45 protein-coding genes and 1 pseudogene (1 of these 46 running past the window's edge) are annotated in these 57,671 nt (G+C 34.4%); 20 read left to right on the forward strand and 26 right to left on the reverse strand.

Annotated elements, in window-relative coordinates:
• Positions 1 to 299 precede the first annotated feature (299 nt).
• The 11 genes from EM932_RS12150 to EM932_RS12200 form a co-directional block, all read right to left on the reverse strand.
• Positions 300 to 2,297 (reverse strand): endo-beta-N-acetylglucosaminidase, encoded by a 1,998-nt coding sequence (locus EM932_RS12150; protein ID WP_135877466.1) that lies wholly within the window; start codon positions 2,295 to 2,297, stop codon positions 300 to 302.
• Positions 2,298 to 2,554: 257 nt separating this feature from the next.
• Positions 2,555 to 3,307, reverse strand: a complete 753-nt coding sequence (locus EM932_RS12155) for a T9SS type A sorting domain-containing protein (protein ID WP_135877467.1) — start codon at positions 3,305 to 3,307, stop codon at positions 2,555 to 2,557.
• A 26-nt stretch (positions 3,308 to 3,333) separates the two neighbouring features.
• On the reverse strand, positions 3,334 to 4,353 hold the full coding sequence (locus tag EM932_RS12160) for a trypsin-like serine protease (protein WP_135877468.1): 1,020 nt from the start codon (positions 4,351 to 4,353) through the stop codon (positions 3,334 to 3,336).
• 4 nt (positions 4,354 to 4,357) lie between these two features.
• Positions 4,358 to 5,548: a TlpA disulfide reductase family protein gene (locus EM932_RS12165; protein WP_135877469.1), complete on the reverse strand. Its 1,191-nt coding sequence runs from the start codon at positions 5,546 to 5,548 to the stop codon at positions 4,358 to 4,360.
• A gap of 6 nt (positions 5,549 to 5,554) precedes the next feature.
• The gene (locus tag EM932_RS12170) at positions 5,555 to 6,718 is read right to left on the reverse strand and encodes a TlpA disulfide reductase family protein (protein WP_135877470.1); all 1,164 of its coding nucleotides are present in this window, start codon (positions 6,716 to 6,718) and stop codon (positions 5,555 to 5,557) included.
• 16 nt (positions 6,719 to 6,734) lie between these two features.
• Positions 6,735 to 7,871, reverse strand: coding sequence for a TlpA disulfide reductase family protein (locus EM932_RS12175; protein ID WP_135877471.1), 1,137 nt, complete (start codon positions 7,869 to 7,871; stop codon positions 6,735 to 6,737).
• Between the two features lie 41 nt (positions 7,872 to 7,912).
• Positions 7,913 to 8,683: a hypothetical protein gene (locus EM932_RS12180; RefSeq protein WP_135877472.1), complete on the reverse strand. Its 771-nt coding sequence runs from the start codon at positions 8,681 to 8,683 to the stop codon at positions 7,913 to 7,915.
• A gap of 35 nt (positions 8,684 to 8,718) precedes the next feature.
• Entirely contained in the window at positions 8,719 to 9,864 is a 1,146-nt protein-coding gene (locus EM932_RS12185; RefSeq protein ID WP_170179791.1) for a cadherin repeat domain-containing protein, read from the reverse strand.
• 12 nt (positions 9,865 to 9,876) lie between these two features.
• Positions 9,877 to 11,322 carry a RagB/SusD family nutrient uptake outer membrane protein gene (locus EM932_RS12190; RefSeq protein ID WP_135877474.1) on the reverse strand — a complete coding sequence of 482 codons (1,446 nt, stop codon included), beginning with the start codon at positions 11,320 to 11,322 and terminating at the stop codon, positions 9,877 to 9,879.
• Positions 11,323 to 11,331: 9 nt separating this feature from the next.
• Positions 11,332 to 14,865: a SusC/RagA family TonB-linked outer membrane protein gene (locus tag EM932_RS12195; RefSeq protein ID WP_135877475.1), complete on the reverse strand. Its 3,534-nt coding sequence runs from the start codon at positions 14,863 to 14,865 to the stop codon at positions 11,332 to 11,334.
• Between the two features lies 1 nt (position 14,866).
• On the reverse strand, positions 14,867 to 16,009 hold the full coding sequence (locus tag EM932_RS12200; protein ID WP_135877476.1) for a FecR family protein: 1,143 nt from the start codon (positions 16,007 to 16,009) through the stop codon (positions 14,867 to 14,869).
• A 118-nt stretch (positions 16,010 to 16,127) separates the two neighbouring features.
• Here EM932_RS12200 and EM932_RS12205 point away from each other — a divergent pair, with 118 nt between their 5' ends.
• Complete coding sequence (locus tag EM932_RS12205) at positions 16,128 to 16,709, forward strand: RNA polymerase sigma factor (protein ID WP_135877477.1); 582 nt, start codon at positions 16,128 to 16,130, stop codon at positions 16,707 to 16,709.
• 349 nt (positions 16,710 to 17,058) lie between these two features.
• Here the strand turns inward: EM932_RS12205 and EM932_RS12210 are convergent, their stop codons facing one another.
• Positions 17,059 to 17,844 carry a tyrosine-type recombinase/integrase gene (locus tag EM932_RS12210; RefSeq protein ID WP_170179792.1) on the reverse strand — a complete coding sequence of 262 codons (786 nt, stop codon included), beginning with the start codon at positions 17,842 to 17,844 and terminating at the stop codon, positions 17,059 to 17,061.
• A 350-nt stretch (positions 17,845 to 18,194) separates the two neighbouring features.
• Positions 18,195 to 18,473 carry a hypothetical protein gene (locus EM932_RS12215; protein WP_135877479.1) on the reverse strand — a complete coding sequence of 93 codons (279 nt, stop codon included), beginning with the start codon at positions 18,471 to 18,473 and terminating at the stop codon, positions 18,195 to 18,197.
• Between the two features lie 411 nt (positions 18,474 to 18,884).
• Between EM932_RS12215 and EM932_RS12220 the strand changes: the two genes are divergently transcribed.
• Both EM932_RS12220 and EM932_RS12225 read left to right on the forward strand, forming a co-directional pair.
• The gene (locus EM932_RS12220) at positions 18,885 to 19,649 is read left to right on the forward strand and encodes a type IV toxin-antitoxin system AbiEi family antitoxin (RefSeq protein WP_246041041.1); all 765 of its coding nucleotides are present in this window, start codon (positions 18,885 to 18,887) and stop codon (positions 19,647 to 19,649) included.
• The gene (locus tag EM932_RS12225) at positions 19,642 to 20,538 is read left to right on the forward strand and encodes a nucleotidyl transferase AbiEii/AbiGii toxin family protein (RefSeq protein ID WP_135877481.1); all 897 of its coding nucleotides are present in this window, start codon (positions 19,642 to 19,644) and stop codon (positions 20,536 to 20,538) included. The genes EM932_RS12220 and EM932_RS12225 overlap by 8 nt, the downstream gene beginning before the upstream one ends.
• A gap of 673 nt (positions 20,539 to 21,211) precedes the next feature.
• Here the strand turns inward: EM932_RS12225 and EM932_RS12240 are convergent.
• The 5 genes and pseudogenes from EM932_RS12240 to EM932_RS21430 form a co-directional block, all read right to left on the reverse strand.
• The gene (locus EM932_RS12240; protein ID WP_135877482.1) at positions 21,212 to 21,463 is read right to left on the reverse strand and encodes an SMI1/KNR4 family protein; all 252 of its coding nucleotides are present in this window, start codon (positions 21,461 to 21,463) and stop codon (positions 21,212 to 21,214) included.
• Positions 21,464 to 21,509: 46 nt separating this feature from the next.
• The gene (locus tag EM932_RS12245) at positions 21,510 to 22,211 is read right to left on the reverse strand and encodes a hypothetical protein (protein ID WP_135877483.1); all 702 of its coding nucleotides are present in this window, start codon (positions 22,209 to 22,211) and stop codon (positions 21,510 to 21,512) included.
• 18 nt (positions 22,212 to 22,229) lie between these two features.
• Positions 22,230 to 23,063: a hypothetical protein gene (locus EM932_RS12250; RefSeq protein WP_135877484.1), complete on the reverse strand. Its 834-nt coding sequence runs from the start codon at positions 23,061 to 23,063 to the stop codon at positions 22,230 to 22,232.
• Between the two features lie 9 nt (positions 23,064 to 23,072).
• A complete protein-coding gene (locus tag EM932_RS21235) occupies positions 23,073 to 26,723 on the reverse strand; it encodes an RHS repeat-associated core domain-containing protein (protein WP_246041043.1) in 3,651 nt (1,216 codons plus the stop codon).
• 2,241 nt (positions 26,724 to 28,964) lie between these two features.
• Positions 28,965 to 29,345: pseudogene (locus EM932_RS21430) on the reverse strand (SpvB/TcaC N-terminal domain-containing protein); the annotation flags it as partial.
• Here EM932_RS21430 and EM932_RS21240 point away from each other — a divergent pair.
• The gene (locus EM932_RS21240; RefSeq protein WP_246041045.1) at positions 29,308 to 29,484 is read left to right on the forward strand and encodes a hypothetical protein; all 177 of its coding nucleotides are present in this window, start codon (positions 29,308 to 29,310) and stop codon (positions 29,482 to 29,484) included. The pseudogene EM932_RS21430 and the gene EM932_RS21240 overlap by 38 nt on opposite strands.
• 75 nt (positions 29,485 to 29,559) lie before the next feature.
• Here the strand turns inward: EM932_RS21240 and EM932_RS12260 are convergent, their stop codons facing one another.
• The 3 genes from EM932_RS12260 to EM932_RS12270 are packed head-to-tail and all read right to left on the reverse strand — an operon-like array spanning position 29,560 to position 31,260.
• Positions 29,560 to 30,033, reverse strand: coding sequence for a T9SS type A sorting domain-containing protein (locus EM932_RS12260; RefSeq protein ID WP_135877486.1), 474 nt, complete (start codon positions 30,031 to 30,033; stop codon positions 29,560 to 29,562).
• Between the two features lie 4 nt (positions 30,034 to 30,037).
• Positions 30,038 to 30,685: a hypothetical protein gene (locus EM932_RS12265; RefSeq protein WP_135877487.1), complete on the reverse strand. Its 648-nt coding sequence runs from the start codon at positions 30,683 to 30,685 to the stop codon at positions 30,038 to 30,040.
• Between the two features lie 14 nt (positions 30,686 to 30,699).
• The gene (locus EM932_RS12270) at positions 30,700 to 31,260 is read right to left on the reverse strand and encodes a hypothetical protein (RefSeq protein ID WP_135877488.1); all 561 of its coding nucleotides are present in this window, start codon (positions 31,258 to 31,260) and stop codon (positions 30,700 to 30,702) included.
• A gap of 1,128 nt (positions 31,261 to 32,388) precedes the next feature.
• On the opposite strand from EM932_RS12270, the gene EM932_RS12275 reads away from it, so the two are divergent.
• On the forward strand, positions 32,389 to 34,536 hold the full coding sequence (locus EM932_RS12275) for an alpha/beta hydrolase-fold protein (RefSeq protein WP_135877489.1): 2,148 nt from the start codon (positions 32,389 to 32,391) through the stop codon (positions 34,534 to 34,536).
• Between the two features lie 257 nt (positions 34,537 to 34,793).
• On the opposite strand, the gene EM932_RS20900 is transcribed toward EM932_RS12275, so the two are convergent.
• Together EM932_RS20900 and EM932_RS12280 are read right to left on the reverse strand one after the other, a co-directional pair.
• Positions 34,794 to 34,955 (reverse strand): hypothetical protein, encoded by a 162-nt coding sequence (locus EM932_RS20900; RefSeq protein WP_170179793.1) that lies wholly within the window; start codon positions 34,953 to 34,955, stop codon positions 34,794 to 34,796.
• Positions 34,956 to 35,005: 50 nt separating this feature from the next.
• Positions 35,006 to 35,545, reverse strand: coding sequence for a recombinase family protein (locus EM932_RS12280; RefSeq protein ID WP_170179794.1), 540 nt, complete (start codon positions 35,543 to 35,545; stop codon positions 35,006 to 35,008).
• Between the two features lie 38 nt (positions 35,546 to 35,583).
• On the opposite strand from EM932_RS12280, the gene EM932_RS12285 reads away from it, so the two are divergent.
• From EM932_RS12285 to EM932_RS12335, 11 genes are all read left to right on the forward strand, one after another.
• The gene (locus EM932_RS12285) at positions 35,584 to 35,931 is read left to right on the forward strand and encodes a hypothetical protein (RefSeq protein WP_135877491.1); all 348 of its coding nucleotides are present in this window, start codon (positions 35,584 to 35,586) and stop codon (positions 35,929 to 35,931) included.
• 58 nt (positions 35,932 to 35,989) lie between these two features.
• Positions 35,990 to 40,942, forward strand: coding sequence for a 2-oxoacid:acceptor oxidoreductase family protein (locus tag EM932_RS12290; protein ID WP_211344283.1), 4,953 nt, complete (start codon positions 35,990 to 35,992; stop codon positions 40,940 to 40,942).
• A 15-nt stretch (positions 40,943 to 40,957) separates the two neighbouring features.
• Complete coding sequence (gene rsxC / locus EM932_RS12295) at positions 40,958 to 42,316, forward strand: electron transport complex subunit RsxC (RefSeq protein WP_135877492.1); 1,359 nt, start codon at positions 40,958 to 40,960, stop codon at positions 42,314 to 42,316.
• Positions 42,309 to 43,328 (forward strand): RnfABCDGE type electron transport complex subunit D, encoded by a 1,020-nt coding sequence (locus tag EM932_RS12300; RefSeq protein ID WP_135877493.1) that lies wholly within the window; start codon positions 42,309 to 42,311, stop codon positions 43,326 to 43,328. Before rsxC ends, EM932_RS12300 begins: the two co-directional genes overlap by 8 nt.
• Positions 43,325 to 44,026, forward strand: a complete 702-nt coding sequence (locus EM932_RS12305; RefSeq protein ID WP_135877494.1) for an RnfABCDGE type electron transport complex subunit G — start codon at positions 43,325 to 43,327, stop codon at positions 44,024 to 44,026. Before EM932_RS12300 ends, EM932_RS12305 begins: the two co-directional genes overlap by 4 nt.
• Positions 44,016 to 44,648 (forward strand): electron transport complex subunit RsxE, encoded by a 633-nt coding sequence (gene rsxE / locus EM932_RS12310; RefSeq protein ID WP_135877495.1) that lies wholly within the window; start codon positions 44,016 to 44,018, stop codon positions 44,646 to 44,648. The genes EM932_RS12305 and rsxE overlap by 11 nt, the downstream gene beginning before the upstream one ends.
• A complete protein-coding gene (locus tag EM932_RS12315) occupies positions 44,645 to 45,226 on the forward strand; it encodes an electron transport complex protein RnfA (RefSeq protein WP_135877496.1) in 582 nt (193 codons plus the stop codon). The genes rsxE and EM932_RS12315 overlap by 4 nt, the downstream gene beginning before the upstream one ends.
• A 12-nt stretch (positions 45,227 to 45,238) precedes the next feature.
• Complete coding sequence (locus EM932_RS12320; RefSeq protein WP_135877497.1) at positions 45,239 to 45,418, forward strand: hypothetical protein; 180 nt, start codon at positions 45,239 to 45,241, stop codon at positions 45,416 to 45,418.
• A gap of 59 nt (positions 45,419 to 45,477) precedes the next feature.
• Positions 45,478 to 46,335, forward strand: coding sequence for a ferredoxin reductase domain-containing protein (locus EM932_RS12325; RefSeq protein WP_135877498.1), 858 nt, complete (start codon positions 45,478 to 45,480; stop codon positions 46,333 to 46,335).
• Positions 46,336 to 46,386: 51 nt separating this feature from the next.
• The gene (locus EM932_RS12330) at positions 46,387 to 47,253 is read left to right on the forward strand and encodes an RnfABCDGE type electron transport complex subunit B (protein WP_135877499.1); all 867 of its coding nucleotides are present in this window, start codon (positions 46,387 to 46,389) and stop codon (positions 47,251 to 47,253) included.
• Positions 47,254 to 47,337: 84 nt separating this feature from the next.
• Complete coding sequence (locus EM932_RS12335; protein ID WP_135877500.1) at positions 47,338 to 48,042, forward strand: urease accessory protein UreH domain-containing protein; 705 nt, start codon at positions 47,338 to 47,340, stop codon at positions 48,040 to 48,042.
• A gap of 394 nt (positions 48,043 to 48,436) precedes the next feature.
• Here EM932_RS12335 and hypE read toward each other — a convergent pair whose 3' ends face one another.
• From hypE to hypF, 3 genes are read right to left on the reverse strand one after another with little or no spacing between them, the layout of a single operon-like run.
• Complete coding sequence (hypE, locus tag EM932_RS12340) at positions 48,437 to 49,462, reverse strand: hydrogenase expression/formation protein HypE (protein WP_135877501.1); 1,026 nt, start codon at positions 49,460 to 49,462, stop codon at positions 48,437 to 48,439.
• Between the two features lie 10 nt (positions 49,463 to 49,472).
• Positions 49,473 to 50,561 (reverse strand): hydrogenase formation protein HypD, encoded by a 1,089-nt coding sequence (hypD, locus tag EM932_RS12345; RefSeq protein ID WP_135877502.1) that lies wholly within the window; start codon positions 50,559 to 50,561, stop codon positions 49,473 to 49,475.
• A gap of 11 nt (positions 50,562 to 50,572) precedes the next feature.
• Complete coding sequence (gene hypF / locus EM932_RS12350; RefSeq protein ID WP_170179795.1) at positions 50,573 to 52,843, reverse strand: carbamoyltransferase HypF; 2,271 nt, start codon at positions 52,841 to 52,843, stop codon at positions 50,573 to 50,575.
• A gap of 142 nt (positions 52,844 to 52,985) precedes the next feature.
• Between hypF and hypA the strand changes: the two genes are divergently transcribed.
• The 4 genes from hypA to EM932_RS12370 form a co-directional block, all read left to right on the forward strand.
• Positions 52,986 to 53,327, forward strand: a complete 342-nt coding sequence (hypA, locus tag EM932_RS12355; RefSeq protein WP_135877504.1) for a hydrogenase maturation nickel metallochaperone HypA — start codon at positions 52,986 to 52,988, stop codon at positions 53,325 to 53,327.
• A gap of 123 nt (positions 53,328 to 53,450) precedes the next feature.
• Positions 53,451 to 55,274, forward strand: a complete 1,824-nt coding sequence (locus EM932_RS12360) for an NAD(P)H-dependent oxidoreductase subunit E (protein ID WP_135877505.1) — start codon at positions 53,451 to 53,453, stop codon at positions 55,272 to 55,274.
• Positions 55,267 to 56,535 (forward strand): NADH-quinone oxidoreductase subunit B family protein, encoded by a 1,269-nt coding sequence (locus EM932_RS12365; protein ID WP_135877506.1) that lies wholly within the window; start codon positions 55,267 to 55,269, stop codon positions 56,533 to 56,535. Before EM932_RS12360 ends, EM932_RS12365 begins: the two co-directional genes overlap by 8 nt.
• A gap of 2 nt (positions 56,536 to 56,537) precedes the next feature.
• Positions 56,538 to 57,671: the 5' portion of a Ni/Fe hydrogenase subunit alpha gene (locus EM932_RS12370; RefSeq protein ID WP_135877507.1), read on the forward strand. Its footprint extends 315 nt past the window's final position; 1,134 of the gene's 1,449 nt are visible here — the first part of the coding sequence; it begins with the start codon at positions 56,538 to 56,540; the stop codon falls past the right edge of the window.

Raw genomic sequence — 57,671 nt, forward strand, 5'->3', positions numbered from 1 at the left:
ATCAAAATGGGTAATCAATAGCTCTGGCAAGAGAACTTTCAGTAGGTCAATATATGGATCCAATCTTCTTTTTTTTACAAAAATATCATTCTACTTTGAATTCACACACAACTTTTGGGATTGATCCATGGTTGAACTAAGAGGTTTTTAGATGCTTTAGTATCTAAAGCCAACATTATAAGTGTGAAATTTTAAAAAAAATAAATCAACATCTATACTTAAAAAATATTTCGAAATTTATTTTTTAAAAAACTAAAAGATACTATCGGCACATAACAATGTACTTTAATATTAAATTATTAGCGTATAATTATTTTCTTTGATGCTTCATGGCCGAAGCTATTTTTAAAGTTTAATATGTAAATACCTTTTGATAATGTGGAAGTATGTATGTCAAATACATTTTCAGATTGTATTTTAAAATTATTAATCAATTGGCTCTGTAAATTAAATAGTTTTGCATCAAGGTTTTTATTAGTGTCTAAAAAATAAATGTGTATCACATTTTCAACATCTTTTGGATAGCTAATAACTATTGTATCATCTAGTGATGAATGTTCAGTGACAGAAAGTGGGGCACCTTCATGTACTTTAATTGTTCCGATATTTAATTTATAGTTTACTATAGTATTGTTTGAAGTAAAACGTAGACCAATTTTTGCCAATGTGCGACCGTTAAATGCGCTTAAAAGTTTAGTGTTTAGTATCCAGCCTCTATTTCCATTTGGCGAAACATCTAAAATAATAGGTTGATTTATGGCGTCGTTAAAAGTTAGTAAGACTTCGACTTGCGAATTTTCAACTAAGTCGTAATTATAAATAATATCAATTTTACTATTTTCTGTTAGTAATAGTCTGGTTTTATAGAGTTCTAAATCTATTGGAGTACTGGCTAATAAGTCACCTTCAACAAGAAGAGAATTTCCTCCTTGATAAGCCAGATTAAAATCCCAAGAGCCTTTAAGCAGCGTATTTTCTGAAAACGCAAATTGCCACGTAGGTAGTATATCTTGTTCGTTCATATTATGCCAAGGTGCCGAACTGATTTCATTACCATCGCTAAACTTTTTTAATCCATGACCTGTATTGAAATTTGATTCAAAAGGTATTTGCGTAATACTAGAGGTTGCTGGGATCCAATGGGAAAATCCTTTAAACCCATCAGAATCTTCTACGGCTGGATTTCTGTTGGCTCCAGAAAATAGGTGTCGCTCTTGGTCATAGAAATTCAAGTAATCACTAGAATCTGTATTAAAATTGCTGTACTGGCTGTTATTGTATATACAGTTGGGGGCAAAAAGCCCTAAAGACGTGCGTGGTGTTGCAATGTCTTCAAATAGCCAACCCATCCAAGAATTCCCAACTGTTTCAAAATTTCCTTGGTTTCTAAAGGGCCAAAGGTCAACTCCTGTAAACACCTCAAATTTAGATCTATTAATTTCTATTGCTCTATTTTTAGATGCTATGGGAAATGTTGTTCCGAACCAAGAAAAATTAATGAACATATTACTGCTAACGCGTTGCTCAAAACCATTGCCAGCCTCTCCATCTTCATTATTTTGTATAAATGGGCTATTATTTGCGTTTAGTCTATCTTGCCAGTCAACTGTACCGGTAAGTAGCATTGCATCATACCACATAACTTCTTTTCCGAGTGCCTCTGTTTGTTCAGTTAAATCTCGCAAAAATGCATACATTAATGCTGCAGTATTACTATCCGTGTTGGTTTCTTCATTTATAAACCAGCCATCAAATTTGTAATATTCCATAATGTCTATCATAATGGGGATGACAACAAAATCACCATTAACATCTTGTTCTAAGAAATTAAGTAGAGTTTCTGTAGTACCTCCAAAGATATTAGGCGCAAAAAAAACGTTACCAAAAACTTTGACTCCGTTTTTATGAGCAGTATTTACCCAAGGTGATGACGGAAGCTGGATAGTTTGGTTTGAGGTTCCTCCAAACCAAATTAGTTTATCAATATATGCCCATTGCGTGAAATTATACAAATTGAATTGTGATTGCTCACCATTATAATTTGCAAAATTATTCATTCCATCAGGAAGATATGCAATTTCCATAGCATTGCTCAATAATGGATTAAATTGAGTACTTTCATTAATAAACCGCGTTGCTAAAGGTTCAGTAGCTATTAAAGACGGATCTGCCGTAGGGTCATTTTGAGACCATACTTTTAGCTCATCAACGGTTAAGATATAAGGTGATGTATTAACTATTTGTGCATGAACTGTTAAATTTAAGAATAAAATAAAAAGGAATATTTTTTTTAGCATTACAGTGTCATTTGGTCTTTTATGATAAGGAATAAAAAAACTATTTGTTTATTACGTTATCTTAAAACTACTGAAATTAGTGGCTTCAGAGGGTTAGTAAATTAAATATTACATACTAGTATTAATATATTTGTGGAGTAATTTGTAAATATAGAAGTGCTTTATTTGCAAAACTTAATGGCGCGCTATAAGAGCGGGCTAAATTTTAATTAAAATAGCCCGCTTTTGATCAAACAAATAATTTATAGAGACAGAGCCTAATTTTTCACTATTTTTTTTGTTATTACACCATTCTCGTTATTTAAATATAAAAAATATAGTCCCTTTTTTAAACGGCTAAAGTCAATTTCTGATTGATTTGTTTCTTTTATTAATTGGCCTAAGCTATTATAAATAGTTACTGAATTAATGTTATCAACATTTTTTAAATACAAAATGTCGTTTACTGGGTTGGGATATGCTTCAACTTGTTTAAGTGAGTTCTCTGCAACATCCAGTACACCATTAATAATTAAGTCATCATAAATACTGAAACCCATATTAGTGTCAGGGACACCAGCCGTGGGGTTTGACGCTAAAAGTGTTATTGTAAAAGAAGTTACATCAGTCCAACTTAGTGTAGTGTTAGCGATGCCTAGAAAATTAGTCGTAGAGGTAACAGGGCTATTGCTTCCACCTGTAGGCGTTAAAGTATACTCAACAATCTCATTAAAATCGAAATCACCAACTATAAGAGAATTAACCGTTACGGGTTCACTAAATGTAAATGTCGTTGTTGTAGCAGCATCATTGGTTATTAATTGGTTACCAGACATACCACCAAAGCCATTATAAGCGACCGTTGTGGACACACCTCCATCTACTGCATCTACGGTTACGGTTATTCCAGATACGGTTTGGGCTAAACCAGAAGGAGAACCTACGGAAATACTTTCAAAATCGAAAGTGATTTGTGCACTGATAGCATTAACGGCTAAAAATGCAAATAAAAGAGTCATTTTTTTAATCATAATCGTATGGTTTTTAGAGTTAATATTTATTTTATTTTATTATTGTTAAGCGTTTCTGTAATCCATTTTTTGTGGCTAGATGTTCTGGTGAACATTGTTATGGCTCCATACTCAAAGTTTTTATTTCTATCATCGCTATAAGGGTCGGATTTCATTGTTAATGAAAGTAGACCACAGACTTTCCAAACACCATCCATTTTTATAAAAAGTGGGCCACCACTATCTCCAGGAACAGATGTGCCTTCAAATTTTGTTGCTTTTTTCTTGCTATTACCTTCTCCTAAGAGGTCAACAAAAAATTGGTGTGAATTTCCCTTTTTCAAAATATTAGACGTACATGTTGGATCATCAAAATCACAGGCTAACAAACCAGAGGGATGTAATTTTTTGGTATTTACCGCTAATTCCATTTTTCTGTCTAACTTATTCTCTATAGCATGTCGTTTTGATAAATTTTGGGAAATATTAAATTTGTAATTGCCATAACCACCCAACCAAATGGTTTTACCTAATGGCTCGTTTTTACTTGTATTGAGTATAGCTGGTGCAATATCTGTTATGGGGTCTTTTAATTTTAATAAACATAAATCGTTGCCCGCATAAAACCTTTCCGCTATATCTTTACCAAGCCAATCTGGGTGTATTATAATTTTTTCAACGCTGTGTTCTGTTTTTGGTTTGTTTGGATTTTCACCTGTACAAATATTGAGAATGGTTGGTTGATCTACCTTTTTAGTTTCTTCATTGTAAAAATTATGTGCTACTGTAAGTATCCAATAAGGATCTATAATAACTCCAGTGCCAATACCTGTATCAAATTTATTTTCTCTATTAAATCTAATTGCCACAACTGATGAAAAATCGGGGTATTTATTAGTATTAAAAGGAGGTTTGTTTTCCCCAATAATTTCATATTCTGCAATTTCAATGTCATGACGTATTCCAAATGTAGTCACTTCTTGCGCACTTAATTTGGCAAAAAATAGGCTAATAACTATACATATTAAAATGCGTATTGGTTTAGATATGTTATTTGTTTGGGTCATATAATTAGTTCTTAAATATGTCTTTAAGTATATTATCTAGAGATTTTCCTCGTAATACATCTCCTTTTTTAATAATCTTTCCTTCAGGGTTTAAAAGAAAAAACCCAGGAAAACTAGAAACATTATATGTTTGACGAACTCCGTTACGATTGCTCAGAGGATCATGTACTTGAATTCCGGCAGGATTATACTTTAACAATGATTTTTGCCACTTCTCTATATCAGGATCAGAATGAATACCCAAAATTTTAAATGGCTTGTCTTTATATCGCTCTTTAACTTCTTTTAAATGTGGAAATTCTTTGATGCACGGCACGCACCACCACGTCCAAAAATCTAGTAGCACATAATTACCTTGTAATGATGATAAGGATATATCATTTTCTTTACTGTCTTTTAATGTAAAATCTGGTGCCATTTTTCCTGGAATGGCTCTGTTGATTTTATCAACTTTTTGTTCTATTTTATGGTAGTAAGGGTGATGCTTATATGCACTTTCATCAAGAGCTGTAAACATTTCTAGAAGATCATTTTCATTTTTTGGTGCAGGGACCAAAGTGTTATAATCTATTTCACTTTCCATGAGTGCTAATGATGCAACCGCAGTTGGGTGTTCTAAAACAAATGATTTTCTTAATCTATTTATCTTTGTATCATAGGTTATGGCTAGATTACGGATATCATTAGGTATAACATTTTTACCATTATTTCTATATTCATGATTGTGATCTGACCAGACTTCTTTTAAGGGATTGAAATCGGGCAATAATCTTATACTATCTCTCTTTTTTCTATATGCAGTGAGTAATTTGTTATTAGGTGAGCCAGTAGCTGTCGTTTTTACAACTTTAAATGATTGGTTTTCAAATAATACCTTTTCAGTATCAATAACAATATTTATGTTTCCATTTTCAAGAAGAAAAGTTTCTGTGAACACCTTATCATTAATCGTTAATGAAATTGATGAAGGTGGTACCGCTAAAGTGCCTGAGAGTTTAAATCTACCATTCTTTATAGTGCTTTCAATAGCGCTTTGGGTTATTGAAAATTCACCATCAACAAATTCACCCAACCCACCAAATTTAATTGTGCCACTTTCTAGTCCATTAACCCTACCAGTAATAGTAAAACTATTTAGGTCTTGTTTACAGCTTGTAAAAATAAGGATAGATATGACTATGAGTTGTTTTATCATTATGGCTTATTTCATTAAAAAGTTATTTAATTTTAGTTCTAAGTCTTTAGCATCCATATTTTTGGCTATTATTTTTCCTTCAGGGTCAATGAGATATGTTGTTGGAAAGGCAAGTACTTTATACAGATTATAACTAGAATTTTTATCAGTTATATTAGTGTCTATTACCTGTGGCCAAGGGAGTTCATGTTTAGCTAGAGCACCTAACCATTTCTTTTTATTAGGATCAGCATGTACACCTACAATCTCAAAATTTTGTGTTTTGTACTTTTCCCTTAATACTTTAAGATGTTGAAATTGTTTGATGCATGGGGCACACCAAAAAGCCCAAAAATCCAATAAAACATATTTTCCTTTAAAGGATGAAAGCGAAACAATATCCCCATCTGAATTTTCTAAAGTAAAATCTGGTGCAGTTGCACCTGCTGCTAAACGCTTAATACCATTGATAATAGTTTCTGTTTTTTTGTAATACAGGTGACTTGCTAATTTTTTATCAAGAGCTTGAAACAATGTTATCTTATCCTGAAGTGTAAGCGGGGATAAATCGGAAAGGTGATTACTAAGAAGAGTTAAGGCGAATTCTGAGCCTGGGTTTTCAAAAATAGATGACATTATAATAGCCTTTTTTCTATTTTCCATTATTGGCAAAAACTCTTCTTTATACTTTTTTAGAGCTTTGTTTAATACTTCTTTGGATGGGTTGCTCCTTATTGTACGATAGTAATCTTCTAGACCTGCAGGTTTTTCTATAGAATTTAGTTTTTTATAATATTCTATAAAAAGATCAGTATTTTTTGTGCCACTAACTGAAGGAGCAAGACCTATGGTCATCCAATTCTTATTTGACTCAGCCACTTCAGACACATCCATTACAAAATCTGTTTTACCTTCGTCTAGGAAAAAATCAGTATAAGTTTTTCTTCCTAACTTAAATTTAATACGGTAGTACATTGGTGGCGTTTGCAATGTCCCTTTTAACTTAAATTTTCCGTTTCTTACTTTAGCTTGGTTAATAAGTTCCTCGTCATCATTAGTATTTTCTTCTATCATATAAAGACTGGCCTTACCATTCTTCATCCCTTTTATCTTACCTTTTATGATATACTTATTTTGCCCTATAGATGTTATAGCGAATAATAGAATCAGTATGTATATGAATTTTTTCATTGAATATCTACGTACTTTATTTTTCAAAAATTTGCTTTAGTTTTTCATCCAATTCATCATCTTTAAAGTGCTTACCGACAATTTTTCCTTCTGGGTTTAATAGGTAAACTGTTGGCAGTGCTATTACATTATACAGTCCACTTACAGAATTTTTAGCCTTTGGATCAACCTCAAAACCTTGTACTCCTGTTGGTGCGTGTATTTTAATCGCATCTAACCATTTTTGTTTATTTGGATCTGCATGAATCCCAAAAACTTCAAAACTTTCTGCTTTATATTTTTTACGTAATTCTTCTAAATGCGGAAATTCTTTAATACAGGGTTTACACCAATAAGCCCAAAAGTCTAGCAAAACATAATTGCCCCTATAGGAAGATAGTGTGATGTCCTTATCATTTATGTCTTTTACTTTGAAATTTGGAGCAATAGCACCAATCATTAGGGGTTTGATTATAGAAATATATTCCCGTACTGTTTTATAGTAGGGGTGTGTTTCTAAACTTTTATTTAGACTTAAAAAGAAGGTCTCTATTTCCTGATCGGTAAAAGATGACATAAATGTACATTCTTCATTTATAAGTAATAAAGTGTAAGCACAGTTTAAGTTGTCTTTGATGAAATCTTTTTTTATGTCGTAAACTTCTTGTTTAAATTTTGGAAAAACATTGTTGTAAAGATGCTCTAATTCTTCATTTGTTGATTTTGTTTGACCATTTAAATTTTTGTAATAATCAATAAAGGTTTCACTTGTAGATAAAGCATGTATTCTGTCCTCATACAATGTTTTAACATCGTTATTAGGTGTGCCATTTATCTTCGCTTTTAATAAGCGTTCCCTAGTGTTAGCTCTGATGGTTACATTGCCGTCTGCGATAATATTTATTGTCCCTTCTTCTATAAATAATTCAATAAGCATATCCTCATTTAACTGAAGAGATGCTAGTAAGGGATGTTCTGGCGATTCACCTTTTAATTCTAAGATCCCTTTTTTAATGGCTCCTTCATTTACAAGATCTCTATTATTCCCATAGATATCATGTGTGTAGAGCTTAGCAGGACCATCGCTGATATGGGTTAGGTTACCAATTATGGTATATTTGCTTTGAGCAAAACCGACCAAAGTAAAAAGGTATATAAATATCGCTTTCTTCATAGTTGCATTAAAAATTTATTGTTTTAAGTCATACCTAAAAATTAAGGGTTTGCTGTTATTCTAATATTATTTATACCTATTGGTAGCAATTCACCCGCATTCTGTTCTAATAGAATCAAGCTTAAATTCATAATATTTGTATCTGGATTATACAGACCATTACCTTCAATAAAACTAGGGATGAAATTTAAACAGGTATAACTTTGTGTCAACACCGTTACTGTGTTGTTAGAGTTTAGGGTAATAGTGGTAACAGGCGCTTGATCACAAATACCCGTACCAAGGTCAAAAATATCCCCTATTAATACAATATCACACCCATTAGCTTGTCCTATTATATTGAATGTTCGCTCAAAATTAGTATCAATATTAGATACGACATTAAGTACACCATTCCATGGTGAGGAGTCTATTAATGGATCGCATACACCTGCCGTTTCTTTAGTAATAGTTACTGTTGCAGATTCTGTTGCATTATTTACGCTGGCCAATACTTGTACTACTACCGACACTTTATCATCTGTTTGAAAATAGGTATCATCCGTAACTGTAAGTTCTCCATTTATCCTGCCTACACTAATAATATCGTTAGGTGTTTGGCTAAGAATGGTATAATTGATATCCTCGCTTGCATTAGATGTAGCACTGACTAATCCTACAACATCATTAGCTCTTAAATTATAATAAAATGTCTTCTCTACATCAGGGAAGTCAATAATGGTTTCCATAGTATCATCATCAGAGCACGATTGAAAAAATATAGTAGCAATACTCAAAATAATGTAGATGCTTTTTTTAATATTTTCATTCATAGTTTTTCTATTATAAACCGACATACCAATCATTATTAATTTAGAGGAGTTATTAAAATTTCACTTGTAAAAGTGAAACCACTACTCATAATTTGTAGCTTAACGCGTATAGTTTTAGATTCTTCGGTATATGTTCCATCAACCAACGAGTTAATTATGTCAGGTGGTGTAGTACAGTCGTAGTTCTGACTTTCTACGATAACTCTTCCCTCTTTAACATTAGGTACAAATTGTTCTAATTTAATTGTTGTGGTTGGCGGATTTTCACAATCACCAAAAGACAGGATATCTCCAATTAAAACAAGTTCTCCACATTCGGCATTACCAGTAATAGGTCCTAGCACATCGAAAAGTTCATTACCGATAAGAGTCTGTACTTTTAAAGAACCTTCCCAAATCGAAGTATTTATATAATACAATGGGCAGTCTGAGTTCGTATAAGGGTCTGTACCATCCATTAGTTCTGTACTATTTATTACACCGTCTTGATCGCAGTCGGCATCCAACCATAGTGGATTAATTGGGTCATAATTTGCATATCCTGGAAATTGCTCAGGAAAGCATGGATTTAGTCGTTCAGGATCAATATTATCATTTATACCATCACCATCCGAATCTGCATTGTAAGGGTTTGTACCTTCCGAAATCTCATCACCATTTGATATTTGGTCAGCATCACAATCCGAGATTTTCCATATTCTGTTGTTTGGGTTATAATCAGTAAAATCTTGATTTTGATCTGGCGAACATGGGTTATATATATCAGAATCTATGGTGTCTAAAACACCATCACCATCGATGTCCTCAACACCTTCTACTTGTATAGTTATTGTGGCTGTTTCAACCAAACCGTTGGCACTGGCTCTTACTTCCAAAACAACACTTGTATCTGTATTAGAATTTAAAAGCGTAAAATCTTCAACAATAAGATCACCATTATTGGGGTTGATCCGAACAGCACCACTAGGTTGTTGGGAGATTATTGCATAGTTAATATTAGCGTTGTTACTAGTTGAAGCCCTTACACTGCCTAAAATATCTCCAGAAATTACCATAGAGAATTTTTTTGTTACAAAATCAGGAAACGTTAATGTAATAACGTTATCATCATCCTTATTACATGATAGGATAATGATGGTAGTCATTAATAACAAAAAATTAAAAATTTTAAAACGTTTCATATTACTATCTAATTAATCTCTCGGGTTTTGAATGATTTCTGGGTTTTGTAGTATATATAAATCTCCTATTGGCATTGCCCAGTTATTGCTATTGGCAGCTAAAGTTTCAGTTTGTCCACTTACAGTGTGGGTTATAGAAATATTACTGTTATCAAATAAGTTGTACCTTTTAATATCAAAAGTTCTATCTGTACTTAATATAAGTTCACGCCTTCTTTCATCTTTAACAAACTGCAATAAATCTTCCTGATTTGTAATATCAACAGGTGTAAATGTGCCACCTCTATAACGTTTAAGCCTTAAACTATTTAAATCTTCATTGGCTTGCGAAATGTTTTCTAGACGTGCACTACACTCTGCTCTAATAAGTAGTACTTCTGGGGTATTGATGCCATCTGAAAAGTTTCCATTTTCACTGCCAAACTGATAAACTGGAGCGTTGCCACCAAAATTGAAAGCTGATTCACTGGTTACAAACCATTGCCTTCTTAAATCATCAGATTGATAGCTTGTAATTAATGCTTCTGTAGGGAGTACTTGTAGACGACTATTTTGTTTAAACCAAATAATCTCCAAATCTTCATCAATAAAAGGTTTTAAAATAATATTTTCATTAGCATCGATACTTTCTCTATTTCCTATAGTTACACTATTAAGGTTATTAATGATGCCATAAAGATTTAAAGCATTATTTGATGCATTAAAAGCTTCTTGATAGCGACCTTGGTACAAATAAACTTTAGAGAGTAGACCGTAAGCAGCTGCTTTTGATGGTCTAAATAAGAACTGTAGAGGTTGCGTGTCTTTTAAATTTAATATGCTCGATGTAATATCTTCAAGCACAAAATCATATACCTCTTGGACAGATGCTCTGGTTAAATCTACACCTTCAATTAAAATCCCTTCTCGAATAGGCACCCCTAAATCTGTACTTGCAGATGCTGGGTTGTAGTGTAACGCATACAAATTCACTAAATTAAAATACGAGTAAGCCCTATGTAGTTTTGCCTCGGCCTTTAGTTCCCCAATTTCTGTTGATGTTCCATCTGTTACAGTTTCTAAACCATCTAAAATAATATTACAGGTATATATAATGCTATAATAAGCTTCCCAATCTGGGTCAGGTTCTAAATTTGGATAGATTGTACTTTGAAATAAATACGCATTTATAACTGATGGCTCTATATTATTTCCGAATTGCTGCACAAATTCCTCAGTTAAAACCTGATTATCGGACATGTAAGAAATAATGTTTCCATGCTTTACATCAAACCCTGTGTTAAGTGTATTTCTATCTGGTATCTCATTGACAGATATAAAATCTAACATTAGCCTATAATCTTCTATAGTAGAAGGCACAAGAAATTGCTTTGGTTGAAAATCTAAAAAATTATCTCGTGTACATGAACTAGAAAAGGTTATGATAATTATAAGTAGTATGTATTTAATCTTAGTCATAATCTACATTTATAGTGCTATGTTTATATTTAGAGTATAGGTAGTGGGTAATGGAAAAAATCCATTTTCTGGATCAACATTCCATTTATTAAAACTCCAAACAGCTAGGTTATCAGCTTGCAATGCTATTCTAAATGAAGTTAGTCCAATTTTATCTGCAGTGCTTTGTGGCATACTAAAGCCTAAATTTATTTGTCTCAGCCTAATATGTGCAGCTGTGTCTACAAACCTGTTTGAGTCTGCTAAGTTTTGATAGCCGGATAATCCTCTAAAGTCATTTGAGGGGACAAACGCAGGAACATCAGTACTATTTTCATCACCAGGTTGTTGCCAACGATTTCCAAAATCTTCTTGAACATTAAATTGTTGAAATCCCGGTATGTAAGATGGGAGATAGGTGCCAAATCTATATCTAAAGACATGACCAGCTTTAAATGTGGATAATATTCTTAAGGATAAATTTTTATAAGAAAATTGATTTATCACAGAACCATAATATCTTGGAATCGTTGTGTCTTCTTTTTGAAGGTAGTTAACATCTGTGATGGCTTGGGTAACATCTAAAATATTACCATCATTATCGGTAAATTGTGGAGCTCCTTGACTATCTAACCCAGCATATCTGGTACTATATATGGTTTGTAATGCCTCGCCCTTTATAATAGCCGAGCCAAATATTCTTGTGGAGGTAATGGTAGATGAGTTATTGTTTACTCTTGTAATTTCGTTTGTGTTAATGCTAAAATTGGAGGTTGAGCTCCACATAAAATCTTCTGTTTTAATAGGATTAAATCTGAGACTAGTATCTATACCCTGATTTCTCAACTCACCAACGTTTAGTATAGCTTCATCAACACCCAAAGTGGCATTAAGTAGTTGTCTTACTAATAAATTTTCACTTTGCTTTGAATAATATTCAATACTTCCTCGAAGCTTGTAATCGAATAAACTATAATCTACACCTAGATTGAAAGTTTTTGTTTTCTCTAACCGAAGTGACGGATTTGGAAAGGATAGTATGGTCAATCTATCTAAACCTCTGAAAGGACCATTATCCCTGCTAGAAGCATCAGCTTGTAAAAGTGGGCTAAGCGATGAAGGCCCAGTGTTACCATTGGTACCATAAGTAACCCGTAACTTTAAAAAATTAACAGTATTGTTCTTTTCAAAGAAATCTCTTGTAATATCCCAACTAAGACCTAAAGAGTATAGCGGGATATTTCTAAATTCATCTGTTGTTCCAAATAGATTGGTGTCATCCAATCTTGTACTACCCGATAGAACATACCTATTTTTATAGGTGTACGAGGCATTAGCATAGTAAGATAAAAAGCGATTTTCAATCTCACCAACACTTGATGGCCTAGGAATACTTCTAGCACCTAATGCATTTGGATCTGTAGAGTTTTGAAATGGACTAAAAAACTGGTCTTCAAAGTTTACAGGGGTATAATCTAGAGTTTGGGCATCAAATCCATATAGCGTATTATTATTGAATTTTGACAATTCTGTTCTGGCTTCCCAACCTGTAATAGCTGCTATACGATGCAAGCCATCATTGAAATTCTTGTTGTAATTAAGTTGTGCTCTAAATAAATTAGCTTTAGATATGCCTGAACCTGACCTATAAATGGAGCCTTCTGGTATGGGGAAACTATTGGCAAATCCATTTTCATCGAGTTGTGTATATGAGTTTATAGCATTTCTTACCGCAAAGGTGTTTTCATTTAGGATACTCTCTTGATTGGTTCTTGATTGTTGATATTGATAAGACAGTGTGGCATTAAAACCTTCTAAAAGTTTATAATCAACAGCAGTACTTAACCTTAATTCTATGCGCTCATTTTCTGTTGCAGTGTTATCAATCTCTTGCTTAATATTAAAAGTCCATGGATATAAAAAGCCTTGGTTCTGAGCAAAATTTGAAAACTGTACATTTCTACCACCTACTTGAGGCACATAATTACCATCATCATCTAATATTCGACTTACTATTGGGTAGCTATTGAAAAAATCGGATGGTTCTATAATTTGCGCATTATCAAAAGCAGATACCTGATACATGTTAAAAGAAGATCTAACCGTTAACTTTGAAGAAATATCATAAGTATTAGAAAGATTTATTTGAAAAGTTCTATCCCCTGCATTAACAGTAGTCTCATTGTTGTTATTATAGGCAATAGAAGCTCTAAAATCATGGTTTTCACCACCACCAGAAACACCTAAGTTAAAAGTTGAAATGGTTTTAGGCCTCAACAATCTATCCTTAAATTCCTGTCTTAGATCAGTTCTTGCAAAACGTCTTAATCTTGCTAAAGCTACATCTTCAGTAATATTAAAATTTTGTCTTTGCAGAAGCGTTTCTACAACTGGGGATAATTGTAGAGACCCACCAGAATTAAGTGGACTTGTAGCAATTTGGTTTGGATTAAACAAATCGTTTGTGCTAAATAACCCAGCATTAAATTGTGCTTGGTTGAAATCTATTTGGGTTTGAGGAGAACCTAGTCGCATTGCAGATAAATCTTGCTTTGGGCTAAAACCAGTATTCGCAAGCATACTAATATTCAGTTTTTTATTACGCTCACCTTTCTTAGTTGTTATAATGATTACTCCATTTGAAGCCCTTATTCCCCATATAGATGCTGCTGCAGCATCTTTGAGTACCGTAATACTTTTAACATCATTAGGGTTTAAAAATTCTATGCCTCCAAACAAGGGAAAACCATCTACCACATACAAAGGTGCTCTAACCCCATTGATGGTGCTCAAACCTCTTATGATAAAGCGTCCATCTGCATCAAGAACAAGTCCTGATACTTCACCTTCCAATTGTTCAAAAACATTTTGTGTTACTTTAGCTTTCAAAGTTGATTCGCTAATATTCTCAAAAGAGCCTGTAGAACGTTCTCTGGGTATTTCTTGATATCCCGTGGAGTAAATTTCTACTTCATCTAGCTGAAGACTCGATGGTTCCATTTTAATATCATAACGCGTTCTATCGTCAATTAATACTTCTACAGGTTTAAAGCCTAAATAAGTAAAAACGATTGTGTCTCCAACATTAGCAGCTATGGAATAAGAGCCGTCGAAATCTGTTGTTGCTCCTCTGTTAGTATCTTTAATTAAAATTAAAACACCAGGAAAAGGGGCTGCGGTATCATCTTTTACAGAGCCAGATATTTTTACTTTTTGATTTTTTGTGCTTGAGTCAGAGGGTATAGATGTGTTTTTTTTAATTTCTTTTTCTCTGATAATAATCTGATTTTTAACAATTTCGTATTCAATATTGTCAGTACTTTTAAAGATATTATTAAGAATGTCTTCAATCTTTGCCTGATTTACCTTAACAGATATTTTTTTATTGAAATCGAAATACTCAGAGCTATAAAGAAATTTGTAATTACTAATATTTTCAATATGATCAAAAACATTTATTATGGTCTTATTTTTAAAATCTAAGCTAAATTTTTGATTTTGCGAATAACCCCTAACGTTTGCAAAACATAGAAATACAAATAACAATAAATTAGTCTTCGTCATTTTATTTTATTAATATTTGTTTATCGTTAATTTCAAATTCAAACCCAGAACTTTTACTAAAATATGTAATGATTTCCTCAAGGGTTTCCTCATCAAAACTAGCAGTAAATAGCTGGTTGCTAAGCTTTTCATTATTTGTTGTAATGACCACATTATAATGGCGCTCTAATCTTTTTGTAATATTTTTGAACGGAATATTTCTAAATTGTTTTTTACCCATAATCCATCCCGTATACAAATCGCTATAAACGTTCTTTTTACTTAAACTTTGATTGCCTTTGCTATATGTGGATTGTTCGTTTGGTACAAGCATTAAATCATTTGACTTATTGTCTTTATCAAATACTTTTACAGAACCTTCTTGAAGTGTCGTTTGTATCTCTGCATCTTCGTTATAGGCAGACACATTAAATTTTGTACCGTAAACAGCGACACCAATATCCTTAGTGTTTACTACAAATTGGTGTTCTGTATCCTTAACAACATCAAAATAGGCTTCACCATCTTCTAAAAAGACTTCTCTCGGTTTTCCGTTAATAAAACTAACTGGATATCGCAAACGTGTTCCCGCATTAAGATATACTGATGTGCCATCTGACAATACCAACTGAAATTGTCTACCATAAGGCACATTAACAGTATTGTATTGTATTATTTCTGAATTTTCTTTAGAATAGGACAGTTTACCATTGTTTAAAATAGCAAGAACATTATTGTTATTTATTATACTGTCCGATTTTTTTTGAAACAGTGTTTTTCTAGTACCATCCTCAAAAATGATTTCTACATCGGTATTTACTATTTTATCAGATTTTAATGTAGTTTCATTGTTATCAGTAAGCATTTTGAACATAAAAACAAGTCCTATAGCAATTACAAATATTGCAGCATATTTGTATACTTGAGAAAACTTGAAAACTTTTTTCGCCGAAGTGCTATTATTAAGTTGTATTTTATCTAATGAAGCTTGAGCATCAAATTTGCTATCCTTATTCTTTAGAATATAGTTTTCCAAAGACATCTGTTTAAATGTTTTAGCATTAGCTTCATCCTTTAATAAGTCTTCTAAAGTTTTAGATTCTTCTTTAGAGATACTATTATTAAGATAGTTTTCAATTAACAATAATAAATTCCTTTCTGCCATTTTATATCGTTTTATAGCAGTATGGAGTTAAAATTGTAAAAAACCCTCATCGAATTATCATTTTTTTTATTTATTTGCTAATCAACACTTAAAATTTAACTATTCTAAAAACGCTCTCATGCGATTAATAGAAAATGAAGATGAGGTTTTATCAGCATTAAAATCGGGTGACCAAAATGCTTTTAAGACCATTTACTTAGCTTATTATGATAAGTTATGTAGGTATGCAAATTCACTTTCTAACAACACAACTAATGTAGAAGATATAGTCCAAGAAGCATTGATGTATTTATGGCAAAAAAGAGAAGATATAACTATTAATAGTTCTCTAAATGCTTATTTGTATAGAGCTGTTTACAATAGATTTATTGGAGAAATAAAAAAAAACAAGCGAGAATTAACATTAATGTACGAACTCCAATTATCCGCTATCTTAGAGTTTGAAAGTTTTGAGGATAGTAAAAAAGAGCATTATTTACAGTTACTGGAAGATATTATAAGTAAACTTCCTGAAAAACGAAAAGAAGTTTTTGTTCTTAGTAAAATTAAAAACTATAAATACAAAGAAATTGCTAGTATGTTGAAAATATCTGAAAGAACTGTTGAAAATCAGATACGTAGAGCATTTATAACTATAAGAAAAGAAGTTTCAGGATTAAAATATATTATGATTTTAGCTATACTTGAATTTTATTTTTAGTTCATTATAACCTATTAAAACTCATGGTGCAAATTAGTTGGCAACTTAAAAAACATGTAAAAATCTGAAAAATCAATATTTAAATAATAAAACCAGATTGTGAAACAAACTGATTGTTTATTTGAAGACATACACATTTCAATTTATGATAATTGATTGAAACATTTCTAAACTATTAATAATTTGGTTCGACATTTTTTCTGTACGCTCTACTAAGCAACCTCTTGTAAACCAAGGGGTTTTGTTGTTTTTGGAGTGTTTTTAAAATTTAAAAAAACAGGACTTAAGCACGATCTACAAGCACGACATGAGTGCTTTTTGTTTTTGTAAACATTTGATTTTTAATTTCTTAATTTTCAATTTGTTTTTGTGCTCCTCGGGTAAGGAATTTTAAGTTCCAAGGATTTTTAATTTTTTTTGCGGTTTTAGAAATTAAGCTTTCATCGATATAGTATCTTCTTAAAACTTCGTTTGATGAATGTCCTGACAATAGCTTCGTTCTTTCTTTTATAGTTGCATTTAGATATGTTAAGTATGTTTTTCTAAGATGTTTGAATGTAATTGCTCTTCCTGTATCTAATTGCTTATAAAAATGAGTGAAGCCTTTAGACAAGTTGTTTTTTATAGTAGATGATGTTGCGGTTCTTTCAGGATAGAGTATATAATCATCCGATCCTTTTTTCTCATTTAATCCCATTCTATTTAAAAGCTTTAACAATCCTTTTGTTATAGGTATAAATATAGGCCGAACCATAGCATTAAAACCGCTTCCTTTTTGATGCTCAACTTTTGAATTGTTTACCTCAATGAAATATGGTTTCTTTTTTTTGAAGTGAACCATGTTCCATTTCATGTTTACGACTTCATCTCCTCGGCATCCCGTATGAAGAGCCAGTCTGATACCATTTTTTAAATATGGTTTGTATAATTGTCTAAAATATGATGTTTTTCCATTATTATGTTTCTTTTTACCTAATTTTGGTTTAATGATACCTAACAAGGCTTTATACTCTTCTTTATAGATAATATCTTTTCGAACTCTAGTACTACGCTTTTTAACGGATCCAAATGGATTATTCGACGGAATATTAAACTTTTGCATGGACCAATCAATAAAACCTTTTAGATAGCTCATTTTATTGTTGTAGGTCCTGGGAGAATAGTGCATTTCTTCTAATAAATAGGCGTGAAATATTCCTATATGTTCATCTTTGAGATCTATGATAGGTGTAGACGAAATATTTATTTTATTGACTACAAGTGATTTGTTAAATAGTTCAATACTATATAACACTTCCTTTATATGTTTTTCAGAACGTTCAACCCTTTGATGCTTAGGGGTATTAATATTTGCTAGGTAGTGCAGGTATTCTAGTTGAGCATCAATGACAAGGATATTGAAGCCTATTGTTGTGCTAGTATTCGATTTTATATCAACTTTATGAAATTCATATTTTACCTTTTTCTCAAAATCAATAGCCTCTATTATGACAAGGCCATAATAGAGGCTATTGATTTGAGGTTTTTAGATTTAGTCTTTCCTTTTTTATTTGGAATATATACCCGCACTTTGTATCGATGACTTTCAAAGAACTCACAGGAAGAAAATGTTGTTTTAGTTTCATAACACATGGGTTCTTCAATCTTGTTAGCTCGATTACCAGATCTAATAATTCGATATGTCCAGGAGAAGTTTCTTTGACAACGATTACAGTAAATAAACAATCCTTTATGCTTTTCTAGGGGTAGCTCTTTTCGTTTCATTGTTTGATGTTTTAAGATGAAAAATAGTTTTTATTTTAAGGGTTAAAGCAGGTCAGTGACCAGAAGTTATGGTTTGATCTATAAGCGAGGATTAAATTATAAACCTTTTAGTTTTAATAATCCATAATCGCTTATATTTTGAAGAATTGCTATTTTGAAAAGTTTTAATCAAACACTAATTTTACTAAAGATTGGGTTTTGTTTGGAATAGCAAGAGGATAACATGCTATGTGATGTTACGGGTGTTAAAATGTTAATAGTCAGAAATTTATATTTTGTAGAGATAGCGTTTCTGTGATTTTTGTTTAAAAATAACATCATATACAAACTAATAGTTTGTATATTTGGAATATTTTAAACCTAAATTGTATCGTAACAGTTTAATATAACTCGAAAATAGAAACCATTAGTTTGGAAAAAGAACAAAAAATAAACCGCCTGTTAAATTCTCAACCCTTTGGAGTTGTATATTTAAGTTCGTGGTTAACAGAAAATGGGTTTTCCACACAATTGCTAAACCGCTATAAGAAGAGTAATTGGCTTTATTCCATAGGGACAGGTGCTTGGATGCGTGTAGGAGAGAAGCCTACTTATGAAGGTGCTGTATATGCGTTACAGCAGCAAACTCAATCGAGTATTCATTTAGGTGGTAAAACAGCATTGTCTTTATTGGGAAAGGCACATTATCTGGAATTATCAATACAACGGATCGTATTGTTCGGAGGCAGTAAAGAAAAACTCCCAGCGTGGTTCAATAAGTACGATTGGGGGTTAAAAGTAAATTATTGTAGCTCCTCCTTCCTACCTTCTAAAGCGGGATTACAGTCTTTCGATCAGGGCAATTTTAGTTTGCAAATATCTAATCCTATAAGAGCCTTACTGGAATGTTTATATCTGTCACCAAAAAGACAAGAACTCGTTGAGTGCTATGAAATAATGGAGGGGCTTAATAACCTTAGACCAAAGCAAGTCCAGGAACTTTTGGAGCAATGCACTTCTGTAAAGGTGAAACGGCTTTTTTTATATATGGCAGAAAAATCGAAGCACGATTGGTTTAAGTTTATAAACATAGACAAAATAGATATGGGAAAAGGGAAACGTTCCCTAGTAAAAGATGGTGTTTATATAGCCAAATATAGTATCACCATTCCTAAAGTATTAGCAGAATATGAGTAATTATAAAAATCAAGTTACCTTATTATTACAAGTATTGCCAGAAGTGGCAAAAGAAAAATGTTTTGCACTGCACGGAGGTACTGCCATTAACTTGTTTATTCGAGATATGCCAAGATTGTCTGTCGATATTGATTTAACCTACATTCCAATAGAGGACAGGACTGTTTCTTTTCAAAAAATAGTTGCGGCACTAGATAACATAAAAATGAATCTTGATAGAATTTTTCCCAAGGCAGTAATCACTTTGAAGGAAAAGCTCTTAAAACTACAGGTTACTACAGCAAAGGCACAAATAAAGTTGGAAGTAAGTCAAATAAACAGAGGTATACTAGATGAACCTGTCGATTTGCCATTATGCATTAAAGCTCAAGAAGAGTTTGATGCGTTTTGTACAATTTCAGTAGTTTCGATAGGGCAACTATATGGCGGTAAAATTTGTGCTGCCCTAGACCGTCAACACCCAAGAGACTTGTTTGATATAAAATCTTTATTAAAAAACGAAGGGTTTACAAATGATATTAAAAAAGGATTTATGCTTTTTCTGTTGAGTAGCAAGAGACCATTGAATGAAATGTTACAACCTAATTTAACTGACCAGCAAGAAGCAATGGCCAATCAGTTTGATAGTATGAGTTCTGAACCTTTTACCTATGAAGATTTTGAGAAAACCAGAGAAGCATTGATTCATACAATACGACAAAATTTAATTGCTGAAGATAAGGAGTTTTTATTAAGCTTTAGCAACTTGACACCCAATTGGAGTATTTACGATTTTGAGAAATTTCCAGCCGTGCAATGGAAATTGCAGAATCTCACTAAACTTAAGACAAACAATTTAGAAAAGTACAATACATTCCATGCTGCATTAAAAAAGTTATTAGAAGAATAATACGCTTGCTAAAAATTAATGACTTTATCTAAAGATAAATCAGCATCCTTATTAATAAAGTTGGCTAGGCACCTTAAGTTGTAGTAACGGAAGAATACCGATATAATTTTTGTAGTACCTGAATAGGTGCTTTATCGCCTGAAATATTCTGCATCGGTCATACTATTATCTTTTAGCAGTCGGGAAGGTAAGGAACTGATACAATCAGAATCGACCTTTTATTGTACATCCAATAAAAACGTTAACCATCATTTACCTAAAAGTAATTTGATAAAATTCTTTATGTTTTTGCCTCTGATTATCTTAGATACTAATACTAAAAAGGCCAGAGACTACTAAAAGTAACACTGTGATACCCTTTTACCAAAGACTATGTTTTTTTCATTAGATAAATTACTAGCGAAATTATTTCAAACTAATGTTTATAGATTACTATTGCTATTTTTTGAGTCAGAAAGTAGCAGTTAAAAACTATACTTTTTTGATTTCACAAATGGCGAAATTATCTCAACATAACACTTACAGATTTTATTAGAGCTACTAGACGAAAGTAAAAGAAAAACACTCTTTGACCTTATTGATACTTATATTAGAGATGCTAAAACTAGAATGGCTTACTCTTAAAACAAAAAAAACACCCTTACATTTGCTGTAAAAGTGCTTTTCTATAAATTTACTCTTGCTCGGTACTAGTTATAAAAACTAGCACTAGCGATGAGGCAAAAGAGCTCATATCATAGGCTAAATTCAAATCAAACAAATCAGTTAATGGCCATAAAAGGACATAATCTTCTTCGTTAGCAATTTCTGCTCCATTAGACACTTTTAAAAATTCTAAATAACCAATAGGAAGCGTGAAATCCAATTTGTTTAAAAAAACTTTAATATCGTCTTTTGATGGAGCTAGTTTTTTGTTTATTGACATAAAAATTATTCTTAATATGAATGACAACTTTTACAGCTCGTAATTTTTAATGTGCAAGTTCTTCTTTTTTTATTGGTATTGTTAAAGGTAAATATTCTACATCTTTTCTACCTTTAATAATTATATCATGATCTTTTAACTCAATGTCTTTATACATTTCCAGAAAGAATTCTATCCCATTTTTAGTTTTATCGATTTCCTGCTCAAAGATAATTTCATTTTCCTTCTCAAGAGTAAATTTGGAATACATACCTTCTTTTTTAAAGTTCACCCAAACAGACGCTTTTAAAGCTTGATCAAATAACACAATGTCGTTTTCAACCATTCTGTAATCAGGGTTTAAGTTTATCTCAATCCCCTTTTTATAGGCATACTCACACGCTTTTAAAAGTTCTTTGTTTTTAATGGCTATAGAGGCTTCTTTTAATATTTCAAAAGCTCTTTTCCAGATAAACTGATCTTGCTCAATCTCTGTCATTTTGTTGAATGAATTCAAATCAAACACATCATCATAATTTAAATGCCCGCCATAAAAATGAGTATTATGTTTTGGTACTTGAGGATGTATTTTATATGTTTCCTCTGTATTAAAATATATATTGATAAACTTTATCCTTTTACCCTCATATCTTTCTCCCATTAATCTATTTAACAATGTTCCAAGAGAAAAGTACCTATTATCCATAGCTGATTTTTGTTCATCACCATCCATGAACCAAAATAAAGTTCTTTCAATTATTCTTTTCATATTCTAAGAGGGCATTCTTTACTTAAACTTCATCATTTCATGAAATCGTTTTGCCTCTTCAGTTTCCATAAAATAGTCTGTAGATTCTTTATCCGCAATGAGGTATTTAGATTTTTTAAAACGATCTTTTACATGGTTTAGTTCATGGTCATTTAAAAGCCATAGACTCAGATTGTTATTAACTTGTTTAAGACTTCCTATTTTATCAGCAAGACATTGACTAATAATTGGCTGTATGCTATGAGATTTGTTTAAGATATTTATTGAGTAGACTTTTTTTAAATAACCATGATTAATTCCTACAGAATGAAATTGCCAAATCTTATCTATCTTTTCAACTGAAACCTCGTGACCAAAAAGCTTTTTCTTTATTTTCCTTTCAGTTGTAAAACTAAAATCTTCAGTTAATTCAACAACATAACCATACTCGTATTGAAAAAAAGCATACAAATCTTTAAAAAAAGATGTCATTTTATCAATATCAATAGATGAACTAGGCAATGCAATTTCAACACTTACCATGGATTTATCAGGTATCGAAGATTCATCAACATTCAAAATATCATTGCCAATGCTTAAATACGATAATGACTCAGAAAAAGTCGCTGCAAAGTCCGAAATATCAAATTCTTTTATTTTCGAAATCCCGTTGTCAAAACTCTTTTTAGTCTTCCACTCCTTTTGCCCATAATTAATCTCATAATCATTTGGATAACTTAGTTGTGTTGAATAAAATAACTCTAAACAACATCCTATAATGTCATGAATTCTGATATTTTTACCTTGCTCAATATTAACTATCTTATGGAGCTTTATTACTTTATATGATTGTTTTTTCTTAAATATGTTCATTTTTATTAATTATTTTGGCCATATCCAATTAAGATAACGTGCCCCGCTATAAACCCGAACAGTCCCTGTAACATCAACATCCTTACGATTCATAAATCTCTCATTACGGAATCTCAACTTCCGCAAGTTATCAGTTTTAGAACCAATTTCAAAAATCTTTACTCTACCAGACTTGAAGAGCACACCAACATCTGGTCTAGGCCCCCATTTAAATGCTCCTTCTCCAAGAAGCCTTTTATAACCAAGGTCAAGTGTAACTCTAGATACTCTAGGATCTAACGCATATCTGGCAGCTACAATTCTACTAAGAAACGCATGTCCTCTAGTGCCAGTAGCTTGTGCTGTACCAAGTACTTTACTTGAGAAAGTAGAGATACGCCCTAAGCCAGAGAACACTCTACCACTTATACCTCCAAGAGCTAATCCAGCTCCTTCCACAGTTTTATCAGCTAAAGCTTCTCCATTTAAACGCCCAAATGTAGATGCAAAATCATCTGAATGAAATGCCATAGTAGCATTTCTAATCATTTGATGCGTCGGATTATATTGAGCAAAGGTTTCATCTAGAGAATTAAAAAAACTTATAGGATTGCTAACTGTTTCCCAATGACTATCCCACGCTTTTCCAATAGTTCCAAATGGGTCGGAGAAAAAACTTGAAATACCATTTGCTGTTGAATTGAGCCTTCCTTTAAAACCATTCCATAATGAACTATAATACCTACTCACTATATTCGGAGTCTCAAAGTTCCAATCAGGATTTGGTGTTCTCGGTGTTGTCAAGCCATTGCCTGTATTGGTAGGTATTGGAGCAGTACTCTGATAGCTTCCATAACTACCATACGAATTATACCCTCCAAACAATGACCTCAAGCCAAAATAAAGAAGTCCAAACCATCCACCACCAGGACGATCAGGTCCACCAAACATTTCCCCTGTGGGGTCTGTATACATCAAAGGGTTATTGAGCACGTAGCCGTAACGGTTATAGTTTTGGGTATTAAATGGCTCTTGGATATGATTATCAGGCGATAGGAACCTACCTACCTGAGGGTCATACATACGCCCGTTCATATGGATAAGCGACACCTCAAAGAAATGTTCATGCCCTGTATAGCCTCTATTTAATAAACTTTGATGGTTAAATGTTGTTCCACTACTGTCTAAGAACTTATCTACCGATCCCCAGGCACCAAACTGGCGCTTCTCGATCACATCACCATCAGCATCGGTAATCGCTAAGATACTGCCCAAATAATCCCTATGCAAATAATGGTATTCGTCAATTGCATTATTTACAGTTCTTTTAATATGGGCTATCGGGGCTGTATAAGCATCACCACCTACATAAGTAATGATCTTTGTACTACTTGTTTGGGTATCCTCTACGATTTCTGTTCCCGTAATGGCTGAATAGTGCTTTCTATAACGTCTATCCAGTTTACTCTCATCCTCACCACCATAATACGCATGGCTTCTATTCATCATCGGGCCATATTCAAAACTTACCCTGCCATGACCCGTTTCGTGGATATCGATAGGTTTTTTAAAGGCATTGTAAGTGATCTGCTGTGTAGGGTGCGCCTGAAAATAAGTTTCTCCTGATGCGTTAGGTGTGATTTCCTTTAAACGGTACTTACTGCTAGTTTCATATACATAATCGCCTAAGTCCGTATTGTTGGTAATACGCCCACGGGTATCATAGGTCTTGGTCTTGCTCACTGCCCCACCTATGGTGGTCAATCTGTCCAGATTGTCATAGCCGAAATTCTCCTGATGATTAAAGTCTACATTGTTTCTACTGGTTAGTGTCCCTCGTTGCTGGTTAAAGCTATAGGTGGTATGTAAGGCTACTTCTGGTGTTGGAACGGAGCCTGTTTCCTTATCTTCTATTTTAGTGATATAGCCATAGCTGTCATAGGTCTTGGTCTTTGCCATCCCATTACCTAAGTTAATGGTCAGTGCCTGCCCTCTGGCATTGATGGCATCCAGTTCCCAAAGTTTATCAGGTGTACCATCATTCCATATTTCCGATAGGATTCCAGAAGCATCGTACACGTTACGCGTAGTAATGGTACTAGACACCGCATTACCTAGGTTTTTACCGATCTGGGTTTCTTTATGTACCCTGCCGTAGGTGTCATAAGTATATTGCAGCTCAAATTCTGCCAGTCCTGTGTTTTCCTTAATGGTACTTGGGCGTTTATAGGTGTCATAGGTATAGTTGTAACTATACGCCCTGCTATTGGTGTTGTCCTGCCCTGTAATACTGCTTATCAGTTTGGTGGCATTGTCGTACACATAGGTAAGCGTATGGTCAGTCAAGTCCCCTGTCATGGTCTTGGAGGTCGGCTTCCCATAGGCATCGTATGCATAGGTTGTTGACCCTTTTGGTGAGGTTTCTGTTAGGAGTTCCCCATAGTTGTTATAGCTATAGGTATAGTTCCCTGCTGCGGGATCGTTCAGGCTAATCTTTCTTCCCCAACCGTCTATAGTGGTGCTCACTACATTGCCATCATAATCGGCTGTTTTAACAGCGCCATTGGCATAGTGAGTATAGTTAATGGTGCCTCCCGGGTCTTGTACACTTACTGCATTGCCCAAGGCATCTACTGTAGTGGTCACGGTCTTGGTACCGTCATTCACCGTAGTTGTCAGGTTGGAATAGGATGTGCTAATAACTCTCCCTGTAAACAGGGCTTGTGATACCACTCTGCCATAGGCATCATAGCCTGTAGTATTCCATTGGGAGGCAGCGCCTGTATAGGGTTCACTTTCTCTTGTGAGCCTGCCGGCTACATCGTATTCAAAACTTGTATGTACCCATTGGTTGTCCAAGCTCAAAGAGCCGCTTTTGGTTACCCAGCCAAAGGCATTGTAAATGGTCTCTTCTTTGGCACCTGTGGCATAATCGGTGGTTTCTTTCATACCACCACCTGTTTGTGGGGTGTAGCCAAATACCGTTTCCTTGCCTAAATAATCAATCTCTTTGACTGGTCTTTCCCATTTGTCGTATTCAAAGGTGGTCACCAGACCATAGGGGTTCGTAGTGGTTAGCAAGTTTCCTGTATTGGCATTATATGTAAAGGTGGTTTCCAGTCCTTCGGTATCTATAGATTTTGTTAAAAAACGCTGTCCGTAACCAACATATTCATAAGATTCGGTTCTGGAGGATACGCCATCAGAACTAATGGTCTTTTGTGTAACGTTACCATTGGCATCATAGGTAAAGGCTGTGGTGAGCCAAGATGTACCGTTTCCTTTTATTTTTGTTTCCGAAACTAAATTATTGCTATAGCTGTACTGTTCTTCGGTGCTAAAGGTATTTCCGCTAAGGGTATTGGTCGCTTTCTTTTTGGTAGGGCGTCCCACATGGTAGGTATTATTGGTAGCTGCCACATTGTTGCTATATTCAAAGGTAACTGTATTGCTACCTCCTGGGAATGTCCTATAGGTCTTCGTAGGGTTGTTGTACTGGTCGTATGTATAGGTCTCCGTAGTAGATACACCTGTAAGCCCATTATCTTGTTCTATTTTATTGAGTCTAAGATTGGCCACCCCGGCATAGCCTGATGCTCCGGGCTGTTCTTCGGGAGCTAGGGTCTGTCCTAGATAAGTACCGTTGCTACCCAGTGAATAAAAGCCTGTTCTTAGATACACGGCCTGTTCTGCCTGATCGGTCTCAGCTCCTGAAATAGCAGTGTTTCTGATGATGGTGACATCGTAGTCTGGTGCCGAGGGCGAACCCGGATTGGAAATCAGGTCATAGTCATAAAAATAATCGGTCTTGCTGACGTATTGACCGGGTGAGGAACTGGAGGTTTCTGCTACCCATTGTTCGGTTACGGCATTTCGAAGCATAGGGTCGTGTTTGGAGACTGTCCATAGGGTACCTACGCCATTGCCATACCAATTGGTCTGCTTGAGTTCTTCAAAGCCTATAAAGCCAAGTCCTGATGTATTGGAAACCGCCCCTTTATACAAAAATTGTTTGGTGCGGGTAATATTATCGCCTGTTTGGGTCATTTCCCTAACTACCTTAAAGGCTGGAGCTACATTGACGTTGACGTAGGGGTATATCTGCCCATAACTTTGAGTATAAGCGGAGAAATAAGATGGATCGTTTGGATCTGAATAATACGGGTTGATCTGATCGTATTTAATCTCAGTGGTGACACCATTGTTTACAATGGTCTTTAAGGTCATATCCTCTCTGGTATCCTTTTCAAATACAAAGGAGGTTACCCTATCATTAGAGATAGAGGCCAATTCCAGATTATTGCTGGATTTATCCGAGGTCAAAAATATTGGAATCGGAAACGTCTTTAGGGTCGCTGATTGGCCGGGGGAGGTATCTCCCCATGGGATAAAATTAGGCTGATAATCATCTGCTTGAGGATAATTAAGGTGAGGGTAATTAATGTAGACTTTTAGTGTGTGTTCGCCGGTGGAACTATTGCTATATGTTTTTGTAGAATAGTCTACGATGTCGGTTATACCGTCCCCATCAGCATCCATAGGAATCAAATTATGTCCATAGAATACACCGTTCTGCTCATAATCCGACTCATATTCAAATAGAAAGGTATTGGAGTCCACATTAAAATCGTTGCCCATTGATGAAAACGTGGCAAAGTCTTTACTGTAAGGTCCTCTAAACGTTATAAAATCGGTTTTAGCATCACCGTTATAGTCACCAAATAATATGGGATAGTCTATTCTTATGTCTGCATGTACTGTATCCCATAGGAACTGAAGTCCATTATTGGATTCATTTAAACCATATACATATACCCGCCCTTCCCTAAATTGTAGGATATTGGTTTTTCCATCACCGGTTACATCGTATGCATACAGCTTGTCTGTTGATGCTAACTGGCTCTGAAGGTTGCCCAAATAGGATGAAAAATTACTGGTAAGTCGCCTGTCCAGTTTAATGAGGTGGGTCTTACTAATACTGGAGCCTGAATAGTTTTCTTCTACGGCTATGACATCTGATAGCCCGTCGCCATCGAAATCTCCTGAGAGGTATTTTAATGGTACTCTCTGGCTTCCCGAATGGGTAGGGGCAGTCCATGTTTTTTCATATTTGTAGGCTATGGGTTGTGCCGCACCTCCTGAGGAGTACACCTTGAATTTCACTTGTGTACTGCCACTGTTCTGAACGACTGCTAGCCCTTGGTTGGCCAATAGCTTATTTTGATGGTTGAGCCAGCTTACTGGGAATATCTCTTCAAATTCCCCTGTATTTACTTCAATACCATAATTGAGACCTCCTAGATCACTAAACAGCCAAAATTTCTTTTTGGTATCTACTCCTGTAGTGGGATAGACAATAAAATCCAATTTACCGTCCCCTGAAATATCCAAGGTCTCCACTTTGGCATTGCGCTTTTCAATATTTGTAAGATTGAGCCCGCCAAAGGGATAATTGGATTCGTAGAGATACCGATTTGTAAAACCATAGTTAAAAGTAACGCCACGGTTTAACTGGTTATCTCCCGTATATTCATTAACGGCATCTAAACGGTAATAGCGCAGGTAATCTCCTGCTACATTTTCACTACTTGATAATACATAGTTTCGGTATGCTGTACCGTTTCCTTTGACTTTAATTGTGTTGAGAATATTGTTGCTTCCAAAAAGAACGCCATTGACATAAGAGGCTTCTCCATAGCATTGTGAATATTCAAACTCAATGTCATTAATTGGTGTGGATGTCCCTCTTGCCCCGTATGTAATTTTTTCAAGTCTAAGAACGTTGCCTACTGTTGTGTAGATATAGTTTATACGCACACCTTGTGGGTTTTCCCAATAGGAAATGGCATAGCTCAAATGCCCTCTTGAATCATCATTATAGCCATAATGTGCTATGGAACCATCTGGATAAAACACCTTAAAATATCTTGGGCCTTCTACTCCCGTTTCAGGGTGCGTGCCATAGGATACTATTTTTATATTGGAATATTGTTCAGTTTGGTAAACGGCTCCGTTGGTGCCATAGGTTCCCGATTTAATAATTAATCGTTGACCGTCCAGTGCGAAGCGATCTTGTAAATCGAAGTCCACGGCATCTATGACACCATCATGGTATTGGGTGGAAGGGATTCTTGTTATGAATGAAAGCCCTGAAATATTCCAACCATACCCCGCTATTCCATTACCTGACTGACTATTAAATGTAAGTGCTATTTCGGGTGTAACACCATTTAGTCCGGCAGGGACATTGATAGGAATAGTGTAGTTGGCCCCTCCTGTTGGTGATACGGATAGTGAACCCAATATACCATTGGTTACGGTGCCACCTTTGGCTGCAAAGCCTGAGGATTTGCCTGTTGTACCTCCTGAGTTTGGAGGAGCTTCTGCACCTTCTAGCAATATAGTGGTTTCTGTGACGTTAGAGGCATTTACGGTCTTATAGGTAAAGGTGTCTTGTGAAAATCCTGATTTTACAATGAAAAAACAGAATAGTATAAATAATGTCTTTTTCATCTGTTTATCTTTTTATGACTTTAAAGGATTGTTTGGTATTGTTGTTATAGAGTACCAATACGATATAAGTCCCGGATGGGTATCGGCTAAAGTCAAGGTCTAAACTGGTTAGCCTATGATTTACTTGTTTATGAAAGATCTGTTTGTTATCAAAGGAAAACAGCATGATCTGATCTACCTTTTTTTCTGTGGGTGTCCACTCAACTTGTAGAATATCTGTAACAGGGTTTGGGTAGGCTGTTATTCTTGAACCTTCTTCTAAAAGATTGTCTTCTATATCTTCTTTGGGCGTTTCTGCGATTACGGCTGTAGAGTCTGTAACGGTTTCTTTTGTTTCTGAAGATTTACAGGTTAAACATACACGGTTACGCTGTATCTGGTTTCCTGCATTGTCATAGCTAAAGGTGATCTTATAATCCTGAGCATAGCTAAATGACACCACTAAAGCAGAAAACACTAGGAGTAGTTGTTTTTTCATCTGCTTATTGTTTTTGGTTGTTTAACAGGGCTTCTATGGTTGCCAGTCGTTTGGACAGAGATTTTAATTCTTCGTTTTCTTTTTCTAGTTTCTCTATCTTAGTGTTTTGAGATTCAATCTTATTATTTTGTGTCTCTAATTCTTTTTGTTGCTCAATGGTATAAAGCGTCAGTTCTTCTATTTTTTGAAGTAATTTGGCATTCATATCTCCCAAGAAGAAACCGTCTTCTTTTACTTTCTCGGCACTTGGGATGTCCTTTAGATGGCCATTATCCTTGATATGTTGTGCTACTTCTTTTAAGGCGGGCAAACTATATGTGTCCTTAAACACATAATCTGGCCAATTGGCATAGGTGGCTATTTTTACTTCTAGGGCAGCGATATCTCCATTCACTCCTAGTTTGAAGCCTTGGGTGTCTGTGGTGCCGATGCCGACGTTGCCACTTGCAAATAAATTAGAATCCTGTCCTCCAAACCCAACAAAAACATCTTCTCCTGTATTATGATTCAAATATAAATCATCTACAGAGGTGCTTGTAAAATGTTTTCCATCGATATGCCTAACTCTTAATCTATAATTCCCATCACCACCAATATTAACATGGCCTTTTACCGTAAGTTTTTCATTTGGGCTTGAAGTGCCAATACCCACGTAACCATTTTTATTTATAAAAGATGAGATGTTGGATTACTAGTAATAGATGAAGATGTACCTAATCCTAATATTCCTGAATTAGGATCAAATCTTAGTTCAGATGAATATTGAGTATTACTCAGGTCAACACCTCCCGAAGGCGCATACATAATTCCCAATACTTTATGTCCTCCGTCATGAAATGTGAATGTGTTCCCTATATGCAGTCTTTCTAGAGGATTTGGTGCTCCAATACCTACATAAGCATTAGATTTAATGGTGAATTTATTTGAATAATTAGTTTCATCTGTAGAAAAATCAAAATACATCACATTATGCTGTGCCCACCATTTCCATTGATGACCGTAATTAGTTCTATTTAAAACAAATCCTCCGTTTGAATAATTAGAGTTCTTAAGCTCTATATTTGGAGAGGATGCACCCTCTACTGTTAATTCATGATTTGGGCTTGTAGTTCCTACCCCAACCTTTCCATCTTGCTTGAATGTTGCTCCATTAATGGTTTGGTCTTGAGCATTTAAAAATAAGGCTGTGCACAGGGTACAGAAGAGAAGTGAGACTTGTTTTTTCATGTTGATTGATTTAGTAAAAGTAATATTTTCAATATTACTGGTTTGGTTAAACATATTGCGATGGTTTTCCTTTGAAAAAACTAGGGCTTTTCCATCAACGATTAATAATTATGATTTAATTGTACGTTTTAAAAATCACAAAAAAATTATAGTTAGAGAGGCTATAACAATTTGGGCTTCTTTTTGTGCTATTATTCTTAGAGAGTGAGCAAATGTACACACAAATAGATTTATAAGAAAATTTTTATGATAAAAATTGTTAAATTTTTGTTTCGGGTAATGTTTGGGAAGAAAATGATTGCTTTGAAATGTGATTTTCTATAAATGATTAAGTATTTGTAACATTTTAATAAGGCTACTTTTATTTCAATTTCGTATTAAAGCTATCAAATTGCGTCGTTTTGAACCATTTTACTTATTGTTTGTTGTACCTATGCGGTACCCAGAAAAGACAAAACCTCTGATATATTGTAATATCAAAGGTTTAAATACACTCTCTAAATCATTTTGGCGGAAAAGCATATTGTTAGGATTAGAAATAACCTTTTTAGCATCCTTATCCTTTTGTGTTATTTAAAAAAGTAAAATTTAGCATAAACTATTTATTTGTTTAATTTGCAACTGAATTAAAATATTTACACATATTTAAATGTATAGTAAATACCTGACTTTTAACATAGTAAATGTCTGCCTTTTAGATATAGTTAAAAGGGGGTGTATTATTCTTTTAAGAGGGGTATATTATTTTTTTTGATAAGGTTTGCACATATGAAAGTAACAAAATTGGACAGTATTTTTTTGAGCTTAATTTTTAGCACTTCTTTAATTTGTAATTTAGTTTTTAAGTTAAATCTAGAAGGATTAAGATTAATCTCTATAACTATTTTAGTGTTTTGGGGCTTTACAAAGTCTTGTTACAATGGTTTTAGTTTGATAAAATTCACATGGTTCGATGTAATTGTACTTACTTGCTTTGGGTGTTTTCTATTTCATTTTTTTTACTTTTCAAATGCACCAATGTATTAATCAAAACTATGGGTATATATAGCTTATTTTCTTAGTTATTATTTACTTAGATGGGTTTTAATCAATAAAGCCTTTGATAAATTAATACATTTTATACTTTTCTTGGTCCTAATTACATGCATTATAGAATCAGGAATAGCTTTATTACAATATTTCGAAGTAATAGAAACAAGCAATGACTATTTTAAATTATTAGGATCCTTTAAAACTCCTAATTTTTTAGGAGCCTACCTAGGTATTGGATTTAGCTGTTTAATGTGGTTTTTTATTGTAAATAAAATTGAACAAAAAAACATGCTAATAATTGGAGCAATCTGTTTTTTGTTTATTGGTATAATTATTGTCATTACAAACTCAAGATCAACTTGGTTGTCACTATTATGCTCGATGATAGTATTATTTATTACCTCAAAAAAGAGCAAACAGGTTCTTAAAAAACTTCCAATTGCAACAAAAATAATAGGAGCTGTCTTGTTTATTGTAATATCTATTTTCGCTAGTAAATTTTTATATTCCTTAAAACCTGAATCTGTTAATGGAAGGGCTTTAGTTGCCAAAATAACTTTGCAGGAAATTGGAAAAAAACCGATTTTAGGTCATGGCCTATTTTCTTTTTCGGGAGGTTATAACCGAGCAAAAGCTGATTATTTTCTAGAGGCAGAAAGATCATGGGAAGAAATTAAAAATGCAAGTTATGTATTTACACCTTTTAATGATTATTTGTTGATAGCTTATGAGTTTGGTCTATTAGCTTTATTTATTTCTTTTTCTATGATTTTATACTTGATCATAAAAATGAAAATAAACCCCAAAACTCGATTAGGTTGTGTTTTACTGGTGAGTGTAAGTGTTTTAGCATTATTTACATCTCCATCAAGTAATTTTTTGTTAATGTTTCTTGGTTTATTAGGTCTTGCCCTGATTGTTACTTTTGGTAATTTTAAAGTTTTTATCCTTAGATTAAATAAACATCTCATTTATGGCATGCGTTTGTCTTTTATTATTTTGGCTTTAGCAAGTTTTTATATTTTAATAAATAAAGGTATTGGAATCAAACATTTTAGAGATTATACCTTGAGTAATAAAAAGGCTTTGGATCGAGAAAAAATAATTTCTCTATCTATGTTTACTTATAATCATGGTTTTTCAGATGCCCATTTAGGGAAATTATTATATGACTCTGGTTATAAGGAAGATGGATATAAATACATGGAGAAAGCTTTTTTTATTAGTTCAGCTCCGAGAATTGGAAAACTATTAGCATCTTATTACATAAAAGATGGTAATTATAAAAAAGCAGAAGAAATATATCGCTTAAATATTGCCACAGAGCCATATCGTTATGAAGGACAGATGGATTTACTTTCTTTAATGGATAAAACAAATAGATACCTAGAGTTTACGAAAATAGCTGATAAAATTATAAATTTCCCTGTAAAAGTACCTTCAGAAAAAGTAAACAATTACAAAAAAATCGCCAATCTAAAGGCAAAAAAATATTCTAAACTCATTAATTCTTTACCTGATTTAAAAGGTAGTTTATCTAATGGAAAATTAGTAAATAGTCCTATTCTAAAGAAAGCCTTACCTTATAAGATTTATTTACCTCCAATCGATAAAATAAACAAAAAACTTCCTGTTATTTATATAAATGACGGCTATAGCTATATTAGAAAAGGCAGGCTAGCAAAAACGTTGGATAGTTTAATAGTAAATAATATTATTAAGCCTGTTGCTGCAATATTTTTAGACCCTAGAGATAAAAATGAAAACTGGAAAAATATTAGACAAGAATTGTTTTTATGTAATCCTCATTTTGTTGATTTTTTTACAGATGAATTAATTCCCAAAATTGAAAAGTTATACCCCGTGAGTAATAATCGAAAAGACCGTACTATCTTAGGTGTATCCTTTGGTGGATTGGCAGCATCGTATTTAGGGGATCAAGTTCCTCATATTTTTAAAAATATAGCTATGCAATCCCCTGCTTTCCATACCTGCCCTGATATTTATAAATCTTACGAATTAAAGCCCAAAAAGGATTTAAAAATTTATTTAAGTTTTGGTACTGGAAGGGATACTGAGAAACAAGATATTCCTATGGTTAACATTTTAAAAAGCAAAGGGTATGAACTAAAAGTTGATATTATTGAAAACGGAGGTCACAATTGGAATATATGGAAAGAGCAATTGGATAATATTCTCGTATATTTTTATGGCACACCTGAGCTACCACAGACTAATCAATAAACACTTTACTATCTATAGTTTTTCTTCGATATTGAAATTACTACATTTCCAGAGACAAATATTTTAAGACTGTTTAACTAAAAATAAATATCTTAGAATAATGAAAAAACGAGTTTACGGTATTTAATTTAAATTTGAAGTGGTCCTTAGGTTATCAACGAGAAAACATTAAAAAATTAGCAGATGGACTAGGTTGTTCAGGTAAAACATATTTATGAATAGAGAGCAGGTCAAAAAATAAGAGAATTTATACGTAATTATCTTGGCATAAATAATAAAGGAATTGGCTCCCAATGTCCTTTTATTTCAACTCCAGGGACTAAACTATTTGTAAAATAGCCTGCATAAAATGTTTTACTCCACATGGCGTTTAGGCTTTGTTTAGGTATGTCCAGTCCTTCTTGGAATAACCAATCCAAATATTTCTTTGTCTATATAGTTTTTATATAACTTAAGCCTATATCTTCTTTTAATAATAAGCCATCTTTATTAATCTTAATTTCTTGTTTAGCTTGGACTTTGAGTCGATCTGATATCTTGGTCCAAAATGATCATAACCTCTTGGAGCTCGTCCTAAAAAAGTTCCTTTTTCTATGGCATCCTTCATATTTGGAATTATCGCGTCTTGACGACTAAAATTTTCTTTTTGAGAATGTAGTAGTTGCAAAGAAAATTCGTTTTCATTACGTTCGGTAAAAGTATTATGGCCTGTACTTACAGAATACAGAAATACGTTATATTTTCGCCTTAAACTAACAAATAGTTCAATATGTTCTGAACCAGCTCTTCCAAACCTGCTCGGAGACCAGATTAAAATAATTTTTGGACGCTTATTTGCAGGAGTACTCTTGATTGCATTGATAAGTTCGTTTAATGTTTTTTGAGTATTTATTCGCTTAGAACTTTCATACTCAGCATCAAATTCTTTATAATATTGATATTCAGTCGGTTCCTGATAAAAGTCATAAAATAAGAACTTTGATTTACATATTTTTAATACCACTTTCATTATAAGTTCTACACTATTGTTAATTAAAAACATAAACTATGGACACCAATGAAACTAAATTCGAACAGGCCGATCAATTTCTTGAATTAGCTCAAGAGGAAATGAATCGACCAGCAGAAGATGTCGTGCCCTATATGGTATGTAGAAGTGTGCGCAAATGTATATCCTGTTATTTAATGGGGTTTCTATTAAAAAATGAGGTGACGTTCGATGAAGAGGAAACTGTGGAGGTTTTACTAAAAAAATGTCAAGCCATCAATAGTGAATTTAACAATTTTGATTTGAGTCCAATAACATTTACTAAGGATTATGAGTATAGCGCAGAATTTTATCAAATGGAAAACTGTATTGATTTGGCCAACTATACTAAAGAATTAGTTAGCTAATTATATCATATTAATTGGCAACAAGCCACTAGAATAATACATCAAAAATTCTCATCTTATGAGCACGTCGATATTTCAGAAAAAAACAGGAAAGAAGAACAAACCAATTAACTTTAAATATCCAGGTAAACCAGTAGCTATGGATGGAAATACAGCAGCAATCATGTGCGAACGTGAATCTACAGATGCTGCCGGTGCCTATCCTATAACACCTTCTACCCAAATGGGGGAATATTGGGCAGATGCCGCTGCAAAAGGGCATCTAAATGTTTCTGACAAACCTTTAATTTTTATAGAACCAGAAGGCGAACATGCTGCAGCAGCAGTTACTGCTGGCTTATCTATGACAGGTTTACGGGCGTCAAACTTTTCTTCTGGTCAAGGTATTGCTTACATGCATGAATCTCTCTATGCAGCAGTAGGAAAACGCCTTACTTATGTTTTGAATATTGGTGCACGTGCAATGACTAAATCTACCCTAAACGTACATGCAGGACATGATGATTATCATGCTGTTGATGATACAGGATTTTTCCAAATGTTTGCAAAAAATGCGCAACATGTAGCCGACCTTAATATTATCTCTCATCGCATTGCAGAATTAGCACTTACTCCTGGGATTATTGCTCAGGATGGCTTTTTAACGACACATTTAATAGAGTCGTTCCTTTTACCTGAACGTGAACTAATTAAAGAATACCTGGGAAGACCTGATGATATAATAAAAACACCAACACCTGCACAGAGTATTATTTATGGTGAAACACGTCGGCGTATTCCAGAATTATGGGATGTAGACAACCCTGTCATGGCAGGTATTGTACAAAACCAAGATTCTTATATGCAGAGTGTTGCTGCCCAACGCCCATTTTTCTTTGATCATATTAAGGAGTTGGCAGATCAAGCTTTTACAGAATACCAAAAACTAACAGGTAGACTCTACGAGCGAGTGATGACATATAAAACAGAGGATGCAGATTACCTTATTCTAGGCCAAGGAAGTGTAGTGTCTAGTGCTGAAGTTGTAGTAGATTATATTAGAGAAACACGCGGAATAAAAGTAGGTGTTGTGGATCTTGTTATGTTCCGACCATTCCCTTCTGATATACTTGCTAAAATACTGAAAGGCAAAAAAGCGGTTACCATATTAGAACGACTAGATCAACCTCTAGCTGTTGATTCTCCAATTACGCGAGAGGTTCGTTCTGTTTTAAATAAATGTGTAGAAAATGGTATGGATAAAAAAATACGTCCATATCCAGAATTAACTTCTTATTCCATCACAGATATGCCTGCAGTTTACTCTGGTTCATTTGGTATGGGAAGTCGAGATTTACAACCAGAAGGCATAATAGGAGCTATAGAGAATATGTTTCCTGAAGGAAAACATAAAAAAAACTTTTATCTATCTATAGATTTTATTCGCGAAGTACCACATTCCCCAAAACAAAAGGCATACCAAGAAACTATTGTAGAATCTTATCCTAATGTCAAGGACTTATCCGTTCGTGGTTCAGAGAATCCAAACCTAATGCCAAAAGATGCCATAACGGTGCGCTTCCACTCCATAGGTGGTTGGGGAGCCATTACTACAGGAAAGAATATGGCAATGACTTTATATGAGTTATTAGGATACAACATTAAAGCGAATCCAAAATATGGTTCAGAGAAAAAAGGGCAGCCTACTACATACTATCTTGCTGCTTCTTCAGAACCTATTAGAATAAATTGCGAATATTTCTTTGTGGATGTTGTTTTATCTCCCGACCCTAATGTATTTAAACATACCAATGCGCTGGCAGGACTGAAAAAAGGAGGTAATTTCATTATCCAGAGCGAAAAAGGCTCACCAGATGAAGTGTGGGCCGATATTCCTGCACATTATCAAAAAATTATTATTGATAAAGAAATTCATGTGTACTATATAGATGGATTTAAAATTGCACGTGAAGAAGCTACAGACCCAGAATTGCAATTACGTATGCAAGGAATTGCATTTCAAGGAGCATTTTTCTCTGCTTCTCCCCTAATGGAAAAATCTGGATTCTCGGATGAAAAACTATTAAAGGCTATTGAAGACCAATTACAAGACAAATTTGGGGCAAAAGGACAACGTGTTGTAGATGATAATATGCGGGTAGTAAAACGTGGCTTCGATGAAGTTCATGAAATTACCAACAAAGTATTAAGTGATGTCAACAAGGATAAGGCTAAAAATAATGTTCATGCCAACATGCCTCCTATTCCAAAAATGATGAAGAACATCCCACAAAGCGAATCACAGTTAAGTGACATTCATCGCTTTTGGGAACAAACTGGTAATTTCTATTTACGGGGCATGGGAAATGATAACCTTACAGACCCATTTATAGGACTAAGTGTAATGCCTGCAGTTTCATCGATATTTCGGGATATGACAGGTATTCGCTTTGAACACCCCGAATGGATTCCAAACAATTGTACAGCTTGTGGTGACTGTTATACTGTCTGTCCAGATACGGCCATACCAGGACTAGTTAGTGAGGTATCCGATGTTTTTGACACCATAGTTAAACGGGTTAAAAAAAACCACGGAAAATTAGAACACCTACCCAAAGCCGTGCGTAAACTAGAAAGTAATGTTCGTAAACTATTCGCAACATCAGAAAATGGAGCAACAGTTAATGACTATATGCACCACGCCATTGATATGACGGTCGACGATTATGAAGGAGGTAAAGAACTAACCAAGGAATTTGAATGGTTTAAAGACGAATTAGGTGAATTTAATTTCGCATTGACCAGACCATATTTTGATTTACATGAGAAAAAACAAGAAAATAGCGGAGGTTTATTCAGTATAACCATTAACCCCAATACTTGTAAAGGGTGTATGGAATGTGTTGAAGTCTGTAATGATAATGCCCTTATTAAGATTCCACAAACCGAAGGCTCTATTGTAAAACTTAACAAAGAATGGGATTTATGGATGGACCTACCAAGTACACCACAAAAATTCAATCGTATAGATAACCTTGAGGAAAAGATTGGACCATTAGAGACCATTCTATTAAATAAAGATGCTTACTTAAATTTTGCTAGTGGTGATGGGGCTTGTTTAGGCTGTTCGGAGAAAAGTGTAGTTCATTTATTTACGGCTACGGTAGAATCACTTATGCAGCCACGTATTGAAAAACACATGGCATATATTGATGAATTGTCCGATAAACTTGAAAAACACATTCAAGTAAAATTGATGAATCGTATGGATTTGACAGATTCGGATACCATGTCGAAGATTGTCAAAGAAATGCAAAATTCAGATTTAACCATGGCAGATGTTACCCGTAGGTTAGAATCTGAACATGATAGTGAACCCATAGACCAAGAGTGGTTGGGTAATGTAACACAACTTCTAGCGCAATTAAAGAAATTGAAATGGAAATATACCAATGGTACCACCGGAAAAGGTCGTGCCAATATGGGTATGCTTAATTCTACAGGCTGTACTTCTGTTTGGGGAAGTTCATGGCCATTTAATCCGTATCCATTCCCCTGGGCCAACCACTTATTCCAAGATTCAACATCTATGGCAATGGGTGTTTTTGAAGGACACATGGCCAAAATGGCAGAAGGCTTTAAAACCATTCGTAAAGCAGAATTGGAGATCAAAGGAACGTACAATGGGGAGGAACATGACGACTTTTTCACCTATTTTACTTGGCAACAGTTTACCGACAAAGAATGGTTGCTCTGCCCTCCAGTAGTAGTGCTTGGTGGTGATGGTGCCATGTATGATATTGGCTTCCAAAACCTCTCCAGAATGATGGCATCCGGTAAACCAATAAAAGTAATAGTAGTAGATACGCAGGTATACTCTAATACAGGAGGACAAGCTTGTACTTCAGGTTTCATTGGTCAGGTTTCTGATATGGCGCAATATGGCAAAGTCTGGAAAGGAAAAAGTGAGCCAAGGAAAGAGATTGGTCTTATTGCCATGGCACACCGAAATACTTACGTTTTGCAAGGAACACTAGCCAATACAAGCCAAATGATTGAAGGTTTTATAGACGGTTTAACAACCAAACGACCAGCACTTTTTAATCTTTATACTACTTGCCAACCCGAACATGGTGTCGCAGATGATTTAGGTGCACATCAGGCAAAACTTGCTGTAGAGTCTAGAGCATACCCTATTTACAAATACAATCCAGACAATGGTATAAAAACTAAGGAAGGTTTTGATTTATCTGGTAATCCAGCAATAGATCAAATATGGCCTACATACAGTTTAAAGTATCTGGAATACGGGCAAGAACGTTCCATGGAATTACCGATGACTTTTGCAGATTTTGCATTGACAGAAGCTCGATTTAGAAAACACTTTAGAAAAGTTCCACGTAGCGCTTGGAATGATAACATGATGCCACTGGCAGAGTTCTTAGAACTAGAAGAAAACGATCGTGATGGCAAATTCCCTTATATATGGGCAGTAGATAGAGAGCAAAAACTCAATAGAGTATTGGTAGCAAAACCAATTGTTGAGTCTTGTGAAGAAAGACGAGACTTCTGGTTAATGTTACGTGACCTTGCAGGGGTAGAAACAAAAAATCAAGAAAAAGAAAACCTAGAAGAAAAAATAAGAAACGAGGTGGTTGGAAATATAGCACAAGGTCTTATGCAACTTGCTGGGGGTGATGGCGACGGCATTCTGAAAATGGCCATGGAAAAACCAGCAGAAACCAATGGAGTACCAGTTGAAGATAAACCATCAAATGGAGAATATATGGCACCATGGTTGGAAACAGATGAATGTACCTCATGTGATGAGTGCATTAAACTGAACTCGAATATTTTTGCTTATAATGAAGATAACAAGGCGTACATAAAAAATCCTAAGGCTGGACCTTATGAAGATCTGGTTAAAGCAGCTGAAAAATGTACAGCTGGTGTTATTCATCCTGGGTTACCCTCTGAAAAATTAGCAAAGGATATGGAAAAATGGATAAACCGAGGTAAAAAGTATAATTAATGTACAAATGGCATAATGGCATTTTTCAATTTTCATAAAAACACGTTTAAACATGGTATCCACCCTCCAGAAAGCAAGGGCGAAACCAATGGTATGTCTATAAAGCAATTTCCTTTTCCACCAGTAATTATATTACCAATGGCACAACACATAGGTGCTCCTTCACAAATAATTGTTCGCGAAGGGCAAGAAGTGCATCGGGGTCAATTATTGGCTAAGGCAGAGGGGTATGTTTCTGTGCCTTTACACGCTCCGGTTTCTGGTACGATTCGAAAAATTGCAAATGTTCCGACCATTTCAGGGAAAATGTCTCCGGGTATTTTTCTTGAAACATTCCCATTTTCAACTCAGGAAGTACTCGAAGGAAAACCGATCGATCTAGATACGGCTACGCCTGAAGACATTCTACAGGGCATTCAGGGTGCCGGAATTGTAGGTTTGGGAGGTGCTGCATTTCCAACGCATGTAAAGTTGAAAATTCCTGACGGAAAAAAATGTGAAACATTAATTATCAATGGTATTGAATGTGAACCCTATTTAACAACCGATCACCGTGTTATGTTAGAGCAAGAACATGATATTTTTACCGGAATTAAATATTTATTAAAAGCTACAGGAACACAAAAGGTCATTATCGGTATTGAAGCCAATAAGCAAGATGCAGCTAATCACTTGAAAAAGCATATTCCCAAAGGCATGCCTGTTTCCGTACAAGTACTTCCAGTAAAATATCCCCAAGGGGCGGAGAAAATGTTGGTCACATCCATTTTGGGTAAAGAAATACCTTCAGGCAAACTCCCCATTGAAGTTGGAGTGGTTGTGGTAAATGTTGCAACAACTGCAGAGATAGGCCGGTTACTGCCCCATGGTCAAGGTATACAGGAACGAGTAATTACCATTGCAGGTCCAGGGGTTAAAAAGAAAGGTAATTATACTATTCCAATAGGTACGCCTTTACGCTTTGTTCTTGAGCAGGTGGGGGTTGATGAAGAAATCAGTGAAGTTTATATGGGTGGTCCAATGATGGGAGTTGCAGTTTCAAACCTCAACATATCGATAGTTAAGGGCACTTCGGGAATTCTGGTCTTTACAAAAAAAGATGTAAACAGAATACCCAAAATATATCCCTGTATTAAATGTGGGGCCTGTCTCGATGCTTGTCCAATTTTATTGAATCCATCAAAACTGGGTATACTGGCAAAATTTGAAGCCTATAATGAAATGGCTTCAGATTTTAATCTGATGGATTGTTTTGAATGTGGCTCGTGCACCTATGTATGTCCATCCCATATTCCATTGGTACAATATTTTCGGCTGGCAAAGCGAATTATAAGAAAGCGCGAAGCTAATAAAAAAGAGGAAGTAGATGCTTAAAAAAACTTTAGATATTAGTTCGTCGCCGCATATAGTTAAGGGGCGAAGTACAGATGAAATTATGAAAAACGTGGTATGGGCGTTACTACCTGTTGTATTTTTCTCCATCTATTCTTTTGGATTAAATGCGTTACTAGTTATTCTCACGGCAACCTTTGCCAGTATAATTACTGAACATTTTTTGTGTAAAATTTCCAAAAAGGAAACTACTGTTAGAGATTATTCAGCGGTAATTACAGGATTACTATTAGGACTTTCTTTACCTCCAAGTTTTCCATTATGGATGACTTTTGTAGGTGGGGTTATCGGGATTGCTCTCGGTAAATATATTTTTGGAGGATTGGGTTACAATGTATTTAATCCAGCGCTGGTGGCCAGAGCCGTTTTACAGGCAGCCTTTCCGGTTGCAATTACCACATGGCATCCTGCTTTTATATCCAACCGATTCTCAACTGTTTCCGAGTCGGTATTTACTTGGCCTTTTATGGAGCCTCAGTATGATGCCGTTTCGGGAGCGACTCCGCTTTCAGCCTTTAAATTTGATGGAATAACCACATCCATCACAGAATTAGCCTTTGGTCAAATAAGTGGTTCTACTGGAGAAACTTGTGCCATAATCATCGCTTTAGGAGGTATTTATCTAATTGCACGAAATATGATGTCTTGGAGAATTCCAGTAGCGGTACTATTAAGTGCCTTTTTATTAAGTGGAGTGCTTTATTTACTCAATAGTGAGCTTTACCCATCACCAGTGTTTATGCTATTATCTGGAGGGTTGATGCTCGGTGCAGTATTTATGGCTACAGATATGGTCTCATCCCCAATTACACCACTAGGTTTGTGGATTTACGGGTGCATTATTGGCATTCTAACTATTGTAATCCGAATTTGGGGAGGTTTATCAGAAGGAGTTATGTATTCCATACTGTTGGCCAATGCTATTTCTCCCCATATAGATTCCTTAATTAAAAATCGGGTGTATGGGACAAAACGAAAAATAAAAGCCACATGAGTGAAGTTGCTAACATGGAAACACAAAACCTTGCCAGTAGTAAAAAAATGTTACTAGCTATGGTAGGTATTGGCATCATAAGCGCATTGCTTATAGTTACGACCTTTGAATTAACGCTGCCTCGTGTGCAACGATTAAAGGCTGAGGCTTTGGAAAAGGCCATTTTTGAAGTGCTACCAGGAACTGTTAACACCCAGGCTTTTGGGGTGAATGCCAATGGGGAATTATTCAAAATGAAAGAAGGAGATAAAACTGAAACAGCCATATATGCAGGATACGACAATAATGATAACATTGTAGGATATGCTATTGAAGCTTCAGGACAGGGTTATGCGGACATTATAAGAATATTATACGGGTACGAGCCAGATAAGGAAACACTAATTGGGTTTCAAGTTTTGGAAAGTAAAGAAACTCCAGGGCTTGGCGATAAAATTGAAAAGGAGGAACATTTTCTTAACAATTTTAAAGCACTTGATGTTAGTCTATCCAACAATAACAAACTACAAAACAAGGTAATTACCGTAAAACAAGGTGAGAAACAAAACCCTTGGGAAATTGATGGAATCACCGGAGCCACAATTTCTTCAAGAGCTATAGGAAATATTATTGGAACAAGTACATCAGAATTAGTTCCAATTTTATATAACCATTATAAGAAGAACCATCAAAAACCAAAGGAAAGTAATGAGCAATGATAATTCTTCATCTGAACAAAAAGTGACCACTACCGATGAATTTATTAAAGGACTGTGGCGTGAAAATCCCGTATTTGTACAAGTACTAGGAATGTGTCCGGTATTGGCTGTTTCCAATACGGCAGAAAATGCCTTAGCCATGGGATTAGCTACTGCTTTTGTCTTGTTAATGTCAAATGTTTTGGTCTCCTTACTACGAAATTTTGTTCCTAAACAAGTGCGTATTGCTTCGTATATTCTTATCATCGCCACTTTTGTTACGGTAACTGATTATGCCATTCAAGCCATCAGTGTTGAATTGCATAAAAGCTTAGGTGCCTTCATCTCTCTTATCGTGGTAAACTGTTTGATTTTGAGTAGGGCAGAAGCATTTGCATCGAAAAATACCGTCTGGAAATCCATTTTTGATGCTTTGGGAATGGGCTTAGGGTTTACGTTTGCGCTTTTTTGCTTAGGGTCTGTCAGGGAAATACTTGGCAATGGCTCACTATTCAATATAGCACTTTTCCCTGAGGGATTTCAAAGTTGGATTGTAATGATATTACCTGCTGGCGGATTTTTTACACTGGCAATCTGGTTACTTATAATTAATGGGATACAAACAAGAAAAACAAAATCATGAACACTGAATCTTTAGGTACTATTTTTCTAAATGCTTGCTTAGTTAACAACTTTGTTTTGGCTTATTTCTTAGGTATTTGCCCGTTTCTGGGTGTATCTGGGAAAATGGAAACAGCTACAAAAATGGGTGGAGCGGTAATGTTTGTGATGCTCATCAGTTCCATGTGTGCTTATGGAATACATGCTTTTTTGGTGAGCATTGGCGCACCCTTTCTACAACTGATTAGTTACATTGTTGTAATAGCTTCCACAGTCCAGTTAGTTGAAATGTTCATCAAAAAAATAAGCCCAGCATTATTTAGATCTCTTGGAATATTTCTCCCTCTAATTACAACTAATTGTGCCATTCTGGGAGTGGCATTATTCCAAACAAATAAAGAATATGGTTTTTTAGAAAGTATAGTATATGCCCTAGGTGCTGGTGCTGGATTTACACTAGCACTAGTTTTGATTGCCGGATTAAGGGAGCAGTTAGATTTTGCTGAAATCCCAAAAATTTCAAAAGGAACAGCATTAACACTGTTTATTGCAGGTATTTTATCACTTTGCTTTATGGGTTTTGCAGGTTTGGGTGCTTAAAAAGAATAACAAATGGTTAAATCACTTATCATAGGAGTTGGTTTCATAGTAACTATAGCAGTGGCTTGGGTACTTGTACAAACCTTATGGAAAAAGGTCTTTAGAGAGGAATACACAGAGGAGGATGTTTTGGCAGGTAGAAGAAACTGCTCCAATTGTGGTTGTACATCGGTTTGCAAGCGAAAGGAATAAGGAGAAATAAATCCTAAAACTTATTGAATAAAAAAACAACAATAAAATAAAAAATAAACATGGCACATTTATCAGATTTCGATACCGAAAAACGCTATAAGGCGGTCGTAAAAGATACTTCACGGTTAACTCCGCAAGACACCGAAGAAGTACGTGAAATTATACTAGAAGTGAAAGACTCAGAGTTTGAATGCGAAGTAGATCAAAGCTTTGGCGTATTGGTAAAAGCTACAGGCGATTTTGGAAACACTCATCATCATAGGCTCTATAGTGTAGCAGATTTACCAGCAAAAATTAATGGTAATCCAAAAATTACAATGTTAGTGAAGCGCTGCTCATATATTGATGATTTCAATGGTGAAGAATATAAAGGTGTTGCTTCAAATTATTTATGTAATCGGAAAAAAGGTGATGAAATCATAGTTACTGGCCCTTTTCAATTACCTTTTAGAGTTCCAGAAGATAAAACCGCTAATATGATACTCATTGGTATGGGTACAGGTATTGCGCCTTTCCGAGCTTTCATTAAACATATTTATAAAAATGTGAAGGATTGGGAGGGTAAAATCCGATTATTCTATGGTGCTCGAAGCGGTTTAGAACTACTGTATTTAAATGATAAAGATGGTGATCTCACCAATTATTATGACAAGGACACATTTGAAGCGTTTCATGCACTAAGTAAGAGACCACATTGGGCTGATTCCATTGAGTTAGAAAAAGTGCTTGAGGAACAAGCTACTGAATTGAAAGAACTACTTTCAAAGTCTAATACTTATGTTTATGTTGCAGGATATGCAAAAATCCTTAATAAACTCAACAACTCATTTTCTAAAATTCTGGGATCGGAAGAGAAATGGAAGCTTCGTAAAGCAGAACTTATAGCCGGTAGAAAATGGGCTGAAATTATTTTTTAAGGTGTATTGAGAAATAAAGGAGAATTGTGTTTCAATAAATTCATGATTAATATGTCTATCATTACTGCAATTGCCGCACTTGGGGGGTTAACCTTACTTCTAGCAATTATGCTTATTGTTGCAAACAAAAAGCTCTATGTCTATGAAGATCCTCGTATTGACAAAGTTGAAGACATGCTGCCCCACGCAAATTGCGGTGCATGCGGATATCCAGGTTGCCGACCGTTTGCTGAAGCATTGGTTTTTGAGAAATCTTTACCTGGTAAATGTACAGTCAGTACGGATGAAGGTAGGCAGTCCATAGCAGAATTTCTTGGTGTTGATTTAGGTGCTGAAGAAAAGCAAGTTGCACGTCTTGCCTGTGCTGGCGGAACGAACGTAGCTATTAATCGAGCCCAGTATGTTGGAATTCAAAGCTGTCAGGCGGCCACTCTGGTTTCGGGTGGAGGTAAAGGTTGTTTCTGGGGATGTTTGGGGCATGGTGATTGTGAAGTTGTGTGTGATTTTGATGCCATTATCATGAACGAACATGGTTTGCCAATAGTAGATACAGAGAAATGTACTGCCTGTGGTGATTGTGTGGAAGTTTGCCCTAAAGATTTATTTTCTCTTCAACCTATAAGCCACAAACTTTGGGTGGCTTGTAAAAACCTTGAACATGGCGAGGCTATACTTGAAGATTGCCAAGTGGGGTGTACATCTTGTGGTAAATGTGCTATGGATGCACCTGGTGAATTGATTACTATGAAAAATAATTTACCTGTGATAAATTATGCTGAAGGTCATAATACACAAGAGCCCATTCAACGATGTCCTACTGGAGCCATTGTATGGTTAGATGATAATGGAACGGTGGTTAAAGGGAAAGAAAGCAGAAAAATCATTCGTAAGGGAGCCAGATCACTGGGGAATTCGTAATTTACTTATATCGTCAAAAAATAGTCTGGTAATGAATAAATTAGAAGCTTTAAATAGTATTGTCTCATTAAATTACTAAAAGCTATGGATGCTACATTCCCATTAACAGCTGCTTTAATTACTTCAATATTACATGTAATTACTGGTCCCGACCATTTAGCTGCTGTTATTCCTTTTGCCATAGAATCGAAAAAGAAAGCATGGAAGATTGGTTTGTTTTGGGGCATTGGACATTTACTTGGAATGCTCTTAGTTGGTGTTTTATTTCTACTTTTTAAAGTATTGATTCCTGTTGAAAAGATTTCTAATTATAGTGAGCAATTAGTAGGTGTCGTTTTAATTTTTACTGGCATATGGGTGTTTTATAGACTATTTAAAGAGGATAAAAAGCATAGACACTTACATGTACACAGTGAAAATGAGCCTATAATCCATAAGCATGAACACGATCATTCGCATGACCATTTACATCATCACAAACATGATAAAAAACTTAAGCAAAGTAATCTAGCTTCATTGTCAATTGGCGTTTTACATGGTCTATCTGGTGTTTCCCATTTTTTATTGTTTACTCCGGTAGCAAGTTTTGGTAATCAATCAGAGTCTCTTTTATATATTATTGGGTTTAGTTTAGGAATCATAATAGCGATGACTACATTCGCATTTGTAATTGGTAAAATTGCATCATTTAGCAAGAATGAACATAATGATACATTATTTGTAGGGATTAGATTAGCTGGTGGACTTTTTGCGATAATTATTGGTGTTTATTGGTTGTTTAGCGTATAAAGCTAGACATTACAAGTATGAAAATAATTGAAAATTTAGGTAAAACTCTTTTTAGCTTCGTGAAGCTTTGTGAAATAATTATATCACAGAGATACACAAAGTATACACAGAGGAAGATACTATAATTAACGTGAGTTTAAAACAAGCATATTTTTAACGATAAATCCACTAATAACGTTATTTGTCGCTTTGAGTGCTTCGGCTTCGCTCAGCATAAACTAAAGTCGAAAGGTCATTAAAGCCTATAAGTTAAATAGGTTTCGACTGCGCTCAACCTGACACTCAGTCTTAAACATTTGATATTCAAAACAATAATGTTGTCATTACGTCGAACTTATGTTATAGTTACTGTTTTAATTAAAACGGTTCGATTAGCTTCTGGCTTCAGGTTCTTTCAACAAATCCTGGGTAACTGTTCTCCAATTAACGGACTCACAATACGTTTACCACCTAATTCATTATGCATAACAACCTTATTAGGATGCCCAGAGGTAATTTCCCCAATGCATACGGCATTTTTTCCTTTTTCATCTTTTTGCATCATTTCAACAACTGCATTAGCAATGTCAGCATCAACAATAGCAATAAAAACACCTTCATTTGCAACATATAAAGCATCCAACCCTAAAATTTCACAAGCGGCAGCTACTTGTTTTTCCAGTGGGATTTTAGTTTCATAAATGGTAACCCCCTTATTGGTGTCTTGTGATATTTCGGACAACACACTTGCTAATCCGCCTCTTGTTGGATCCCTTAACAAGTGAATTTTGTTCCCAAATTCATCAATAAGGTCATTCACTAAAAAATTCAAATTAGTGGTATCGCTTTCAATAGTAGATTCAAACTCTAAACCTTCACGTTGGGACATGATTGCCATGCCATGCTGTGCTACAAACCCATTTACAATTATTTTGTCGCCTACTTTAATATTATCAGTAGATATATTTGCTTTTGGATTGACTTCCCCAAAACCTGTTGTATTGATAAAAATTTTATCCCCTTTTCCACGTTCAACAACTTTAGTATCTCCTGTTATTATTTGAACGCCACTAATATCTGCCGCCAATTTTATAGCATTAACGATAGTAATAAATTCCTCGATTTTCAGCCCTTCTTCTACTATAAATGCTAATGATAAATACTTCGGAATAGCACCACACATAGCCACATCATTAACAGTTCCATGAACAGCTAACTCACCTATATTGCCTCCTTTGAAAAAAATAGGAGATACCACAAAACTATCGGTAGATATAGCTATTTTATTATTGAAATGAACAATAGAACCATCGTGTTTTTGATTGAGATAAGGATTACTAAATGTTTTAAAAATGATTTTGTCCAATAAATCTCTGGTCATTACACCACCGCTTCCATGTCCTAAATTAATAGTGTTAAAACCTAATGCTGTTGTATCCATTTATAGATATTTAAATAGTATTACTTGAAAAATGATAATAAGCGGCACATGCTCCTTCCGAAGACACCATGGGTGCCCCTAATGGATTAGATGGTGAACATGCTTTGCCAAACTGACTGCATTCGTGAGGTTTTTTAATACCTTTTAAGACCTCTCCAGCAATACAATTCGCACTTTCTGGAGCTTTAATATTACTGATTCCAAATTTTAATTCAGCATCAAAATCTTTAAAAGCTTTGGTTAGTATGTAGCCACTATTTGGTATGTCTCCAATGCCTCTCCACTCTCTGTTACCAATTTCAAAAACCTGATTTATTACGTTTATAGCTGAGGTGTTACCAGCTTTTTTTACGGCTCTTGAATATTGATTTTCTACCTTACAGATTCCTTCCTCCAATTGTTTTACTGCCATATAAATACCTTGCACCAAATCAAGAGGTTCAAAACCAGTAATAACAATAGGTGTTTTATACTTTTCAGATAAGGGAATATATTCTTTATACCCCATAATGGTACATACATGTCCAGCTCCTAAAAAGGCATTGATATTGCAAAACTTATCATCTAAAATAGCTTCCATAGCAGGAGGAACTAATACATGTGATACTAAAATGGAGTAATTTTTCAGTCCTTCTTTTTGAGCATGTAAAACAGACAAAGCATTTGCAGGCGCAGTGGTTTCAAATCCAACAGCAAAGAAAACCACTTCTTTGTCTGGATTGTTCCTGGCAATTTTCATAGCTTCAATGGGCGAATATAAGATTCGCAGATCACCCCCTTCTGCTTTAGCTTCCAACAAGCTTTTCTTGCTTCCCGGAACCCGAATCATATCGCCAAAAGAGCAAACTATAACACCGTTTTCTAATAATTCAATGGCTTTATCAATTAAATTTAAAGGCGTTACACAAACGGGGCATCCAGGCCCATGAATCATTTGAACCTTTTTTGGTAATAATTCTAATATCCCATTTTTAACCAATCCGTGAGTTTGTCCACCGCAAATTTCCATAATCTTCCATGTTTGCGTAACGGTATTTTCAATAAGCTTTAAATAACTTTTTGTAGCCTCTAAATTTCTATATTCAGTTAAATATTTCATCTGTTTATAGGTTAGCTATTCAAACAATGTAAATAATACATTATTTGTCCGAAAGAGATATTTTCGTCGTTAGGAGCTAAGTTACGGTTAAAATACAATTTGTACTTGTTCTCTCCTATTTCTTTAATCATATCTATTAACGTCGTGTTCTGGAAAACGCCTCCGCTACATGCTATTTTTTTTACTTTTTGATGGCTTGCCATTTGAAAAATTATAGAGGCTAACGTATATAAGAAATTAGTAATTATATATTGTTTTGAATGCCCTTCTTTTACATCTAAATGCAAGTTATAGAGCAGCTTTTCAGTAGGAATAAGATTTTTGTCTAAAATCGAACAATACAATTTGCAATCATCCAAATTGTAATCGGTTATATAATTCTCTAATAAAATAGCGGCCTCACCTTCGTAGGTATTGATATCGCAAATATTAAGTAAAGAAGCAACGGCATCAAATAACCTTCCTACGGAGGATGTTTTTAATTTGTTATTCTTTTTTAACGATTGATAAATGGTTAATTCTTCATCTGAAAACTTGTCCTTTAAAACAGACTGCATGTCGCTATTTGATAATGACAACAAAGATAATTTGGGAGCTTTAGACATCTTATCTCCAGCTAGCCAATTAAAATATTCAAAGTGTGAAACCCTTTCTATTTTATGGGGCTGGTATTTGAAAAACTCACCTCCCCAAATATGTCCGTCATCCCCATAACCAGTGCCATCCCAAATTACGCCTAAAACAGGTTCGTGGAAAGTAAACAAATTATGCTCTCCTAATACGGAAGCAAAATGCGCTTTATGATGCTGGATTTTAAACAACTCTGCATCATGTTGTTGTGCCAGCTCAATACCGTAAAGGGTACTATGATAAGTAGGATGTTTGTCAACCAAAACCACATTTGGTTTTTGTTCAAATAAATCAATAAAATGTAATGTTGTTTTTGTAAAACGCTCATAAACATCATAGTTATCGAGGTTTCCTAAATACTGACTTATGTATAAATAGTTATTTGGATAAAACGCAATACTACTTTTTAAATGAGCACCCAAAGCGATTATTTTTTTATCGGAATTTATGGAAGCATTAAAATAGTTTGGAGCATAGCCACGAGAACGACGGAACAATACTTTTTCTTTAAATTTATTACTTAACTTAACAACAGAGTCGTCTTGTGGATGTGTGACTTTTAAATTGTGCTGTAAAAAATAATCAGCTACTTCTTTTAACTTTTCGAATGCTTTGTCATTTTTACTAATTATGGGAGATCCATGAATATTACCGCTTGTAGCCACAATTGGGAAGCTCAATTCGTTTGCTAACAACTGTAAAATCCCGGAATATGGTAACATAACCCCTAACTGGCTCAATCCTGGAGCTACTTTATGAATGGCTATGTTTCCTTTATAATTATTGAATGGAATTATTGTTATAGGACGCTCAGTTGAAGTTAATGATTTCACATGAGGCTCATTAAGCTGCAACTCTTTTTTTAAAAAATCAAGCGAAGGGTATAAAACGGCAAATGGTTTATGGGGTCTGTTTTTTTTATCCCTTAATTCTTGAACAACGTGTTCATTTTCAGCATTACAGCATAATAAATAACCACTGGTATTTTTTATAGCAATTATGTTTCCATCTGATAAAATATTAGCAACTTTCTTAAATAATGTATGCTTTGATGCTTCTAATTTATAGCCTGAATTATCAACCAAAAACAACTTAATTCCGCAGGTTTGACATGTGTTTGTTTGTGAATGAAAGCGTCTGTCAATAGGTTTTGTATATTCTTCTACGCATGCTTCACACATAGGGAAATCATCAATACTTGTATGATTTCTTTCAAACGGAAACGTTTCTGTAATAGCCCAACGAGGTCCACAATTTACACAGGTTGTAAACGGATAGTCAAAACGTCTGTTCTTGGGATTATGCATATCGTTTTTACAATTGTCACAAATGGCAAAATCTGGTGTTAATGGTAAATTTAATCGACTGCTTTTTTTAGAGGGCATGATTTTAAACTCATCAAAAAAGCGATATTCAATTTGATTGATTCGGCTGTCATTAATTATAGAAACGGGAGGTGGAGATTGAATTAATTTATCATAAAAATTAAAGATGACTTTTTTTAAACCCGACACAAAAATAATAACCCCTTCTTCGTTATTAGAAACTGTTCCAGTTAATAAAAATTCTGTAGCTAAACTATAAACATATGGGCGAAACCCAACACCTTGTACTTGTCCGGAAATAGAAATTTTATAAGTTTTTTGTATCAAAATTTAAAGCTTAAAAGCACTATAAAGTTACATTTTTTAAGATGAATTTTTTCTGACAACTCTCATGTTTTATGTATTAGTTTTTCAATACATTTAATATTGTTATAATAGAATTATTTCCAAAGGTTTAAAAATTAACATAATGCATGAATTATCAATAGCTTTAGGGATTGTTAAAATTGCCGAAAATGAAACTGCAAAGGCTAAGGCAGGTAAAGTTGAACGCATTGAGCTAGAAATAGGTACTTTAGCAGGTGTAGAACTTGATTCATTGGAATTTGTTTGGTCTTCTGCAGTTGAAGGTACCGTTCTGGAGTATGCATCTAAAAAAATTCATGTTATAAAAGGAGAAGCAAAATGTAGCGATTGTGATACCATTTTTAATTTAGAAAATGTTTATGATACGTGCCCAAATTGCAACAGTTTTTCAAAAAGAATTCTTAAAGGTAAAGAATTGAAGGTAAAATCGTTAGAGATTTCTTGATGATTATGGAAAATATTAAAATATTAACATCTTTTTATTCAATAATTCAGCTTTAGATGACGAATATCATGTTTTAATTTTTGTTAGAATACTATATTAGTTGCATATCATAATTTCTTCATTATGAGCACAAAAGAAAACTCTTTCAAAAAATCCTCACTGATGAATATCTTGTGGGATATTCAAAAAAAAAGAAGGTGCATAAGTCGTGATGATATGACTAAAATTTCAAAAGCATTTAACATCTCAAGAATAGAATTAGAAGGTGTTATTTCCTTTTATCATTTTTATCATCTTAAACATGCCGGCAAGTATACCATTTATTTGAATAATTCAATTATTTCAAAATACAAAGATTTCTATCGGGTAAAAAAAGCATTTGAAAAGGAAATTGGCATAAAAACAGGACATGTTACAAAAGACGGTCTGTTTGGTTTATTTGAAACATCTTGTATCGGTTTGAGCGATCAAGAAACATCCGCATTAATAAATTTCAATGCATTTACAAATCTTACCCCAGAAAAAGTAAAAACCTTAATTTCTAAATTACGGCAAGGTGAATCGTTAGAATCGTTAAGCAATTTCCCCGAAAATAATATTCAGTATACGCCAGAAGAAAACAAAACGGTGTTCTTTAAACCATATCACCAAGGGAACGCATTAAAAAAAATAATAGGTATTGAACCAGATAGCGTGATTGATTTAATAAAAGCATCCAAGCTATCTGGTAGAGGAGGCGCTTTTTTTCCAACAGGTTTAAAATGGCAGTTTTGTAGAGATAATAAATCAGATCAAAAATATATTATCTGTAATGCAGATGAAGGCGAACCAGGTACTTTTAAAGACCGGGTTTTAATGAATGAACACCCAGGTTTGCTTATTGAAGGTATGACCATTGCTGGTTATGCTGTTGGAGCAACAGAAGGCACTATTTATTTAAGAGCCGAATATTTTTATTTAAAAAATAAGCTTGAAAAAACCATTAAGAAATTCCTTGAAAAAGGATTATTGGGAAAAAATATTCTCGGTATTGAAGGCTTCGATTTCAATTTAAATATTCACATGGGGGCCGGTGCTTATGTATGTGGTGAGGAAACCGCACTTATAGCATCTATGGAAGGCAAAAGGGGCGAACCTACTACAAAAGAATTTTTCCCCGTAGAAAAAGGGTATTTAGGAAAACCTACCGTTGTAAATAATGTAGAAACACTTTGTGCAGCAGCAAGAATTCTAGAAATGGGATTGGATAATTATTTGGCTATAGGTACTAAAGCAACTCCTGGTACAAAATTGATGAGTGTTTCTGGTGATTGTAACAAACCTGGTATTTATGAGATAGAATGGGGCATGAAGTTAAAATATTTTTTAGACTTAATAGAAGCTAAAGATCCACATTTCATTTTATTCAATGGTTTTTCAGGGGAATGTTTGTCTTCCCAAGATTTTGATAGGGAAATATCTGGTGAAAACTTATTGGCAGAACATATCCAATTTCAATTGAATGATCCTATTGAATATGCACGAAAAATGAGCGCTGTGGGATTAAGGAGTGGTGGGGCTTTTATGATTTTTGATAAAACTAGGGATCTCTTGCCAATTCTTAAAAACATTACCGACTTTTTTGTGGCAGAATCATGTGGCATATGTGTGCCATGTAGAACGGGCAATTTCTTATTAAACAAGAAACTCCATAAAATCAAACTCTGTCACGCCGATAAAAATGATTTAGAAGAAATAAAAGAATGGTGTAGCATTATTAAACAATCCAGTAGGTGCGGACTTGGGAAAACATCAACAAATTGTTTGTTGACTGCTATGCTGAAATTCCCTGAAGAATTTAATAAATGTTTGTTGGCAGAAAGTGATATTAACCAGGCTTTTAATTTGGAAAAAGCAGTTGATAATTATGACAAAATAATCAATGAAATAGAAACTACCTATGAATAATCTAGTCAACATTAAAATTGATGGCAACAAGTACCAAGTAGAAGCTGGTAAAAATTTGGTAGATGCTGCAAAAGAAAATGGAATCTACATACCAACATTGTGTCATTTTCACAATCAAGATCATGCTTTGGGAACATGTAGAATTTGTACAGTAATTGTAAATGGTAAAACCACAACAAGTTGTACCACAAAAGTCAACGAAGGGATTGAGGTAGAGATTAATACCCCAGAACTTATAGATACCAGAAAAGCTATTATAGAAATGTTGTTTGCCGAAGGAAATCATTTTTGCCCTTCTTGCGAAAAAAGTGGTAATTGCGATTTGCAAAACCTGGCCTATGATATGGGAATAACGGTTACCAGATTTCCACATGTTTACAGTAATAAGGTTGTAGATTTTAATTCAGATCGTATGATCATGGAATCTAACCGGTGTATTCTTTGTATGCGCTGTGTTGAAGAAGTTAAAACAGATGAAGGGAAAAATATTTTTTCATTTGTAAAAAGAGGCATTAATACACGTGTTCAGATTGACTATGAAGAAGAAAAAAAACTAACACAATCAGAAGCGATGCATGCCATGAATTTATGCCCTGTTGGAGCTATTTTAGTTAAAGGCATGGTTTATAAAGAACCGTTTGGAGATAGAAAGTATGATTTAGTTGGAAAAGAGAAGGAAGCTGCACGGAAAGAAAACTTTGTTAAAAAGGGAGCAAACAATAAATTTATTGTTGCTACTACGTCTTTAGCTGGTTGTTTTGGTTGTCACATGTCACTTTTAGATATTGATACAGATATTGTTGATGTATTAGAAATTGTGGAATTCAATAAATCACCTTTAACGGATATTAAAAAATTTAGTAAGCGTTGTGATGTTGGACTTATCGAAGGGGGCTGTGCAAATTCAGAAAACATTGAAGTGCTTAAGGAATTTAGAAAAAAATGCGATATCCTTATTGCTTTTGGGGAATGTGCCATTATGGGTGGTATTCCTGCGATGCGAAACTTTGTTCCTCTTAAGGAATGTTTAGAAGAAGCCTATATTAATGGGCTAACCAGCGAAATAGGTGCTAATATTATCCCCAATCACGAAGACATTCCTAAACTGTTAAACAATGTGTACCCCTGTAATGAAATAGTGAAAATTGACTATTACATTCCTGGTTGTCCTCCAGATGCCAATCATATATGGAAAGTTGTAAAAAATATTCTGTTAAATGAAGAATATTCCATTACTCACGAAGAATTTAAATACGATTAAAAATGAAAAAGTTAGTTATAGACCCAGTAACAAGAGTTGAAGGTCATGGCAAAGTTACCATTCATTTAGATGAAGACAATAAAGTAAAAGACTCCTTTTTTCATATTGTGGAATTTCGTGGTTTTGAAAGATTCATTCAAGGTCATCCGTATTGGGAAGCTCCCGTTTTGGTACAACGTTTATGCGGTATTTGTCCCGTAAGTCATCATTTGGCAGCAGCTAAAGCAATAGATCAAATTGTAGGGCTGGATCCAGGTGATTTATCATTGCCAGCCCAAAAAATCAGGAAACTATTACATTTTGGTCAAGTATTCCAATCACATGCCTTGCATTTTTTCTATTTGGCATCTCCGGATTTATTGTTTGGTGTAAATGCAGATCCATCTAAGCGTAATGTAGCCGAAGTGGCTATAAAACATCTCGATTTGGCTAAAAAAGGTATTTTAATGAGAAAGTTTGGTCAGGAAATCATTAAAGCCACAGCAGGAAAACGCATTCACGGAATCTCAGCAATTCCCGGTGGGGTTCATAAAAAAGTTACCTTAAAAGACAGGGATTACTTTTTAAATAGCAAAGAAATTCCATCCATTGATGCTATGATTCATTGGTCAAAAGAAATCATAGATTTTATTAAAAACTATCATGAGATAAACCATAAATGGTTAAATAGTTTTGCAGATTACCCTTCCGGACATTTAGGATTGGTTAATAAGGAAAATGGATTTTTAGAATTATATGATGGTAATTTAAGAGCTTTGGATGCCAACGGAAAAGTGACTTTAAATGATGTTCCAAACGATGATTATATTCAGTATTTTAATGAAGGCGTTGAAAAATGGTCGTATTTAAAATTCCCATATTTAAAGGAAATTGGAAAAGAAAATGGATGGAATAGAGTAGGGCCATTAGCAAGAATCAATATTTGTAATGGTATTGAAACCCCATTGGCTGAAGAAGAGCGAATCCTATTTAAATTAGAAACCAATGGTAAAATTAATAATAAAACCATGTACTCACATTGGGCGCGTTTAATTGAAATGCTGTATTGTGCTGAAATGATGAAAAGCTTATTAAATGATGTAGATATATTGAGTAATGATCTTTTAAGAAAAGGTACACGACGAAATGAAGGTATC

The sequence above is a fragment of the Flavivirga rizhaonensis genome (assembly GCF_004791695.1).
In the GTDB taxonomy this organism is placed as follows: Bacteria; Bacteroidota; Bacteroidia; order Flavobacteriales; family Flavobacteriaceae; genus Flavivirga; species Flavivirga rizhaonensis.

Coding starts and splice junctions, on each gene's coding strand:
- EM932_RS12150 (WP_135877466.1), bottom strand. CDS start 2,297: ATGCTAAAAAAAATATTCCTTTTTATTTTATTCTTAAATTTAACAGTT.
- EM932_RS12155 (WP_135877467.1), bottom strand. CDS start 3,307: ATGATTAAAAAAATGACTCTTTTATTTGCATTTTTAGCCGTTAATGCT.
- EM932_RS12160 (WP_135877468.1), bottom strand. CDS start 4,353: ATGACCCAAACAAATAACATATCTAAACCAATACGCATTTTAATATGT.
- EM932_RS12165 (WP_135877469.1), bottom strand. CDS start 5,548: ATGATAAAACAACTCATAGTCATATCTATCCTTATTTTTACAAGCTGT.
- EM932_RS12170 (WP_135877470.1), bottom strand. CDS start 6,718: ATGAAAAAATTCATATACATACTGATTCTATTATTCGCTATAACATCT.
- EM932_RS12175 (WP_135877471.1), bottom strand. CDS start 7,871: ATGAAGAAAGCGATATTTATATACCTTTTTACTTTGGTCGGTTTTGCT.
- EM932_RS12180 (WP_135877472.1), bottom strand. CDS start 8,683: ATGAATGAAAATATTAAAAAAAGCATCTACATTATTTTGAGTATTGCT.
- EM932_RS12185 (WP_170179791.1), bottom strand. CDS start 9,864: ATGAAACGTTTTAAAATTTTTAATTTTTTGTTATTAATGACTACCATC.
- EM932_RS12190 (WP_135877474.1), bottom strand. CDS start 11,322: ATGACTAAGATTAAATACATACTACTTATAATTATCATAACCTTTTCT.
- EM932_RS12195 (WP_135877475.1), bottom strand. CDS start 14,865: ATGACGAAGACTAATTTATTGTTATTTGTATTTCTATGTTTTGCAAAC.
- EM932_RS12200 (WP_135877476.1), bottom strand. CDS start 16,009: ATGGCAGAAAGGAATTTATTATTGTTAATTGAAAACTATCTTAATAAT.
- EM932_RS12205 (WP_135877477.1), top strand. CDS start 16,128: ATGCGATTAATAGAAAATGAAGATGAGGTTTTATCAGCATTAAAATCG.
- EM932_RS12210 (WP_170179792.1), bottom strand. CDS start 17,844: ATGAGCTATCTAAAAGGTTTTATTGATTGGTCCATGCAAAAGTTTAAT.
- EM932_RS12215 (WP_135877479.1), bottom strand. CDS start 18,473: ATGAAACGAAAAGAGCTACCCCTAGAAAAGCATAAAGGATTGTTTATT.
- EM932_RS12225 (WP_135877481.1), top strand. CDS start 19,642: ATGAGTAATTATAAAAATCAAGTTACCTTATTATTACAAGTATTGCCA.
- EM932_RS12240 (WP_135877482.1), bottom strand. CDS start 21,463: ATGTCAATAAACAAAAAACTAGCTCCATCAAAAGACGATATTAAAGTT.
- EM932_RS12245 (WP_135877483.1), bottom strand. CDS start 22,211: ATGAAAAGAATAATTGAAAGAACTTTATTTTGGTTCATGGATGGTGAT.
- EM932_RS12250 (WP_135877484.1), bottom strand. CDS start 23,063: ATGAACATATTTAAGAAAAAACAATCATATAAAGTAATAAAGCTCCAT.
- EM932_RS12260 (WP_135877486.1), bottom strand. CDS start 30,033: ATGAAAAAACAACTACTCCTAGTGTTTTCTGCTTTAGTGGTGTCATTT.
- EM932_RS12270 (WP_135877488.1), bottom strand. CDS start 31,260: ATGAAAAAACAAGTCTCACTTCTCTTCTGTACCCTGTGCACAGCCTTA.
- EM932_RS12280 (WP_170179794.1), bottom strand. CDS start 35,545: ATGAAAGTGGTATTAAAAATATGTAAATCAAAGTTCTTATTTTATGAC.
- EM932_RS12285 (WP_135877491.1), top strand. CDS start 35,584: ATGGACACCAATGAAACTAAATTCGAACAGGCCGATCAATTTCTTGAA.
- EM932_RS12290 (WP_211344283.1), top strand. CDS start 35,990: ATGAGCACGTCGATATTTCAGAAAAAAACAGGAAAGAAGAACAAACCA.
- rsxC (WP_135877492.1), top strand. CDS start 40,958: ATGGCATTTTTCAATTTTCATAAAAACACGTTTAAACATGGTATCCAC.
- EM932_RS12300 (WP_135877493.1), top strand. CDS start 42,309: ATGCTTAAAAAAACTTTAGATATTAGTTCGTCGCCGCATATAGTTAAG.
- EM932_RS12305 (WP_135877494.1), top strand. CDS start 43,325: ATGAGTGAAGTTGCTAACATGGAAACACAAAACCTTGCCAGTAGTAAA.
- rsxE (WP_135877495.1), top strand. CDS start 44,016: ATGAGCAATGATAATTCTTCATCTGAACAAAAAGTGACCACTACCGAT.
- EM932_RS12315 (WP_135877496.1), top strand. CDS start 44,645: ATGAACACTGAATCTTTAGGTACTATTTTTCTAAATGCTTGCTTAGTT.
- EM932_RS12320 (WP_135877497.1), top strand. CDS start 45,239: ATGGTTAAATCACTTATCATAGGAGTTGGTTTCATAGTAACTATAGCA.
- EM932_RS12325 (WP_135877498.1), top strand. CDS start 45,478: ATGGCACATTTATCAGATTTCGATACCGAAAAACGCTATAAGGCGGTC.
- EM932_RS12330 (WP_135877499.1), top strand. CDS start 46,387: ATGTCTATCATTACTGCAATTGCCGCACTTGGGGGGTTAACCTTACTT.
- EM932_RS12335 (WP_135877500.1), top strand. CDS start 47,338: ATGGATGCTACATTCCCATTAACAGCTGCTTTAATTACTTCAATATTA.
- hypE (WP_135877501.1), bottom strand. CDS start 49,462: ATGGATACAACAGCATTAGGTTTTAACACTATTAATTTAGGACATGGA.
- hypD (WP_135877502.1), bottom strand. CDS start 50,561: ATGAAATATTTAACTGAATATAGAAATTTAGAGGCTACAAAAAGTTAT.
- hypA (WP_135877504.1), top strand. CDS start 52,986: ATGCATGAATTATCAATAGCTTTAGGGATTGTTAAAATTGCCGAAAAT.
- EM932_RS12360 (WP_135877505.1), top strand. CDS start 53,451: ATGAGCACAAAAGAAAACTCTTTCAAAAAATCCTCACTGATGAATATC.
- EM932_RS12365 (WP_135877506.1), top strand. CDS start 55,267: ATGAATAATCTAGTCAACATTAAAATTGATGGCAACAAGTACCAAGTA.